Source organism: Erwinia sp. INIA01, assembly GCF_025947915.1.
Classification (GTDB): Bacteria; Pseudomonadota; Gammaproteobacteria; order Enterobacterales; family Enterobacteriaceae; genus Erwinia; species Erwinia coffeiphila.
Genome location: NZ_JAPDNC010000002.1, coordinates 728,990 through 786,660, shown reverse-complemented (window position 1 = coordinate 786,660; position 57,671 = coordinate 728,990). Strand labels below are relative to the sequence as shown.

Annotated in this window: 52 protein-coding genes (1 of these 52 cut by a window edge); 15 read left to right on the top strand and 37 right to left on the bottom strand. The window is 55.2% G+C overall.

Going from position 1 to position 57,671, the window contains the following annotated elements:
- The 3 genes in view from narH to OMR58_RS05410 are tightly spaced (at most 37 nt apart) and all read right to left on the bottom strand, a layout consistent with a single transcriptional unit that may run on beyond the window.
- Window positions 1-961, bottom strand: partial view of a nitrate reductase subunit beta gene (gene narH / locus OMR58_RS05420; protein WP_200563406.1) — the 5' portion only. The gene continues 584 nt to the left of window position 1, outside the view; the window shows 961 of its 1,545 coding nt (coding positions 1-961); it begins with the start codon at window positions 959-961; the stop codon falls past the left edge of the window.
- Window positions 958-4,719: a nitrate reductase subunit alpha gene (locus OMR58_RS05415; protein ID WP_105593959.1), complete on the bottom strand. Its 3,762-nt coding sequence runs from the start codon at window positions 4,717-4,719 to the stop codon at window positions 958-960. The genes narH and OMR58_RS05415 overlap by 4 nt, the downstream gene beginning before the upstream one ends.
- A 37-nt stretch (window positions 4,720-4,756) precedes the next feature.
- A complete protein-coding gene (locus tag OMR58_RS05410; protein WP_264545405.1) occupies window positions 4,757-6,145 on the bottom strand; it encodes a NarK family nitrate/nitrite MFS transporter in 1,389 nt (462 codons plus the stop codon).
- Window positions 6,146-6,468: 323 nt separating this feature from the next.
- Between OMR58_RS05410 and narL the strand changes: the two genes are divergently transcribed.
- Window positions 6,469-7,122, top strand: a complete 654-nt coding sequence (gene narL / locus OMR58_RS05405) for a two-component system response regulator NarL (protein ID WP_105593957.1) — start codon at window positions 6,469-6,471, stop codon at window positions 7,120-7,122.
- A 71-nt stretch (window positions 7,123-7,193) separates the two neighbouring features.
- Here the strand turns inward: narL and rpoS are convergent, their stop codons facing one another.
- From rpoS to cysG, 13 genes are all read right to left on the bottom strand, one after another.
- A complete protein-coding gene (rpoS, locus tag OMR58_RS05400; RefSeq protein WP_105593956.1) occupies window positions 7,194-8,186 on the bottom strand; it encodes an RNA polymerase sigma factor RpoS in 993 nt (330 codons plus the stop codon).
- A 49-nt stretch (window positions 8,187-8,235) separates the two neighbouring features.
- Entirely contained in the window at window positions 8,236-9,327 is a 1,092-nt protein-coding gene (gene nlpD, locus OMR58_RS05395) for a murein hydrolase activator NlpD (RefSeq protein WP_200563400.1), read from the bottom strand.
- 156 nt (window positions 9,328-9,483) lie between these two features.
- Window positions 9,484-10,113 (bottom strand): protein-L-isoaspartate(D-aspartate) O-methyltransferase, encoded by a 630-nt coding sequence (locus OMR58_RS05390; protein ID WP_200563398.1) that lies wholly within the window; start codon window positions 10,111-10,113, stop codon window positions 9,484-9,486.
- The gene (gene surE / locus OMR58_RS05385; protein WP_264545404.1) at window positions 10,107-10,868 is read right to left on the bottom strand and encodes a 5'/3'-nucleotidase SurE; all 762 of its coding nucleotides are present in this window, start codon (window positions 10,866-10,868) and stop codon (window positions 10,107-10,109) included. Before surE ends, OMR58_RS05390 begins: the two co-directional genes overlap by 7 nt.
- A 206-nt stretch (window positions 10,869-11,074) precedes the next feature.
- Complete coding sequence (truD, locus tag OMR58_RS05380) at window positions 11,075-12,124, bottom strand: tRNA pseudouridine(13) synthase TruD (RefSeq protein WP_264545403.1); 1,050 nt, start codon at window positions 12,122-12,124, stop codon at window positions 11,075-11,077.
- A gap of 2 nt (window positions 12,125-12,126) precedes the next feature.
- A complete protein-coding gene (gene ispF, locus OMR58_RS05375) occupies window positions 12,127-12,600 on the bottom strand; it encodes a 2-C-methyl-D-erythritol 2,4-cyclodiphosphate synthase (protein ID WP_105593951.1) in 474 nt (157 codons plus the stop codon).
- Entirely contained in the window at window positions 12,600-13,316 is a 717-nt protein-coding gene (gene ispD, locus OMR58_RS05370) for a 2-C-methyl-D-erythritol 4-phosphate cytidylyltransferase (protein WP_105593950.1), read from the bottom strand. Before ispD ends, ispF begins: the two co-directional genes overlap by 1 nt.
- Window positions 13,317-13,324: 8 nt before the next feature.
- Window positions 13,325-13,639 (bottom strand): cell division protein FtsB, encoded by a 315-nt coding sequence (gene ftsB / locus OMR58_RS05365; protein WP_105593949.1) that lies wholly within the window; start codon window positions 13,637-13,639, stop codon window positions 13,325-13,327.
- A gap of 193 nt (window positions 13,640-13,832) precedes the next feature.
- On the bottom strand, window positions 13,833-14,153 hold the full coding sequence (locus OMR58_RS05360; protein ID WP_200563394.1) for a DUF3561 family protein: 321 nt from the start codon (window positions 14,151-14,153) through the stop codon (window positions 13,833-13,835).
- Window positions 14,154-14,235: 82 nt separating this feature from the next.
- Window positions 14,236-14,841, bottom strand: coding sequence for an adenylyl-sulfate kinase (cysC, locus tag OMR58_RS05355; RefSeq protein WP_105593947.1), 606 nt, complete (start codon window positions 14,839-14,841; stop codon window positions 14,236-14,238).
- A 1-nt stretch (window position 14,842) separates the two neighbouring features.
- Entirely contained in the window at window positions 14,843-16,270 is a 1,428-nt protein-coding gene (gene cysN / locus OMR58_RS05350; RefSeq protein ID WP_105593946.1) for a sulfate adenylyltransferase subunit CysN, read from the bottom strand.
- Window positions 16,271-16,279: 9 nt separating this feature from the next.
- Window positions 16,280-17,188: a sulfate adenylyltransferase subunit CysD gene (gene cysD, locus OMR58_RS05345; RefSeq protein WP_105593945.1), complete on the bottom strand. Its 909-nt coding sequence runs from the start codon at window positions 17,186-17,188 to the stop codon at window positions 16,280-16,282.
- Between the two features lie 9 nt (window positions 17,189-17,197).
- The gene (cysG, locus tag OMR58_RS05340) at window positions 17,198-18,613 is read right to left on the bottom strand and encodes a siroheme synthase CysG (RefSeq protein WP_264545402.1); all 1,416 of its coding nucleotides are present in this window, start codon (window positions 18,611-18,613) and stop codon (window positions 17,198-17,200) included.
- 256 nt (window positions 18,614-18,869) lie between these two features.
- Between cysG and OMR58_RS05335 the strand changes: the two genes are divergently transcribed.
- Both OMR58_RS05335 and OMR58_RS05330 read left to right on the top strand, forming a co-directional pair.
- Entirely contained in the window at window positions 18,870-19,859 is a 990-nt protein-coding gene (locus OMR58_RS05335) for an aminopeptidase (RefSeq protein WP_264545401.1), read from the top strand.
- Window positions 19,860-19,875: 16 nt separating this feature from the next.
- A complete protein-coding gene (locus tag OMR58_RS05330; RefSeq protein WP_105593942.1) occupies window positions 19,876-20,160 on the top strand; it encodes a YciI family protein in 285 nt (94 codons plus the stop codon).
- 173 nt (window positions 20,161-20,333) lie between these two features.
- On the opposite strand, the gene OMR58_RS05325 is transcribed toward OMR58_RS05330, so the two are convergent.
- The 3 genes from OMR58_RS05325 to cysJ are packed head-to-tail and all read right to left on the bottom strand — an operon-like array spanning window position 20,334 to window position 24,595.
- Window positions 20,334-21,065: a phosphoadenylyl-sulfate reductase gene (locus OMR58_RS05325; RefSeq protein WP_200563385.1), complete on the bottom strand. Its 732-nt coding sequence runs from the start codon at window positions 21,063-21,065 to the stop codon at window positions 20,334-20,336.
- A gap of 12 nt (window positions 21,066-21,077) precedes the next feature.
- Window positions 21,078-22,793, bottom strand: coding sequence for an assimilatory sulfite reductase (NADPH) hemoprotein subunit (gene cysI, locus OMR58_RS05320; RefSeq protein ID WP_105593940.1), 1,716 nt, complete (start codon window positions 22,791-22,793; stop codon window positions 21,078-21,080).
- Complete coding sequence (gene cysJ / locus OMR58_RS05315; RefSeq protein WP_200563383.1) at window positions 22,793-24,595, bottom strand: NADPH-dependent assimilatory sulfite reductase flavoprotein subunit; 1,803 nt, start codon at window positions 24,593-24,595, stop codon at window positions 22,793-22,795. Before cysJ ends, cysI begins: the two co-directional genes overlap by 1 nt.
- A gap of 288 nt (window positions 24,596-24,883) precedes the next feature.
- Here cysJ and queD point away from each other — a divergent pair, with 288 nt between their 5' ends.
- The 5 genes from queD (at window position 24,884) to OMR58_RS05290 (ending at window position 28,677) form a co-directional block, all read left to right on the top strand.
- Window positions 24,884-25,243, top strand: a complete 360-nt coding sequence (gene queD, locus OMR58_RS05310) for a 6-carboxytetrahydropterin synthase QueD (protein ID WP_105593938.1) — start codon at window positions 24,884-24,886, stop codon at window positions 25,241-25,243.
- Between the two features lie 415 nt (window positions 25,244-25,658).
- The gene (locus tag OMR58_RS05305) at window positions 25,659-26,357 is read left to right on the top strand and encodes an amino acid ABC transporter permease (protein WP_200563381.1); all 699 of its coding nucleotides are present in this window, start codon (window positions 25,659-25,661) and stop codon (window positions 26,355-26,357) included.
- Window positions 26,335-27,102 carry an amino acid ABC transporter ATP-binding protein gene (locus OMR58_RS05300; protein WP_200563379.1) on the top strand — a complete coding sequence of 256 codons (768 nt, stop codon included), beginning with the start codon at window positions 26,335-26,337 and terminating at the stop codon, window positions 27,100-27,102. The genes OMR58_RS05305 and OMR58_RS05300 overlap by 23 nt, the downstream gene beginning before the upstream one ends.
- A 41-nt stretch (window positions 27,103-27,143) precedes the next feature.
- On the top strand, window positions 27,144-27,917 hold the full coding sequence (locus OMR58_RS05295; protein ID WP_105593935.1) for an amino acid ABC transporter substrate-binding protein: 774 nt from the start codon (window positions 27,144-27,146) through the stop codon (window positions 27,915-27,917).
- A 154-nt stretch (window positions 27,918-28,071) separates the two neighbouring features.
- Window positions 28,072-28,677 (top strand): inorganic diphosphatase, encoded by a 606-nt coding sequence (locus OMR58_RS05290; RefSeq protein ID WP_200563377.1) that lies wholly within the window; start codon window positions 28,072-28,074, stop codon window positions 28,675-28,677.
- A 43-nt stretch (window positions 28,678-28,720) separates the two neighbouring features.
- On the opposite strand, the gene queE is transcribed toward OMR58_RS05290, so the two are convergent.
- Both queE and OMR58_RS05280 read right to left on the bottom strand, forming a co-directional pair.
- Window positions 28,721-29,392 carry a 7-carboxy-7-deazaguanine synthase QueE gene (queE, locus tag OMR58_RS05285; RefSeq protein ID WP_200547037.1) on the bottom strand — a complete coding sequence of 224 codons (672 nt, stop codon included), beginning with the start codon at window positions 29,390-29,392 and terminating at the stop codon, window positions 28,721-28,723.
- Window positions 29,393-29,498: 106 nt separating this feature from the next.
- Window positions 29,499-30,413 (bottom strand): LysR family transcriptional regulator, encoded by a 915-nt coding sequence (locus OMR58_RS05280; RefSeq protein ID WP_105594000.1) that lies wholly within the window; start codon window positions 30,411-30,413, stop codon window positions 29,499-29,501.
- Window positions 30,414-30,512: 99 nt separating this feature from the next.
- Here OMR58_RS05280 and OMR58_RS05275 point away from each other — a divergent pair, with 99 nt between their 5' ends.
- The gene (locus OMR58_RS05275) at window positions 30,513-31,385 is read left to right on the top strand and encodes an MBL fold metallo-hydrolase (protein ID WP_200563375.1); all 873 of its coding nucleotides are present in this window, start codon (window positions 30,513-30,515) and stop codon (window positions 31,383-31,385) included.
- 121 nt (window positions 31,386-31,506) lie between these two features.
- On the opposite strand, the gene eno is transcribed toward OMR58_RS05275, so the two are convergent.
- The 5 genes from eno to rlmD form a co-directional block, all read right to left on the bottom strand.
- Window positions 31,507-32,802, bottom strand: a complete 1,296-nt coding sequence (gene eno / locus OMR58_RS05270; protein ID WP_105593931.1) for a phosphopyruvate hydratase — start codon at window positions 32,800-32,802, stop codon at window positions 31,507-31,509.
- An 80-nt stretch (window positions 32,803-32,882) separates the two neighbouring features.
- A complete protein-coding gene (gene pyrG, locus OMR58_RS05265; protein WP_105593930.1) occupies window positions 32,883-34,520 on the bottom strand; it encodes a glutamine hydrolyzing CTP synthase in 1,638 nt (545 codons plus the stop codon).
- 200 nt (window positions 34,521-34,720) lie between these two features.
- Window positions 34,721-35,503, bottom strand: coding sequence for a nucleoside triphosphate pyrophosphohydrolase (gene mazG / locus OMR58_RS05260; RefSeq protein ID WP_200547039.1), 783 nt, complete (start codon window positions 35,501-35,503; stop codon window positions 34,721-34,723).
- Between the two features lie 1,038 nt (window positions 35,504-36,541).
- Window positions 36,542-38,776 carry a GTP diphosphokinase gene (relA, locus tag OMR58_RS05255; RefSeq protein ID WP_200547040.1) on the bottom strand — a complete coding sequence of 745 codons (2,235 nt, stop codon included), beginning with the start codon at window positions 38,774-38,776 and terminating at the stop codon, window positions 36,542-36,544.
- A 30-nt stretch (window positions 38,777-38,806) separates the two neighbouring features.
- The gene (gene rlmD / locus OMR58_RS05250; RefSeq protein ID WP_105593927.1) at window positions 38,807-40,123 is read right to left on the bottom strand and encodes a 23S rRNA (uracil(1939)-C(5))-methyltransferase RlmD; all 1,317 of its coding nucleotides are present in this window, start codon (window positions 40,121-40,123) and stop codon (window positions 38,807-38,809) included.
- Between the two features lie 131 nt (window positions 40,124-40,254).
- Between rlmD and barA the strand changes: the two genes are divergently transcribed.
- Entirely contained in the window at window positions 40,255-42,984 is a 2,730-nt protein-coding gene (barA, locus tag OMR58_RS05245; protein ID WP_264545400.1) for a two-component sensor histidine kinase BarA, read from the top strand.
- Window positions 42,985-43,026: 42 nt separating this feature from the next.
- Here barA and OMR58_RS05240 read toward each other — a convergent pair whose 3' ends face one another.
- The 5 genes from OMR58_RS05240 to syd all read right to left on the bottom strand — a co-directional run bounded on the left by OMR58_RS05240 (window position 43,027) and on the right by syd (window position 47,007).
- Complete coding sequence (locus tag OMR58_RS05240; RefSeq protein WP_200563365.1) at window positions 43,027-44,175, bottom strand: glycerate kinase; 1,149 nt, start codon at window positions 44,173-44,175, stop codon at window positions 43,027-43,029.
- 61 nt (window positions 44,176-44,236) lie between these two features.
- Window positions 44,237-44,686 carry a flavodoxin gene (locus OMR58_RS05235; RefSeq protein ID WP_105593924.1) on the bottom strand — a complete coding sequence of 150 codons (450 nt, stop codon included), beginning with the start codon at window positions 44,684-44,686 and terminating at the stop codon, window positions 44,237-44,239.
- A 50-nt stretch (window positions 44,687-44,736) separates the two neighbouring features.
- Window positions 44,737-45,480, bottom strand: coding sequence for a tRNA pseudouridine(65) synthase TruC (gene truC, locus OMR58_RS05230; protein ID WP_264545399.1), 744 nt, complete (start codon window positions 45,478-45,480; stop codon window positions 44,737-44,739).
- Complete coding sequence (locus OMR58_RS05225; RefSeq protein ID WP_105593922.1) at window positions 45,480-45,806, bottom strand: YqcC family protein; 327 nt, start codon at window positions 45,804-45,806, stop codon at window positions 45,480-45,482. The genes truC and OMR58_RS05225 overlap by 1 nt, the downstream gene beginning before the upstream one ends.
- Before the next feature lie 646 nt (window positions 45,807-46,452).
- The gene (syd, locus tag OMR58_RS05220; RefSeq protein WP_200563360.1) at window positions 46,453-47,007 is read right to left on the bottom strand and encodes a SecY-interacting protein; all 555 of its coding nucleotides are present in this window, start codon (window positions 47,005-47,007) and stop codon (window positions 46,453-46,455) included.
- 120 nt (window positions 47,008-47,127) lie between these two features.
- On the opposite strand from syd, the gene queF reads away from it, so the two are divergent.
- The 3 genes from queF (at window position 47,128) to xni (ending at window position 50,305) form a co-directional block, all read left to right on the top strand.
- Window positions 47,128-47,973 carry an NADPH-dependent 7-cyano-7-deazaguanine reductase QueF gene (gene queF / locus OMR58_RS05215; RefSeq protein WP_200563358.1) on the top strand — a complete coding sequence of 282 codons (846 nt, stop codon included), beginning with the start codon at window positions 47,128-47,130 and terminating at the stop codon, window positions 47,971-47,973.
- Between the two features lie 166 nt (window positions 47,974-48,139).
- Window positions 48,140-49,504, top strand: coding sequence for a nucleotide 5'-monophosphate nucleosidase PpnN (ppnN, locus tag OMR58_RS05210; protein WP_105593919.1), 1,365 nt, complete (start codon window positions 48,140-48,142; stop codon window positions 49,502-49,504).
- A gap of 39 nt (window positions 49,505-49,543) precedes the next feature.
- On the top strand, window positions 49,544-50,305 hold the full coding sequence (xni, locus tag OMR58_RS05205) for a flap endonuclease Xni (protein WP_200563353.1): 762 nt from the start codon (window positions 49,544-49,546) through the stop codon (window positions 50,303-50,305).
- A gap of 159 nt (window positions 50,306-50,464) precedes the next feature.
- Here the strand turns inward: xni and rlmM are convergent, their stop codons facing one another.
- The 4 genes from rlmM to OMR58_RS05185 form a co-directional block, all read right to left on the bottom strand.
- Window positions 50,465-51,565, bottom strand: coding sequence for a 23S rRNA (cytidine(2498)-2'-O)-methyltransferase RlmM (rlmM, locus tag OMR58_RS05200; protein ID WP_264545398.1), 1,101 nt, complete (start codon window positions 51,563-51,565; stop codon window positions 50,465-50,467).
- Entirely contained in the window at window positions 51,558-51,953 is a 396-nt protein-coding gene (locus tag OMR58_RS05195) for a DUF423 domain-containing protein (RefSeq protein WP_105593916.1), read from the bottom strand. The genes rlmM and OMR58_RS05195 overlap by 8 nt, the downstream gene beginning before the upstream one ends.
- A gap of 48 nt (window positions 51,954-52,001) precedes the next feature.
- A complete protein-coding gene (locus OMR58_RS05190; protein ID WP_105593915.1) occupies window positions 52,002-52,919 on the bottom strand; it encodes a transcriptional regulator GcvA in 918 nt (305 codons plus the stop codon).
- Window positions 52,920-53,269: 350 nt separating this feature from the next.
- On the bottom strand, window positions 53,270-53,494 hold the full coding sequence (locus OMR58_RS05185) for a YgdI/YgdR family lipoprotein (RefSeq protein ID WP_200547051.1): 225 nt from the start codon (window positions 53,492-53,494) through the stop codon (window positions 53,270-53,272).
- A 225-nt stretch (window positions 53,495-53,719) separates the two neighbouring features.
- Here OMR58_RS05185 and csdA point away from each other — a divergent pair, with 225 nt between their 5' ends.
- Complete coding sequence (gene csdA, locus OMR58_RS05180; RefSeq protein ID WP_264545397.1) at window positions 53,720-54,925, top strand: cysteine desulfurase CsdA; 1,206 nt, start codon at window positions 53,720-53,722, stop codon at window positions 54,923-54,925.
- Window positions 54,926-54,928: 3 nt separating this feature from the next.
- Window positions 54,929-55,369 carry a cysteine desulfurase sulfur acceptor subunit CsdE gene (gene csdE / locus OMR58_RS05175; RefSeq protein WP_200563347.1) on the top strand — a complete coding sequence of 147 codons (441 nt, stop codon included), beginning with the start codon at window positions 54,929-54,931 and terminating at the stop codon, window positions 55,367-55,369.
- An 85-nt stretch (window positions 55,370-55,454) separates the two neighbouring features.
- On the opposite strand, the gene tcdA is transcribed toward csdE, so the two are convergent.
- Together tcdA and mltA are read right to left on the bottom strand one after the other, a co-directional pair.
- Window positions 55,455-56,258 carry a tRNA cyclic N6-threonylcarbamoyladenosine(37) synthase TcdA gene (gene tcdA / locus OMR58_RS05170; RefSeq protein WP_200547054.1) on the bottom strand — a complete coding sequence of 268 codons (804 nt, stop codon included), beginning with the start codon at window positions 56,256-56,258 and terminating at the stop codon, window positions 55,455-55,457.
- 51 nt (window positions 56,259-56,309) lie between these two features.
- Entirely contained in the window at window positions 56,310-57,458 is a 1,149-nt protein-coding gene (gene mltA / locus OMR58_RS05165; RefSeq protein ID WP_105593910.1) for a murein transglycosylase A, read from the bottom strand.
- Window positions 57,459-57,671: the final 213 nt, after the last annotated feature.

Here is a 57,671-nt window from a genome sequence, read left to right as displayed (position 1 = left end):
TCACACTCTGCGGCACGCCGTCTTTCAGTGCCTGCTCAATAACCGCCGGATCGTTCGGGTCGAGGAAAACATCCAGCTGACTCTGGTAGAGATCTTTTTCATTCTCCACCGAAGCGGCCTGCTCAATACGATCGGCGTCATACAGCAGTACACCGAGGTAGCGGATACGGCCCACACAGGTTTCTGAACATACGGTCGGCGCGCCCGATTCGATGCGCGGATAGCAGAAAATACATTTTTCCGACTTACCGCTTTTCCAGTTGAAGTAGATCTTCTTATAAGGGCAGCCGGTCAGGCACATGCGCCAGCCGCGGCATTTGTCCTGATCGATCAGCACAATGCCATCTTCGCCGCGCTTGTAGATCGCACCGCTAGGACAGGTCGCCACGCACGCCGGGTTCAGGCAGTGTTCGCACAGGCGCGGCAGATACATCATGAAGGTGTTTTCGAACTGGCCGTACATCTCCTTCTGGATATGCGCAAAGTTGGCATCTTTCGAACGCTTGCTGAACTCGCCGCCGAGAATTTCCTCCCAGTTTGGGCCGTTCTCAATCTTCTTCATCCGCTCGCCGGTGATCAGCGAGCGCGGACGGGCAATCGGCTGGTGCTTACCGGCCGGTGCGTTATGCAGATGCTGATAGTCGAAATCAAACGGCTCGTAGTAATCGTCCAGTTCCGGCACGTGCGGGTTGGCAAAGATTTTCGACAGCACGCCAACACGGCTCCCCATGCGGGGTTCCAGCTTGCCGTTAATTTTTCGAATCCAGCCGCCCTTCCACTTCTCCTGATCTTCCCACGCATGAGGGAATCCCACGCCCGGTTTACTTTCTACGTTGTTGAACCAGGCGTACTCCATCCCTTCCCGGCTGGTCCAGACGTTTTTACAGGTTACTGAGCAGGTGTGGCAGCCGATACATTTGTCGAGATTCAATACCATCCCGACCTGTGAACGAATTTTCATTTAGCGACCTCCTGCTGGCTGCCCTGGCAATCGTCGTTGCCTTCGCCATCTAACCAGTTAATATTATTCATCTTTCTGACTATAACGAACTCATCGCGGTTAGAACCGACGGTGCCGTAATAGTTAAAGCCGTAGGACTGCTGCGCATAGCCGCCAATCATATGCGTCGGTTTCGGGCAGACGCGCGTCACCGAGTTATGAATACCGCCACGCTGCTTCGTCGTTTCCGCACCGGGAATATTCACGATACGTTCCTGGGCGTGGTACATCATGGTCATGCCCGCAGGCACGCGCTGGCTGACCACCGCTCTGGCGGTCAGTGCACCGTTGGCGTTGAAGGCCTCGATCCAGTCGTTATCCTCAATACCTAACTGCTTAGCATCGTCCTCGCTCAGCCAGACAATCGGACCACCGCGCGACAGCGTCAGCATCAACAGGTTTTCACTGTAGGTTGAGTGAATACCCCACTTCTGGTGCGGCGTGATAAAGTTCAGCGCCATTTCAGGATTACCGTTAGGCTTGCGGTTTATCAGCGGCTGCACGGTGCGCGTATCAATCGGCGGACGGTAGACCAGCAGGCTTTCGCCAAAGTCACGCATCCACTGATGATCCTGATACAGCTGCTGACGGCCGGTCAGCGTACGCCATGGGATCAGCTCGTGAACGTTGGTATAACCGGCGTTGTAAGACACATGCTCATCTTCCAGACCTGACCAGGTCGGGCTGGAGATAATTTTGCGCGGCTGTGCCTGGATATCGCGGAAGCGGATTTTTTCATCCTCTTTATTCAGCGCCAGATGGGTATGATCGCGCCCGGTAAATTCACCCAGCGCCTGCCAGGCCTTAACCGCAACCTGACCGTTGGTTTCCGGTGCCAGCGACAGAATGACTTCAGCCGCATCAATGGCACTGTCGATATTGGGTCGGCCCGCTGCCGGACCATCGGCCTTGACGTAGTTAAGTTTTTTGAGGAAATCGACCTCGGTCTGAGTATTCCAGCTGATGCCCTTACCGCCGTTGCCCAGCTTATCGAGCAGCGGTCCGAGGGAGGTAAAACGCTCATAGGTTGATGGGTAATCACGCTCCACAACCATCAGATGCGGTGCGGTTTTACCCGGGATCAGGTCACATTCGCCTTTGTGCCAGTCCTGCACGCCCAGCGGCTGTGCCAGCTCGGCGGCAGAGTCGTGCTGCATCGGCAGGGTCACCACGTCGGTTTCCACGCCAAGGTGGCCGACGCACAGCTCAGAGAAACGCTTCGCGATGCCCTTGTAAATTTCCCAGTCGCTGCGGGATTCCCAGGCCGGATCGACGGCGGCAGACAGCGGATGAATAAACGGATGCATATCCGAGGTATTCATGTCGTCTTTTTCATACCAGGTTGCGGTTGGCAGTACGATATCGGAGTAGAGGCAGGTGCTCGACATACGGAAATCGAGCGTAACCACCAGGTCAAGCTTGCCCTTGCCAGGATTATCACGCCATTCCACTTCTTCCGGCTTCGCCGCACCCATTTCACCCAGATCGTCACCCAGCACGCCGCTATCGGTCCCCAGCAGGTACTTCAGCAGATACTCATGCCCCTTACCGGAAGAACCCAGCAGGTTAGAACGCCAGACAAAGAGGTTGCGTGGGAAGTTCTGCGGGTTGTCAGGCTGCTCGGCGGCAAAACGCACGGAACCATCCTTCAAACCGGCAACGGTGTAATCAACCGGGGAAACACCTGCTGCTTTTGCTTTTGCCGCAAGATGCAGTGGGTTAACGTTCAGCTGCGGAGCCGACGGCAGCCAGCCCATGCGCTCAGATCGCACGTTGAAGTCGATCAGGCTGCCGGTGTAGCGTGATTTATCCGCCAGCGGTGACAGCAGTTCCTCGGTTTGCAAGCTCTCATAGCGCCACTGGCTGGAGTGATTGTAGAAGAACGAGGTGCCGTTCATATGGCGCGGCGGGCGCTGCCAGTCAAGGCCAAAGGCCAGCGGCAGCCAGCCGGTCTGCGGACGCAGTTTTTCCTGACCAACATAGTGTGCCCAGCCGCCGCCGCTCTGCCCGACGCAGCCGCAGAAGATCAGCATATTGATCAGGCCACGGTAGTTCATGTCCATGTGATACCAGTGGTTCAGACCGGCACCGACGATAATCATGGAGCGTCCACGCGTTTTTTCAGCGGTCTCGGCAAACTCACGCGCAATACGAATGGTATTCTGACGCGGTACGCCGGTGATCTGCTCAGCCCATGCCGGACTGTAGGCCTTCACCTCATCATAGGTTGCCGCACAGTTAGCATCATTCATGCCACGCTCAACGCCGTAGTTCGCCAGCGTCAAATCGTAGACGCTGGTCACCAGTGCGGTACTACCGTCAGCCAGCTGCAGGCGCTTAACCGGCAGTTTGTGCAGCAGGATTTCATCCAGTGCGACGGTGTTAAAGTCCTGAACTTCGGTACCGCCAAAGTAAGGGAAACCGACGTCAACGATGTCATCGTGCTTGTCCAGCAGGCTCAGCTGCAGCTCGACTTCCTGCTGATCTTTACCTTCGCGCTGTTCGAGGTTCCACTTGCCCTTCTCGCCCCAGCGGTAGCCAATCGATCCCTGCGGTGCAACCAGCTCACCGTTGGCTTCATTGATGGCAATGGTTTTCCACTGCGGGTTATTTTCCTGGCCCAGGCCATCAACCAGATCGCTGGCACGCAGCATACGTCCGGCAGCGTAATAGCCACCGTCGCGCGGCTCCAGCATCACCAGCATCGGCATATCGGTGTAGGTGCGAACATAGTTACGGAAGTATTCCACCTGGCGCTGCTGGTGGAACTCGGTCAGCATAACGTGGCCCATCGCCATCGCCAGCGCGCTGTCGGTGCCCTGCTTAGGCGCAAGCCACTGATCGCAAAGCTTGGCGATTTCGGCATAGTCCGGCGTAATGGCGACGGTTTTGGTACCTTTGTAGCGGACTTCAGTGAAGAAGTGCGCATCCGGCGTACGGGTCTGCGGAACGTTGCTGCCCCACGCCATGATGTAGGAAGAGTTATACCAGTCGGCGGACTCGGGAACGTCTGTCTGTTCACCCCAGGTCATTGGCGATGCCGGAGGCAGGTCGCAGTACCAGTCATAGAAGCTCAGACAGGTGCCGCCAATCAGTGACAGGTAACGCGAACCCGAGGCGTAGGAAACCATCGACATCGCCGGAATAGGCGAAAAACCAATAATACGGTCAGGCCCGAAGGTTTTCGCGGTATAGACGTTAGCCGCAGCAATCAGTTCATTGACCTCCTGCCAGCTTGAACGCACGAAACCACCGCGCCCGCGTGCCGCTTTATAGCTGGTAGCCTGCTCGGCATCTTCCACGATCGACTGCCATGCCAGTACCGGATCGCTATGGCGGGCTTTCGCTTTGCGCCAGAGCGTAATCAGGCTCTTACGCATCAGGGGGTACTTCAAGCGGTTAGCGCTGTATAAATACCAGGAATAGCTGGCTCCGCGGGGACAGCCGCGAGGCTCGTGGTTAGGCAAATCCGGGCGGGTGCGCGGATAGTCGGTCTGCTGGGTTTCCCAGGTGACCAGGCCATTTTTTACATAGATTTTCCAGCTGCATGAACCGGTACAGTTAACCCCGTGCGTGGAGCGAACGATTTTGTCATGCTGCCAGCGGCTGCGATAACCATCCTCCCAGTCACGGTTGGTGTTCAGGGTTTGCCCGTGATCGCCGGAGAAGGGTTCCGCCAGCTGTTTGAAATAGCGTAAACGATCCAGAAATTTGCTCATACGACATGCTCCAAAAAGGAATTATTTTTTATCGCGCTTAGTTATTTTTTTTACGGCCGTAAACCAGCCAGGTAATCGCAATACAAATCAGGTAAAACACGAGAAACACTTTCATTGCTCCGGCAGGTGAGCCGCTCATGCTCAGCGAAATGCCGAAGGTCTGCGGAATAAAGAAGCCGCCCAGCGCACCAATTGCAGAGATAAAACCTAACGCGGCGCTGGTTTCAGTCACCGCTTCACGCTGCGCGGTTTCATCGCTGCCACCGGCGGCTTTGACGCGATCGATGGTCAGCTTGCGGAAGATGACGGCGATCATCTGGAAGGTGGAGCCGCTGCCCAGACCGGCAGCGAAGAACAGCACCATAAACACACCGTAGAAGGCGATAAACGAGCCAGAGCTTGTTTCAGTCGGCAGAGTCAGGAAGACCAGAGCGGTGAATATCGCCATCAGGATGAAGGTAAACAGCGAAACGCGAACGCCGCCCAGACGGTCAGAAATAATACCGCCGGCAGAACGCGCCAGCGCGCCGATAAACGGGCCGAAGAAGGCATACTTCATAATGGCGACATCGGGGAACTGGGTTTTTGACAACATGGCAAAACCAGCGGAAAAACCGATGAAAGAACCGAACGCGGCCAGATAGAGCAGTGAGAGCATCCACAAATGGCCGCGTTTAAGCACCGGCAGCTGCTCGCTCAGTGATGATTTTGCGGCTGCCAGATCGTTCATGCCGAACCAGGCAGCAATCGTGGCGATAAACAGCAGCGGCACCCAAATCCAGGCCGCATTTTCCAGCCAGATCCCGCTGTTACCAGTTGAACCACCGTCGTTGAAAAAACCAAAGATAGCCATCGAAATTGCCAGCGGAGCCAGCAGCTGCATGACGCTAACACCCAGGTTGCCCAATCCGCCGTTGACGCCGAGCGCGCCGCCCTGCATTGATTTCGGGAAGAAGAAGCTGATATTCCCCATACTTGACGCAAAGTTAGCGCCGGCAAAGCCGCACAGCAGAGAAATAATCACAAAAATAGTAAACGGCGTTTCAGGGTTCTGCACCGCAAAGCCCAGCCAGATGCAGGGAAGCAGTAAAAAGCAGGTGCTGAAAGTAGTCCAGCGACGGCCGCCAAAAAGAGGGATCACAAAGGAGTAAGGCACGCGCAGGATGGCACCGGAAACGGAAGGCAGTGCAGTCAGCAGAAAAAGCTGGTCGGTGGTAAAGTTAAAGCCAACCTTATTCAGGTTCACGGCGACGGCGCTGAACAGCATCCAGACGCAGAAAGAGAGCATCAGGCAGAAAACTGAGATCCACAGGTTACGGCTGGCAATTCGCTTTCCCGTAGCCGCCCAGAACTGAGCATTTTCGGGCTGCCAGTTCTCAATGACTGCACTACCTTTCTTTCCTGGTGAAGGGGATGATTGGGACATATTCTTCTCTGTGGTGTTGTTTATGATGGCACCATCCTGAGTAGTAATGCCCCAGATCGAATTGACGTATATCAACGAGCCTGCAGGTGGCGACACGCCGAGGCACAGGATTACCTCTAAAGAGGGGTAGAGAAAACAAAAAATAAAAACAATAAAATCAATTAGTTACTTAATCATCAAAGTGATTACCTGGCGTTATCATATAATCAAGATATTAAGTATTACCCCAAAAGAGGTATGGGTATTCTCTCTTCAATGAAAGACAATAGTATCAACCACTGTATATTCAGCCGTTTTACACAATTAACCCCCCGGAATAATGGATGACTAAAAACCCTGCTCCCGCGACCGTTCTGCTGATTGACGATCACCCGATGATTCGTACCGGACTGAAACAACTGATCGGCATGGACGATCGTCTGAAGGTGATTGGCGAGGCAGGCAATGGTGCGGAAGGTGTACTGCTGGCGGAAAAAAATGACTACGATCTGATCCTGCTGGATCTGCATATGCCAGGAATGAATGGTCTGGAAACGCTGGAACAACTGCGCGCGATAGACGCCCGCGGCCGCATCGTGGTATTTAGCGTTTCAGATTATGAAGATGATGTCGTACGCGCACTCAAGCGGGGTGCCGATGGTTATCTGCTCAAGGATATGGAGCCCGAAGCGTTGCTGAACTCGCTGCATCGCGCTGCCGCCGGGGAAATGGTGCTGAGCGAGACATTACCACCGCTGTTGGCTGCCAGCCTCCGCCAGCAGCGACCAAAAGAAGTGCCGGATATTGAACAGCTTACCGCCCGCGAACGCGATATCCTTAAACTGATTGCAATGGGAATGAGTAATAAACTGATAGCGCGCCGCCTGTGCATCAGTGAAAGCACAGTGAAGGTACACGTTAAGCATTTGCTGAAGAAACTACAGATGAAATCGCGGGTTGAGGCGGCAGTCTGGTCGTTGCAAAACGGCTATAGCTAAAAAGAAGGCAATAAAAAAGCGACGATCGGAGATCGTCGCTTTTCGCATTAACTCAGTCAGCAGTTTCGCGATTATTCGCGGAACAGCGCTTCAATATTCAGTCCCTGTGCCTGCAGAATTTCGCGCAGACGACGAAGACCTTCAACCTGAATCTGGCGAACACGCTCGCGGGTCAGACCAATTTCGCGACCCACATCTTCCAGCGTGGCCGCTTCATAGCCTAACAGGCCGAAACGACGTGCCAGCACTTCACGCTGCTTGGCGTTCAGTTCGAACAGCCATTTGACGATGCTTTGCTTCATATCATCGTCCTGGGTGGTATCTTCCGGACCGTTATCTTTCTCGTCGGCCAGAATATCCAGCAGCGCTTTCTCAGAATCTCCGCCCAGCGGCGTATCAACTGAGGTAATGCGTTCGTTGAGGCGCAGCATCCGGCTTACGTCATCAACAGGTTTGTCTAACTGCTCGGCAATCTCTTCCGCACTGGGCTCATGATCGAGCTTATGGGAAAGTTCACGCGCGGTGCGCAGATAAACGTTCAGCTCTTTCACGATGTGAATCGGCAGGCGGATGGTACGGGTTTGATTCATGATCGCCCGTTCAATCGTCTGACGAATCCACCAGGTGGCGTACGTGGAGAAACGGAACCCTCTTTCCGGGTCAAACTTCTCAACGGCGCGGATCAAACCGAGGTTACCTTCTTCAATCAGATCCAGCAGCGCCAGACCACGATTGCTGTAACGACGGGCGATTTTCACCACCAGACGCAGATTGCTTTCAATCATTCGGCGACGTGAAGGAATGTCGCCACGAAGCGCCCGGCGGGCAAAGAAAACTTCTTCTTCCGCCGTTAACAGTGGGGAATAACCAATCTCCCCAAGATAGAGCTGTGTTGCATCGAGCACACGCTGTGTGGCCCCCTGCGACAGCAGTTCTTCTTCTGCTAAATCGTTATCACCAGGTTCATTTCCGACAAGAGCCTTCTCATCAAAAACCTCAGCTCCGTTTTCGTCGAATTCCGCATCTTCATTTAACTCATTAACTTTCAGCGTATTCTGGCTCATAAGCGGCTCCTACCCGTGATTCCAGGGCAGAACACCAAGGTTCTGCCGGTTATCGCTGCGGTAAATAACGCAACGGGTTTACGGATTTCCCCTTGTAACGAATTTCAAAGTGCAATCTAACCGAACTCGTGCCGGTACTGCCCATGGTGGCTATTTTCTGACCCGCTTTAACCTCTTGTTGTTCACGGACCAGCATAGTGTCGTTATGGGCATAAGCACTCAGGTAGTCATCATTATGTTTGATGATTATCAGATTACCGTAACCGCGCAGCGCATTCCCGGCATATACCACCCTGCCTGAAGCGGTGGATACAACGGACTGACCACGTGAACCCGCGATATCGATACCTTTATTGCCTCCTTCGGAAGCAGAGAAGTTATCAATGATCTTACCATCTGTCGGCCAACGCCAGCTTCCCACTGGGGTTGCGCTGTCCGTTGTACTGCTGACGGTCGGGGCGGTAACCGGCGCTGTTGTCGTTGCAACAGTTGTGCCGGATGAAGGCAGCATTTTGCCTCCACTTCCTCCACTTGGAGTACCTGAATCCTCAGAATACGTAATAACCGGTTGCCGTGCAACAGGTGTTGGCTTCATTTGTGTACTGGAAGGAGGAGTCGTTACGCCACCCGCAGTCGCATCGGCAACCGTGATTGCATTACCACCGGTAATCGGCGTACCGCCGCCGTTGCCAACCTGAATTTGCTGGCCAACGTTGAGCCCGTAAGGGGCAGGGATATTATTGCGCTGCGCCAAATCGCGGAAATCATTGCCGGTAATCCACGCAATATAGAACAGAGTATCGCCACGCTTAACGGTATAAGTATCACCGCTATAGCTCCCTTTCGGAATGTTCCCATAACTGCGGTTGTAAACAATGCGCCCGTTTTCCGTCACCACGTTCGGTGAAGAAGAAGAGGAGGAGGAGGAAAGCATTCCACCATTTGAAGACGACGGCGGGCGCGCGGGAATAAAACCACCGCCGCCCCCGCCACCTGAATTACTCAGCATGCCTGAATCATTACCGCCAACTGAACTGATGGGAGCCTGCGTATTATCGCTGGAACAACCTGCCAGCCAAAAACCTATCAATGAAACGGCCGCAATACGGCGCAACTTAAAAACCGGGCTTCCAGTGCTCATTCTTCCCCCATTACGGCAATGCTTATTAAAGACAGAACTGCGGCCGGGCTGTTGGTTTACAGCATCTTGTGTCAGCCCGCGCGAATTATTCAGATACTAGCAATATCAACCACAACGTGCCATGCCAGTTGTATTAATCTTTATTAGCGACTCACTTCAGGCCAGATCGCCCTGCACCAGGGGAACAAAGCGAACCGGTTCGATGGTTTCAACCACAAACTCACCTCCCCGGCGGCGAATGCGCTGTAAAACCTGCTGCTCTTCCCCCACGGGTAGAACCATAATGCCCCCCTCGTCCAGCTGCGCCAGTAAAGCATCCGGTATTTCCGGCGGAGCAGCCGTCACAATAATCGCGTCGAAGGGCCCGCGAGAACGCCAGCCAAGCCAGCCGTCGCCATGGCGGGTCGAAACATTATGCAAATCAAGCTGCTTCAGTCGGCGCTTGGCCTGCCACTGCAAACCTTTTATGCGCTCGACAGAACACACATGCTCCACCAGATGCGCCAGAATCGCCGTCTGATAGCCGGAACCGGTACCGATTTCCAGCACGCGCGACTGCGGGGTGAGCTCCAGCAGCTCGGTCATTCTGGCCACCATGTAGGGCTGAGAAATAGTCTGTCCGGAACCAATAGGCAGCGCCATATTGTCCCAGGCTTTATGCTCAAAGGCCTCATCAATGAAACGTTCGCGCGGCACATCTTCTATCGCCTGCAGCAATCGTTCATCGTTAATACCCTGCTTTCTCAGCAGTGTAAGCAGCGTATCGATCCGGCCGCCGCTTACCATTTTTGGTCAACCTCAACGCGTGACAGCCAGGAAGATACAACCTCCTGCGCCGCATGGGCGGTCAAGTCGACATGAAGAGCGGTCACCGAAACATAGCCCTCATCAACCGCAGCAAAATCGGTACCCGGGCCTGCATCCAGCTTGTCGCCCGGAGGCCCAATCCAGTACATGGTATTGCCTCTTGGGTCCTGTTGCTGAATCGCCCTGTCGCTGGGATGGCGGCTGCCGCAGCGCGTCACCCGGATACCTTTAATCTGCTCCAGCGGCAAATCGGGAACATTAATATTAAGAATGCGGCCCGTGCGCAGCGGTTCACGCTCCAGCGCACGTAGAATTGAGCAGGTCACCGCCGCTGCGGTTTCATAATGCTGGTGCCCGTCCAGCGACACCGCCAAAGCAGGAAGTCCCAGATGACGCCCTTCCATCGCCGCCGCAACGGTTCCTGAGTAAATAACATCATCACCGAGGTTCGGCCCGGCGTTGATTCCGGAGACCACAATATCCGGCTTGGGGCGCATCAGGGTATTGACCCCGAGGTAAACACAGTCAGTCGGCGTTCCCATCTGCACGGCAATATCACCGTTGGGATAATCAAATGTGCGCAGTGGTGTTTCCAGCGTCAGCGAGTTTGACGCCCCGCTGCGGTTACGATCGGGAGCAACAACCTGGACCTCAGCAAACTGGCGCAGCGCCTTTGCCAGCGCCTGAATACCTGGCGCATGGATACCATCGTCGTTACTCAGCAAAATTCGCATTTAACACCTAACCTGTTGATAATTTTTGTTCGCCCGATTCCGACAGCAGGGATAACTGACCGCTGTGCGTATGAAAAATACGCGGAATAAAGGGCGTGGCTGGAAGCCATTTTAGCTGGATGATTCGGGTTGTGGTAGGTGTAAGTTTCTGGTTTCAATCGACTAGAAGCTGCCGCCGAAGCGGCAGTGAAAAACAGGTCCGCGCGCTATTCATCAACCTCGTCGGCACTGCCCTGCGGCAGAAGCAATTCACGCACCACGCTGGTGGCGAAGCTTCCCGCCGGCAGCCAGAAGTTCATCGCCAGCGTGGCATCATCCAGCCAGACCCAGCGCAGATCGCGGGGGATCACCAGCATCGCGCGGCGTGCGGCTTCCACCTTTTCACGCGTCATCAGCTCGATTAAGGCCGTTTCCGATGCCAAAGAAGCCTGCTCCAGCGCCAGAGCCTCATCGCGGGTGCCCCACTCACCGCTGCCCGGAAGCGGTGCGGTAACACGCAGTTCGTTTTCGTCAACGCGCTGTTGCAGGGTGTCCAGCTCTTCTGCTGTGGCAACAAACCAACTGCCGCGACCGGTCAGCTGCAGCGCATCGCCGTTCAATACCTTCGTCAGCGTGCCCTGCTGTGCCAGACGATCGCTGACGACCTGATTAAACATCGCGCTTCGCGCCGCCGAGAGCAGGAAACTGCGTTTATTACGCTCACGCACGCGGATTTCATCTGCCGCCCAGCGCTGCGCCATCAGCAGGTTGTTACCGTTATGGCCAAAACGCTGGCTGCCAAAGTAGTTGGGGACGCCACCCAGAGCAATCTGCTGCAGGCGCTGCTCTACGGCATCACGATCGGTCACCTGCCGCAGCACCAGCCGGAAATCATTGCCCTGCAGCGCCCCGGTACGCAGCTTGCGGCGGTGCCGGGCACTTTCCAGCACCTCAACCCCTTCCAGCGCAAATTTGCGCATATCCGGCGTCTCTTTACCCGGCAGTCGCAGGCAGAACCACTGTTCGGTAACGGCGTGACGATCCTTCATACCGGCAAAGCTGGCGTCGCGCGGATGAATACCAACGAATTTTGCCAGCGCTTCAGCCACGAAACGGGTGTTACAGCCGGTTTTACGAATACGCACCAGCAGCTGTTCACCGTCGCCGTCCGGTGCGTAGCCCAGATCTTCAATCACAACGAAATCTTCCGCCGTGGCCTTCAGCACGCCTTCGGCGGTCGGCTTACCGTACAGCCAGTTCTGCTTTGCTAAATCCATCTTCAGGCCTTAATCAGCAGCGCAACGGCTTCACAGGCAATGCCTTCACCGCGGCCGGTAAAGCCCAGCTTTTCGGTGGTGGTGGCTTTCACGTTGACTTCATCCATGTGGATACCCAGATCTTCGGCAATATTGATGCGCATTTGCGGCGTGTGCGGCAGCATTTTCGGCGCCTGTGCGATGATCGTGACGTCAACGTTGCCCACGCGGTAGCCTTTTTTCTCAATCTGGCGCCACGCTTCGCGCAGCAGCTCGCGGCTGTCCGCACCTTTATAGGCGGCGTCGGTGTCCGGGAAGAGTTTACCGATATCGCCCAGCGCAGCCGCACCCAGCAGTGCATCGGTCAGCGCATGCAGCGCCACGTCACCGTCGGAATGGGCCAGTAATCCTTTCTCATAAGGGATACGCACGCCGCCAATAATCAGCGGGCCTTCGCCGCCAAAAGCGTGTACATCAAAACCATGACCAATACGCATTATGCGTTCTCCTTATTATAAATTTGGGTCAGATAGAACTCGGCCAGCGCCAGATCTTCCGGCCGGGTTACTTTAAGATTATCACTGCGTCCGCTGACTAATTCCGGGTGATAGCCGCAGTACTCGAGGGCAGAAGCCTCATCGGTAATGCTGGCACCTTCACGCAGGGCGCGCTCCAGACAGTTTCGCAGCAGCGCCAGCGGGAACAACTGCGGCGTCAGCGCGTGCCACAGGGCTTCACGCTCCACCGTATGGGCAATCGTTTCGGCACCGCCGGTTGCCCGCTTCATGGTATCGCGTACCGGTGCGGCAAGAATACCGCCGACCTCACTGCGCTGGGTCAGCTCCAGCAGGCGGGTAAGATCGTTGAGATGCAGACAGGGGCGAGCGGCGTCATGTACCAGCACCCACTGCGCATTTTCAGCCGCTTTTAATCCGGCCAGCACCGAGTCGGCACGCTGGTTACCGCCCACCACCTGAATAATACGCGGGTCGTTCGCCACCGGCAGTCGTGAAAAATAGACATCATCCGGGCTGAGAGCCACAATCGCCTTAGTCACCGCCGGGTGCGCCAGCAGCGCATCCAGGCTGTGTTCAAGAATCGTTTTGTTGCCGATGGAAAGATACTGTTTGGGGCACTCGGACAGCATACGGCTGCCAATCCCCGCTGCGGGCACAACGGCGATCACGTGCGGACAGGAGTCTGCGATGTTCATGGTTATCGTTACTGATTGGCTGGTTGGCTTTGCTGCGCGTTTCGTTTGCTTTGATCCGGCACAAGGCGATAGAAGATCTCACCGGGTTTGATCATTCCCAGCTCGTTACGTGCGCGTTCCTCGATCGCTTCCGAACCGCCGTTAAGATCGTCGATTTCGGCAAAAAGCTGATCGTTGCGCGCTTTAAGCTTGGCGTTATTGGTCTGCTGCACCGCAACATCCTCATTAACGCGCGTATAGTCATGTATGCCATTCTTGCCCAGCCAGAGCGAATATTGCAGCCAGCCCAGCAGAACAAGTAACAGCAGCGTAAGTTTTCCCATCCCCGCCCCCTGAAAAACGGCTCAATCATCCCATAACTTTTACTACGACTCCACTCTGCCAGTGAAATAGAGCTGTTTTCTCGGACTAAGCCGCGCAAACGCGGCAAAAAACACCAAATGAGAGATAATTTCTGGCGCAGGTTAACGAAAAATTTTGTAACGCAGCGATGCGTTTACACATCAGGCGTGAAGGTCACCAACCGGTTAACTGGCTAAACAGCAGCCAGAACAGGCAAATAACCACCATCACCGTTGCAATCGTAGTCCAGATCAGATGCCCGCGCAGCAGCACGCTGATTGCAATACCGACCAGCACGGAAACCGGCAGCAGTGCAAGGAAGAACGGCCAGGTGTAAAGGAAGAAAAACAGGGTGTTAGAACCGTATAGTACAAACGTTGTAGCGAGGGCTACCCACCATGAAGCGAAGCCCACCACGCCGCCAGGAAATGGCCAGGAAGCCTCATCTTGATCGCTTTTGTCTTTTCTTGCCAGCAGTGGGGTGACGTTTTGCATAGATATCCCATTAACGCTTGAGCGGCGCACCGAAACGATGCCCGCCTGAATAACGCCCGCAAGGGCGTTAACAGTCGCTGTATCAGGGTTTGATAATATCGCGCTGGCGCAGCAGGTCTAATATCTGGGCGGTTAAATGTGTTACCAATTGTTCACCGTCCAGGTGGAGGTCAGCCCGTTCCGGGGCCTCGTAAACCGAGTCAATACCGGTGAAATTACGCAGCTCTCCTGCCCTGGCTTTTTTGTACAATCCTTTCGGATCGCGCGCTTCACAAATGGCCAGCGGCGTATCGACAAACACCTCAATAAAACGCCCTTCTCCCAGCATCTCGCGCACCATATCGCGCTCGGCACGGTGCGGCGAAATAAATGCAGTGAGTACCAGCAGACCCGCATCCACCATCAGCTTCGCCACTTCTCCCACCCGGCGGATATTCTCCCGGCGGTCGTCATCGCTGAAGCCGAGATCGCGGCACAGGCCGTGGCGCACATTATCGCCATCCAGCAGATAGGTACTGGCACCCAGACGATGCAGTACCTGCTCCAGCGCACCGGCTACGGTGGATTTACCGGAGCCGGAAAGCCCGGTAAACCACAGTACCGCGCCCTGATGACCGTGCTGCCCTTCACGATCTTCCCGGCTGACCGGGTGATCGTGCCAGACGACATTCTCGTCATGCAGGGCCATGTTAATTACCGCCCAGCAGGTCGCGCGCATTCCAGTGCGGGAAGTGACGACGCACCAGCGCGTTCAGCTCCAGCTCAAAGGCGCTGTAGTTACCTGCCGCTTGCTGCGTTTCCGCCAGCGCTTCAAGGATCATACCGGCCCCAACGGTGACGTTGCTCAGACGATCGATAAAGATCATCCCGCCGGTTACCGGGTTTTGCTGATACGGATCAAGCACCATTGGCTCATCAAAAGTCAGATCAACCAGGCCAATCCCGTTCAGCGGCAGCTCCTGCGCTTCATGACGGGTCAGGTTATTGATCTCAACCTGATACTGAATTTTCTCTACGCGCGCGCGGGTCTTCTTACCGGCAATTTTCACGTCAAAGCTCTGGCCCGGCACCAGCGGCTGCTCGGCCATCCACACCACATTGACCGACGCGCCCTGTACCGGTTTGAGATCGGCATCAGCGGCCACCAGCAGATCGCCACGGCTGATGTCGATTTCATCTTTCAGCACCAGGGTAATCGCTTCGCCCGCGCTGGCCTGCTGCAAATCACCATCAAAGGTGACGATGCGGGCAATGGCCGACTCAACGCCGGACGGCAGCACTTTTACCCGCTGACCGACCTGTACCACGCCGGACGCCAGCGTACCGGCGTAGCCACGAAAGTCGAGGTTCGGGCGGTTAACGTACTGCACCGGGAAACGCATCGGCTGCTGCTCTACCACGCGCTGCACCTCAACGGTTTCCAGCACGTCGAGCAGCGTCGGGCCGCTGTACCAGTTCATTGCGGCGCTCGGTGCCGCCACGTTCTCGCCTTCCAGCGCGGAGAGCGGCACAAAGCGGATATCCAGATCGCCCGGCAGCTGTTCGGCAAAGTCGAGGTAGCTCTGTTTGATCTCTTCAAAGGTCTGCTGGCTGTAGTCCACCAGATCCATTTTATTGACCGCCACCACCAGGTGTTTAATGCCCAGCAGCGTAGAGATAAAGCTGTGGCGACGGGTTTGATCGAGCACGCCTTTGCGGGCATCGATCAGCAAAATCGCCAGATCGCAAGTTGAAGCACCGGTCGCCATGTTGCGGGTGTACTGCTCGTGTCCCGGGGTATCGGCGATAATGAATTTACGCTTCTCGGTAGAGAAATAGCGGTAGGCAACATCGATGGTGATGCCCTGTTCGCGCTCGGCCTGCAGGCCATCCACCAGCAGCGCCAGGTCCAGCTTCTCACCCTGTGTACCATGACGCTTGCTGTCATTGTGAAGCGTGGAGAGCTGGTCTTCATAAATCTGTCGGGTGTCGTGCAGCAGGCGGCCAATCAGCGTACTTTTGCCATCGTCAACGCTGCCGCAGGTCAGAAAACGCAGCAGGCTTTTATGCTGCTGAGCGTGCAGCCAGGCTTCCACCCCGCCCTGATCGGCGATCTGTTGTGCAATAATGGTATTCATGGCGGCTCCTTAGAAATAACCCTGGCGTTTCTTCAGCTCCATCGAGCCAGACTGATCGCGGTCAATCACCCGCCCCTGACGCTCGCTGGTGGTGGAAACCAGCATCTCTTCGATAATCTCCGGCAGCGTTTGCGCTTCAGACTCTACCGCGCCGGTCAGCGGCCAGCAGCCGAGGGTACGGAAACGTACCATGCGCTGTTCGATTTTCTCGCCGGGCTGCAGGTTAATGCGCTCGTCGTCGATCATCATCAGCATGCCGTCACGCTCCAGAACCGGGCGCTCAGCGGCCAGATAAAGCGGAACGATTTCGATATTTTCCAGGAAGATATACTGCCAGATATCCAGCTCGGTCCAGTTAGAGAGCGGGAACACGCGAATACTTTCGCCTTTGTTAATCTGGCCGTTGTAGTTATGCCACAGCTCCGGGCGCTGATTTTTCGGGTCCCAGCGGTGGAAGCGGTCGCGGAAAGAGTAGATACGCTCTTTCGCGCGGGATTTCTCCTCGTCACGACGTGCGCCGCCAAAGGCCGCATCAAAACCGTATTTGTTCAGCGCCTGCTTCAACCCTTCGGTTTTCATGATATCGGTATGCTTGGCGCTGCCGTGGACAAACGGGCTGATGCCCATTGCCACGCCTTCCGGGTTGCGGTGAACCAGCAGCTCGGCACCGATGTTTTTTACCGTACGGTCGCGGAATTCGTACATTTCACGGAATTTCCAGCCGGTATCAACATGCAGCAGCGGGAACGGCAGCGTTCCCGGATAGAAGGCCTTACGCGCCAGGTGCAGCATCACCGATGAGTCTTTACCGATGGAGTACATCATCACCGGATTGGCGAACTCTGCCGCCACTTCGCGGATAATATGGATACTCTCCGCCTCCAGTTGACGCAGATGAGTCAGACGTTTTTGATCCATAACTTTTCCTCAAGCCAAATTCACAACGGCGGACTCGCGTCCGTCCTGCTGCGCAGAATGTTGATACCACGCCAGCTGCTGATGCAGATTGACCACTTCGCCAATCACCAACAGCGCCGGGGTTGGGGCGTTGCGTGCCAGCTCGTCCAGCTGATCCAGCGTGCCGGTCAGCACCTTTTGATCCTGCCGGGTGCCACGGCCAATCACCGCCGCCGGAGTTTTAGGGTCGCGCCCGTGGGCGATAAGCTGGCTGGCGATGTCGCCTGCGTTTGCCGATCCCATATAAATTGCCAGCGTCTGCCGCGCACGCGCCAGCGACGGCCAGTCTGTACCGCTGCTGTCGGCCCGGCACTGGCCGGTGACAAACAGCACGCTCTGGGCGTGATCGCGGTGGGTCAGCGGTATCCCGGCATAGGCAGTTGCGCCTGCTGCTGCGGTCACACCCGGCACCACCTGGAAGGGAATACCCGCCTCCACTGCCGCCTGAAGTTCTTCACCTCCGCGACCGAAGATAAACGGATCGCCACCCTTCAGACGCACCACGCGCTTACCCTGTTTGGCCAGCTCAACCAGCAGGCGATTGGTTTCTTCCTGTGGCACGCTGTGGGCGTTGGCACGCTTGCCAACACAGATACGGTCGGCGTCGCGGCGGACTAAATCCAGAATTTCATCGCTGACCAGATAGTCATACAGCACCACATCGGCCAGCTGCATGACCTGCAACCCGCGCAGCGTCAGCAGACCGCTGTCGCCCGGCCCCGCTCCCACAAGGATAATCTCTCCCTGTGCGGCTTCCGGTTCATCCAGCTGCTTATCCAGCGTGAGGCGAGCGCCATCAACGTTGCCCGACCCCACCTGGCTGGCAAACAGCCCGTTAAAGGCTTTCTCCCAGAAGCGGCGGCGATCGGACATTTTACTAAAGCGGGCTTTGACCTTGCCGCGCCACTGACCGGCAATCTCTGCCATCTGGCCCAGCGTGGCGGGCAGCAGGGTTTCAATTTTTTCACGCAGCAGGCGTGCCAGCACCGGCGCAGTACCGCCGGAAGAGATAGCCACCACCAGCGGCGAGCGATCGACGATGGAAGGGAAAATAAAGGAGCATTTCGGCTGGTCATCCACCACGTTCGCCAGCAGGAAACGATCGGTGGCGTCCTGAAACACCTGGCCGTTGAGGTCGCCATCATCGGTGGCGGCGATTACAAAAAATACGCGGTCAAGCTGGCTGGCATCATAGGCCTTCGCCAGCCATTCGATTTCGCCCTGGGTTTCCAGTTCGGCCAGTTCGTCACAGAGTTCGAGTGATACCACCAGTACCCGCGCACCGGCGCGTCGAAGCAGTTCGATTTTGCGCGCGGCCACATCGCCGCCGCCCACTACCAGCACCGGTTTGTGTCTGATATCAGCAAATAGAGGAAGGTAATCCACGTAAACCCTGTCGCTTATCACATAAAGTTAACAGGACTATACGTCCCCGCATTAAGGCTTATGAAATTACTAATTGGAATGAGTAGTTACCTAATGGAATAACGTGCTGGTAAAGCAGCGAACAAAATGTGCTTAACGGATGATATTTCGGGTATTTCAGAGCGAATGAAATTGTGCAACCCGCGTCACAATTTCATACTAGCGGGGCAAAATTTTTCGCCCGATTTAACACGGGATAACGATTAAGGAATTTCGAATGTTCACCTTACTGCGTCTGGGGGCGCTGGCAGCGTTAATCGGCTGCGGAATAAGTCTGCCGGCAGGCGCAACAACGGAAAAAGTGGGCAGTATTGCCGAACAACAGCTGCGCCATATTGCCACCTATTTTCCCGGACGCATGGCGGGCAGCCCGGCAGAGATGCTTACAGCCGACTATCTGCAGCAGCAGTTCAGCCAGCTGGGCTACAAAAGCGATACGCGCCGTTTTAATACCCGCTATCCCTGGCACCATCAGGACGGCGAGGACACGTGGCGTAATATTAATGCCACCTCGGTGATTGCTGCCCGCGAAGGCGAAGTCCCACAGCAGATCCTGATTATTGCCCACACCGACAGCACCTCGCCGCAGAGCGATGCCGACGTACAGAAAAACCTCGGCGGGCTGAGCGCTCAGGCGGCGGACAATAACGCCTCCGGCCTGGGGGTAATGCTGGAACTGGCGGAGCGTTTGAGCAAGGAGCACCTGCACTACAGCCTGCGATTTGTCGCGCTCAGCGGAGAAGAGATCGGCCAGCGCGGTAGTGAAGATTACCTGGCGCGGATGAAGCCGGAAGAGAAACAAAATACGCTGCTGGTGATCAACCTCAACAGCCTGATCGTCGGCAATCATCTCACCTTCAGCAGCGGGAATAACACGCCGCTGGCCGTGATGCGCCAGACGCGTGACCGGGCGCTGACGCTGGCCAGGCGCAGCGGAATTTATGCCGTCGGTAAAAAAGAAAAAAATGCCAGCGGCAGCCCCTTCGACCGCGCCGGTTTTCCGTTAATGACGGTCAGCACCAGCGACGGCCCGTCCGGCAAAATGCCCGCAGTGCTGAAACAGCATTTCCCCGTCGGGCTACGCAATCAGGCACAACGTGATAATCTGGCCTATATCGACCACTGGCTTCCGGGCCGCATCACCAGCCGAACCCACAGTACCGTGGCCGTGCTGCTGCCGCTGATCCGCGAGCTGGCCAATCCCTGATCCTGTTGGAGCCATCATGTATATTGTCTTTCTCAGCTATACCCGCCCGATGCAAGAAGTTGAAGCCGTACTGGAGCCGCACGTAGCGTGGATTAACCGTTACTTTGCCGAAGGCGTGTTTATCAGCGCCGGGCGCAAAGATCCGCGTACGGGGGGGATGATCATGGTGAAGGATATCGATCGGGCGCGGCTGGATGCGATTTTGGCGGAAGACCCGTTCCAGGCCGTCGCCAGCTATGACGTGACGAAAGTGAATATTACCCGTTCGGCGGAGGAATTTGCCGGCCTGACCGGGATCTGAACCGGGCTTACGGTTCAGCATGGGCACGTTTACGCGACTGCTCGTCATAAACAAATGCGCGACAACAGAAGCTTAACGCCAACGATAAGCTTCTGCTCTTGAGCCCGCGTATTTGCCCTGCTAAGCCAGCGGCAGCCCGGCACCTTGCACAGGGCTGCTACCCACTCAGCTTATCACTCGTGCAGGCCGCACTCGCGCTTCAGGCCAAAGAAGCGCGTCTCTTCCTCAGCCATACCCGGTTCCCATTTGCGGGTCGTGTGGGTGTCGCCAACGGAGAGGTAGCCCTGCTCCCACAGCGGGTGATAATCCAGACCGTTCTGCTGCAGGTACTGATACACCTGACGGTTATCCCAGTCGATAATTGGCAGCAGCTTGAATACGCCTTTCTTGATCGCCAGCACCGGCAGATGCGCCCGACTGCCGGACTGATCGCGGCGCAGACCGGCGAACCACGTTTGCGCATTCAGGCTTTCCAGCGCGCGGTTCATCGGCTCAACCTTATTGATTTGGTTATAGCGTTCAATGCCTTCAACGCCCTGCTCCCACAGCTTGCCGTAGCGTGCTTCCTGCCAGGCCGCGCTGTGTTCGGCGCGGAACACCTTCAGGTTCAGATCCAGCTGCTCGGTCAGCTTATCAATAAACTGATAGGTTTCCGGGAACAGATAGCCGGTATCGGTGAGGATCACCGGGATATCCGGCTTCTGGCGGGTGACCAGATGCAGGCTCACCGCCGCCTGAATGCCGAAGCTGGAGGTCAACACCGCTTCGCCCGGCAGATTCTCCAATCCCCAGATCACCCGATCTTCGGCTGAAAGCTTATCCAGCCGGTTATTGATCTCGGCGAGCGCCATCACGCGCTCCACCTTGGGTAGTGCATTCAGTTCAGAGAGATCGAGTACCGCCATCTTACACCTCCATCATTCCCAGAAATCACGGGCCGGATCGAGCACCGGTCTGACAATGCCGGTGCGGATCGTAAAGTCACCGAAGCCTTCATCCGCTTCGCGCTCTTTCGACCAACGGCCGATCAACTCATCAAGCGTAGCCAGGATTTCCGTTTCATTAATGTTTTCGCGATACATGCGCGGAATACGGGTTCCCATGCGGTTACCGCCCAGGTGCAGGTTATAGCGCCCCGGTGCCTTGCCCACCAGGCCGATCTCGGCCAGCAGCGCACGACCGCAGCCGTTCGGGCAGCCGGTGACACGCAGCACGATATGCTCATCGCCCACCCCGTGCGCGGTCATGATCCCCTCCACGCGGGTAACAAATTCCGGCAGGAAGCGTTCGGCTTCCGCCATTGCCAGTGGACAGGTCGGGAACGCCACGCAGGCCATTGAGTTTTCGCGCTGGTGGCTGACGTTTTCCATCAGGCCGTGCTGCTTGGCAATCTGCTCAATTTTCTCTTTTTCCGATTCCGGCACACCGGCCACAATCAGATTCTGATTAGCGGTTAAGCGGAAGTCGCCCTGGTGAATCTTAGCGATCTCCACCAGACCGGTCTTCAGCGGGCGGCCCGGGTAGTCGAGCAGGCGGCCGTTTTCCACAAACAGCGTCAGGTGCCATTTGTTATCGATGCCTTTTACCCAGCCAAAACGATCGCCACGGGTGGTAAATTCATACGGACGGATCGGCTCGAAGGTGACGCCAGCGCGGCGCTCAACTTCAGCTTTGAAGACGTCCGGCCCCACGCGCTCCAGCGTATATTTGGTTTTAGCGTTCTTACGATCGGTGCGGTTACCCCAGTCGCGCTGGGTAGTCACCACAGCAGCCGCTACATCCAGGATTTTTTCCACCGGGAAATAGCCAAACTCGCTGGCGGTACGCGCATAGGTGGCTTTGTTACCGTGGTCGATGGACAGACCGCCGCCCACCAGCAGGTTAAAGCCGATCAGCTTGCCGTTTTCGGCAATCGCAATAAAGTTCAGGTCGTTGGCGTGCAGATCCACGTCGTTATGCGGCGGCACCACCACGGTAGTTTTAAACTTACGTGGCAGATAGGTTTCACCCAGAATCGGCTCAACGTCGGTGGTAGCAACCTTCTCCTGATCCAGCCAGATTTCCGCATAGGCGCGGGTCTGCGGCAGCAGGTGTTCGGACAGCTTCTTCGCCCATTCGTACGCTTCCTGATGCAGTTCAGACTCGATCGGGTTCGAGCTGCACAGCACGTTACGGTTTACGTCATTGGCGGTGGCCAGCGCGTCCAGCCCGACTTCATGCAGCATCTGGTGGGCAGGTTTAACGTTGCCCTTCAGAATACCGTGGAACTGGAAGGTCTGGCGGTTAGTCAGACGGATGCTGCCATAAATGGTATTATTCGTGGCGAATTTATCAATCGCCAGCCACTGCTGCGGCGTCATGATGCCGCCCGGCAGGCGGCAGCGCAGCATCATCGCATGGCGCGCGTCCAGCTTCTGCTCGGCACGCTCGGCACGAATATCGCGGTCATCCTGCTGATACATACCGTGGAAACGGATCATCAGGAAGTTGTCGCCGTTAAAACCGCCGGTCAGGCCGTCGTGCAGGTCTGCAGCAATACTTCCACGCAGGAAGTTGCTCTGTTTTTTCATCCGCTCGGCGTCGACCAGCTTACCTTCGACAACCAGAGGACCAGGGTATCTTTCATTGCTCATTAGTACACATCTCGCTGATAACGGCGCTCAATGCGCAGATCGCTTAAGAATTCATCTGCCGTTTCGATGTCCATGCCACCGTATTCGGCTACCACTTCCAGTAATGCTTGCTCAACGTCTTTAGCCATGCGATTGGCATCGCCGCAGACATAAATGTGTGCGCCTTCCTGAATCCAGCTCCACACTTCCGCCCCTTTCGCGCGGATTTTATCTTGTACGTATATTTTATGTTTCTGGTCGCGTGACCAGGCTAAATCAATATTGGTCAGCAGGCCGTCTTTGACGTAGCGCTGCCATTCAACCTGATAGAGGAAGTCTTCGGTAAAATGCGGATTGCCGAAGAACAGCCAGTTTTTGCCGCCGGCACCTTCGCTATCGCGCTGCTGCATAAAGGCGCGGAACGGCGCAATACCGGTGCCCGGGCCAATCATAATCACCGGGGTTTCCGGGTTGGCAGGCAGGCGGAAGTTATCGTTGTGCTCAATGAACACGCGGATTTCATCGTCCTCCACCAGACGGTCGCCCAGATAGCTGGAGGCACCGCCCGCACGGGCGCGGCCTTCAATTTCATAGCGCACCACGCCAACAGTGATATGCACTTCCGTTTCGTTCTCAGCCTGGGAAGAGGCGATCGAATAGAGGCGCGGCGTCAGAGGGCGCAACAGCCCGGTCAGCTGTTCGGCGTTCAGTTCGGTCGGTGCAAAGCGTGCCATATCAACGATCGGCGTGTTCTGCGCATACTGCTGCAGGCTGGCCTTATCGGTGATCTGCGCCAGCAGCGCTTCATTATGGGAAAGTTTGGCATACTGCTCAACGATCTGCGGGGTATTAACCGTCAGCTCGTAGTGTTTTTGCAGCGCTTCCGCCAGCGGCAGCGTTTCACCGTGCACGCTGACCGGCTCGTCACCCTTCAGCCACAGCAGCTCCAGCAGCTCTTTCACCAGTGCGGGATCGTTCTCAAACCACACGCCCAGCGCATCGCCCGGCTTGTAGCGCAGTCCTGATTCACCCAGATCGATTTCGATATGGCGCACGTCTTTATCGGAATCGCGGCCGGTGATTTTCTGATTTACCGCAAAGCTGGCGGTCAGCGGCGCTTCTTTGGTGTAAGGGCTGCTGTGGATCTCATTGACGCTACCTGCAGCCGTGGCTGCCGCCGCCGCAGGAGCTTCTTTCGGCACGCGCGCCTGTAAAATTTCTACCAGCTGTTTACGCCAGGCTTCGGCCGCCGCAGCGTACTCAACGTCGGCATCCACGCGGTCCAGCAGGCGTGTTGCGCCCAGCTCGGCCAGCCGGTTGTCGAAATCTTTACCCGCCTGACTGAAGAATTCATAAGAGGTATCGCCCAGGCCGAACACCGCAAAGGCGCTGGCGTCCATTTTTGGCGCTTTCTTCGACATCAGGAACTTATGCAGCGCCACGCCCTCTTCTGGCGGTTCACCCTCGCCCTGGGTGGAGGTGACCACCACCAGCAGTTTTTCCTGGGCAATCTGCTTGAACTTATAGTCACCGGCATTCACCAGGTTGACGTTTAGTTTCGCCGCAAGCAGGTCATCACGCAGCTGCTCTGACAGGCGGCGGGCATTGCCGGTCTGCGAGGCAGAAAGGATGGTGATGGTTGGCACCTCGACCGGAGCAGGTGCTGCTGCAACCACCGCCCCCGGAGCCTGATTGACCATGCCCCAGAAGTAACCGGACAGCCACGCCAGCTGGGTTGGGGTGTAATCCCCGGTCGCTGCCTGTAAGCGGGCAAGCTGATCGGGATTCAGCGGAAGCATATTTAGAGGTGCCTGAGTCGTCATTGCGTCGATAATTCCAGTGTCGGAGATCTGATTACTGACAGGGTAAGGGCAAGCAGAATAACCCTTAAATAAGGGTTGACAATAATTAATAACCAAAATGACTAAATGGTTTTTCAGGTAAGGCTTATTGGCAAAACAGGTTGATAATGTTTTTATTTATCAGCCAGTTAAAACAGAAGGCATTTGGTTTACACTTTGACAGGGCGCCGTTACCGGGAAACGGGTGCGAAAAAAGCTGTTTTCCGGTATCCTGCGGCGGTTTTCACCATCAAGACTGAGACTGTAACCATGGCGACCACGCTGTTTAAAGATTTTCAATTCGAAGCCGCACACCATCTGCCGAATGTGCCTGCCGGGCATAAATGCGGCCGACTGCACGGGCACTCTTTTATGGTGCGTCTGGAGATTACCGGCGAGGTGGATGCGCATACCGGTTGGGTAATCGACTTTTCCGAGATTAAAGCGGCATTTAAGCCGGTTTACGATCGTCTCGACCACTATTATCTGAACGATATTCCTGGCCTCGAAAATCCGACCAGTGAAGTACTGGCGGCCTGGATCTGGCAGCAGATGAAGCCGGTACTGCCGCTGCTGAGCGCGGTGATGGTGAAAGAGACCTGCACCGCTGGCTGCGTTTATCGCGGCTAATCGGCCCCGTTGCCGGTCACCGCTGGCAACGTAGAGCGATCCTCATTCCGTTGCCTGATAGTCGGTGTCCGGGATGAGGTCAGTCCGAGCACACCGGAACGGCAAAAGACGCTCCCTGCGAGCCTCGGCACACGGCATCCCTGCCGTGTGACGTCCGGTTTACCTCAGACTAACCTCATCCCCATCAGTATCATTCTCTCTGCCCTCACACTGATATATCTCGGTAAAATGAAAATAAACCTGAAAAATCAACCTCAATTTCTTATGCGAAATTCGGCATAGCTTTGTTCATATTTATATATTCTTATCGAATATATAATAGCAAATCACGATATATGGTCGTTTTTTTAGTTCGTGATAGTCTCTCGCCATAAGTTCAGATCAATAATAATAACTTATTAAGAGAAGGTGTCACGTGCCCGCATGGCTTAATTTAGCAATCGATTCATTCTGGCCCATGCTTTATGCCGGACTGACATTTACCATCCCATTAACCTTAATTTCATTTATTCTTGGCTTATCCCTTGGCTTTATTGCTGCACTGGTCCGTTTATATGGACCAGAGCCGTTAAAAAAAATTGTTCGCTTTTACGTCTGGCTTATTCGCGGTACGCCTCTGCTGGTGCAGCTGTTCCTGATTTTCTATGCTCTGCCCAGCGCCGGTATTACGCTGGACGCGTTTCCCGCAGCGATAATCGGCTTTACGCTGAATATCGGTGCCTATACGTCAGAGGTCATTCGCGCCACCCTGCTTTCCGTGCCGAAAGGCCAGTGGGAGGCGGCGCACTCTATCGGTATGAACTGGGCACAGGCACTGCGCCGGGTGATTATTCCTCAAGCTGCACGCATTGCCGTGCCGCCGCTGTCGAATACCTTTATTTCACTGGTCAAGGATACGTCGCTGGCCTCGGTCATTACTGTGCCTGAGTTGTTCCTTGCCGCGCAGCGAATTGCGGCAGTAACCTATCAGCCATTAATATTATATACCGAAGCAGCGATCGTTTATTTAATTATCAGTTCAGTGCTCTCTTCTCTACAGACCCGTCTGGAGAAAAAGCTGGAAAATACAGGCGCAGTGAAGGAGAAAGAGAATGATAACGCTGTCCGGAATTGAAAAAAGATTCGACGACAACCCCGTATTAAAAAATATTAACCTGACGATTAAAGAAGGCAGCGTGACGACGTTAATTGGTCCGTCGGGCAGCGGGAAAAGCACCCTGCTGCGCTGCGTTAATCTGCTGGAGGTTCCACAGGCCGGGGAATTAACCCTCGGAAAAGAAAAACTTGTGTTTAACGGCAGCGGGCGGGCCAGCAGAAAAGATGTTTATCGCATCTGCCAGCAGACCGGCATGGTATTTCAAAGCTTCCAGCTGTTCCCCCATCTGCGGGTGATTGAAAACATTACCGAAGGGTTGGTTACCGTGCATAAACAGCCGCTCAAACAGGCGCGCGAGCGGGCCGAAGAACTGCTGGCCAAAGTGGGGCTGCTGCACAAGCGCGATGCCTGGCCAGCCAATCTTTCCGGTGGTCAGCAGCAGCGCGTGGCCATTGCCCGCGCGCTGGCCCCCTCACCAAAGGTGCTGCTGTGCGACGAGCCGACTTCCGCGCTGGACCCGGAACTCTCGCTTGAAGTGGTGGCGGTATTACGACAGCTGGCCAAAGAAGGGATGACCATGCTGATGGCCACTCATGACCTGCGGCTGGCGGCCAATATTGCCCAGCAGGTGGTATTCCTGGAAGCCGGTGAAATTGTTGAAACCGGCACCTCACAGGACATTTTTACCCGGGCGCAAAAAGCCCGGACCAAAGCCTTTATCTCGACCCTTACCGAAACCCTGCCCGATTCATGGGAAATTTGAAGTTAAGACGGCATCACCCAACCCATTCAGGAGTTATGACTATGAAAACTATCGCAACGCTGCTGCTGGCAGGCATGGTACAAATCGGTTTTTCTGGCGCAGCGCTGGCGGAAACCGATCTGGCAAAAATCCAGTCGGCTGGCGTCTTTAAAATCGGTACCGAAGGGACCTATCCTCCGTTTACCTTCCACGATGCTTCCGGCGCATTAACCGGTTTTGACGTTGATATTGGCCGCGAAGTGGCGAAACGCCTGAAGGTGAAAGCTGAATTCGTTGAGGGGAAATGGGATGGCCTGATCGCGGGTCTGGACGCCAAACGCTATGAGGCGGTGATCAATCAGGTATCGATCACCCCGGAGCGCCAGGCGAAATATGATTTCTCTACCCCGTACCTTTCTTCGAAAGCGGCGCTGATTGTGCGCGATGATAATAAGACAATCAAAACGTTCGAGGACCTGAAAGGTAAAAAATCTGCGCACACCCTGACCAGTAACTATGCCCAGCTGGCGCGCGGCTACGGTGCGGAAATCGTCGCTACCGACGGTTTTAACCAGTCGGTTGATCTGGTGGCCCAGGGCCGTGCTGATGCCACCATTAACGACAACCTGTCGTTCCTCGACTTCAAAAAGCATAAACCGGATGCGCCGGTGAAAATCGTCGCCAGCCGTTCCGATGCCGAACAGGTCGGTATTCTGATTGAAAAAGGCAATCCGCAGCTGAAAGAAGCGATTGATAAAGCGCTGGCCGATATCAAGAGCGACGGCACCTGGCAGCGTATTTCAGTGAAATACTTCGGCACCGACGTGTCCAAATAAATCCGCAGCGGGCTTCTCGTAAGCCCGTTTTGCGTCCGCGATTGCTATCCCTCCCCCACGCCCGTTCGCGGGCGTGTTTTGAAACATTTTGTCATACTCCTGTCACGCCCGCTCTCTAGTCTGTCGCTCTCCAACAAAGATCGAGAGAATCTCAATGAAGCTTTTCAGCAAACTTTCCGTTATCGCTCTGGTTTTTTCCGCCTGCGCCCAGGCCAGCACCATTAACATCCTCGACTTCCCTCAGCCGGATAACAACCCGGAAGAGTTCTACGCACTGACCGAGATCCCGGCGGGCGGCATCATCAAGTATGAAACCGACGCCAAAACCGGCTTTATCGTTGCCGACCGCTTCCAGTCTATGCCGGTAGCCTATCCGGCCAACTACGGCTCACTGACCCAGTCGCTGGGCGGTGACGGCGATCCGCTGGATGTGATCTTCTACACCCGCGCACCGATGGCACCGGGTACGCTGATCAAACTGCGCCCGATCGGCGTACTGAAGATGATCGACGGCGGCGAATCCGACGATAAGATCGTGGCGGTTCCGGCCAGCAAGATCGATCCAACCTACGATGACATTAAATCGATGAGTGACCTGCCTAAGATCGAGCAGGAACGCCTGGAAGCGTTTTTCCGCGTCTACAAGCAGCTGCCGGACGGACGTAAAAAAGTTGAGCTGAACGGTTTCGGTGATACCGCGGCGGCGAAGACGGAAATTAAGTCGGCGTACGACGCCTGGAAAGCGAAATCAGGTAAGTAAGCGATAAGGGGGACACTGACCGTTTCGGCCGTCCCCCCTTTCGTCAGGCGATGTTCAGGTATTTATGCGTCTGCATCGACAGCCGCCAGTTGCGGGCAATACAGGTATCAATGCACAGCTGGGTGGCATCCGCTTTCTGGCTAATCGGCTGTAGAGCAATAATCCGCGCTTTATCGTCATCCAGTGTGGCCAGCAGCGCATCGAGGGCATCAACATCACGCTGACGCGCCACCGGATGCTTCACCTCATCCGCACGCACCAGCGCCTGATTCAGCACGTCGTAGCCTCCGCGCATATTGACCTTCGGCGATACCGTCACCCAGGTCTGCGGCGTACAGCGCACCGTATGCGTGCCGCTGGTTTCAATCTGGCAGCTGAAGCCCTGCTGTTGCAGGCTTGCGGTCAGCGGAGTCAAATCGTGAATGCACGGCTCGCCGCCGGTGATCACAATATGGTTTGCCGTCCAGCCGTTGCCGCGGATCACGCCAATCAGCGCCTCGGCATCCGCCGCGCCCCAGGCATCGGTTTCCACCGTCTTCAGCAGAATATCCCCCAGCGAGGTTTCCCGATCGGCCAGCTTATCCCAGGTGTGTTTGGTATCACACCAGCTGCAGCCCACCGGGCAGCCCTGTAAGCGGATAAAAATTGCCGGTACGCCGGTATAAATACCTTCGCCCTGCAACGTCTGGAACATTTCATTTATCGGGTACTGCATCGACTTCTCGGCTGATGGTTAAATTACGGGCGGAGATTATGGCAGATTGTCGCCCCGGGACCAACCAAAGCCTGCGCTGCAATTGGTAAGAAAATTCTGCGGGTACTTATAGCAGCCCCTGCAAACGCCTGGCGGCCTCTTCTCCGGCAAACCATTCCACCAGGAAATCGAGCAGTGCGCGCAGCTGGCGGGACTGATGCTGGCGCGAAGTATAGATGGCAAAAATCCCCAGGCTGTCGAGCTGAAACTCCGGCAGCAGCGCAACCAGCCTGCCGCTCTCCAGCAGTGCCCCCACGCTGTGCAGCGGCTGCATAGAAATGCCCGCCCCGGCCAGCGTGGCGCTCAGCAGTATCAGCGAGTCATTGGCGCTGATACTGCCGCTGACCGCGACCGTGTCGTGCTCCTCCCCCCGACTGAAGTTCCACAGGCTTTTGCCAAAGTGAGAATAGGTCAGGCAGTTGTGGTGCACCAGCTGCTCAGGGTGCTGCGGTGTGCCCTCCCGGGCCAGATAAGCTGGGGTGGCGCAAATCACCGACTCGCAGGCGCTAAGCGGGCGGGCAATCAGGTTAGGCTCCAGCTGGCCGGTAATACGCAGCGCCAGATCGATACGCTCCTCCACCAGATTCACCAGCTGGTTGCTGGAGTGAAGATCGATGCGAATGCGCGGATAACGCTGCTGAAAGGCGGTTATCGCCGCGGCCAGCACGCTGTTGCCCAGCGATAGCGAACAGGAAATCCGCAGCAGCCCGGCGAGCGCTTCCCCTTCAGGCTGGTTGCTCTGTTCTATTTCACCTGCCAGCTGTAGCAGCTGCCGACATCGCACCAGCGCGTGCTCGCCGGCCGGAGTCAGGCTCAGCCGACGGGTGCTGCGGTGCAACAGTCGCGCGCCGGACCACGTTTCCATTTCGCTCAGATAACGGGTGATCATCGCCCGCGACATGCCGAGTACATCCGCCGCTGCCGTCAGGCTGCCGCGCTGAACAATGGTGATAAATACATTTGCCGCCGTGAGTCTGTCCATCATATGCCCGTTTTATGCAACAATCTGTTGCCTGATAGTCGGTTTATTCCGCGGGATATGCAATCTACACTGGTTATTTTCCGGTTAAGGTCATTCCAAATGAAAACTCGTTTCGCCCTGCTGCTGGCTTTTGCCGCCAGCCCGTCACTGTATGCTGCCCAATCGCTCAATCTTGACATCTACAATCCGGGAGAAAACAGCATTTTTGCCGTTTCATCGGAGATCATCACCGGCCCGACCGAAGCCGTATTGATCGATGCTCAGTTCCAGCGCAACGATGCCGAAGAGCTGGTGAAGCGCATCAAAGCCAGCGGTAAGCGCCTGACCACCATCTTTATCAGCCAGTCGGACCCGGACTATTATTTCGGTCTGGACACCCTGCACCGCGCCTTCCCCGACGCGAAAATCGTCGCCACCGCACCGACCGTTGAGCTGATCAAGCAGACTAAAGACGGCAAGCTGGCCTTCTGGGGTCCGAAGATGGCCGACAACGCGCCGCAGTCGCTGATTGTGCCCGAGGTGATTCAGGGCGACAGCTTTAAGGTTGATGGCGAGACGGTAGAGATTAAAGGCCTCAAGGGGCCGCAGCCGCACGACAGCTATCTGTGGGTTCCGGCGCTAAAAACCGTGCTGGGTGGCGTAGTGGTGTCCGGCAATAATATTCACGTCTGGCTGGCGGATGCGCAGAGCAAAGCAGAACGCTCGGCTTGGCAGCAGAAGCTGGAAGATATCAAGGCGCTGAAGCCGACCCACGTGATACCGGGGCACTTCCTGCCTGGGGCTGAACAGAATCTAACCTCAGTGAATTTCACCCTGCGCTATCTGCAAACGGCTGAAGCGGAGCTGGCAAAAACCAAAGACTCGCAGGCATTTATCAAAGCGATGAAGCAGCACTATCCGCAGCTGAAAGATGAGTCTTCACTGGAACTGAGTGCGAAGGTGCTGAAAGGCGAAATGAAGTGGCCGCAGTAGTCGGCTAAGTGCACAAATTATCGCCTGGCCATCGCGCCAGCCGGACGTAAAAAAGCCCCGTCATGACGGGGCTTTTTTCAATCTGTCCGCAGCCGCGCAGGCCGCTGCGAACCGTCAGTCATTACTGACCTTTAACTTCTTTCAGACCGTTGAATGGTGCACGGTTGCCCAGCGCTTCTTCAATACGCAGCAGCTGGTTGTACTTAGCAACACGGTCAGAACGGCTCATAGAACCGGTTTTGATCTGGCCCGCTGCAGTACCTACCGCCAGGTCAGCGATGGTTGCATCTTCGGTTTCGCCTGAACGGTGAGAGATAACCGCAGTGTAGCCAGCATCTTTCGCCATTTTGATCGCAGCCAGAGTTTCGGTCAGAGAACCGATCTGGTTGAATTTGATCAGGATGGAGTTAGCGATGCCTTTCTCGATGCCTTCTTTCAGGATCTTGGTGTTGGTTACGAACAGATCGTCACCAACCAGCTGGATTTTGTCGCCCAGCACTTTGGTCTGGTATGCGAAACCAGCCCAGTCAGATTCGTCCAGACCGTCTTCGATAGAAACGATTGGGTACTGTTTGGTCAGATCTTCCAGGAAGTGAGTGAACTCTTCAGAAGTGAAGGCTTTGTTGCCTTCGCCAGCCAGTACGTATTTACCGTCTTTGTAGAACTCAGACGCTGCACAGTCCATCGCCAGGGTAACATCTTTACCCAGCTCGTAACCTGCTGCTTTAACCGCTTCAGCGATAACAGCCAGTGCTTCTGCGTTAGAACCCAGGTTAGGCGCGTAGCCACCTTCATCACCCACAGCGGTGTTCAGGCCTTTCGCTTTCAGTACTTTAGCCAGGTTGTGGAAAACTTCAGAACCGATACGGATCGCTTCTTTGATAGTTTTCGCGCCAACAGGCTGAATCATGAATTCCTGGATGTCGACGTTGTTGTCGGCGTGCTCACCACCATTGATGATGTTCATCATTGGCAGTGGCATAGAGAATTTGCCCGGGGTGCCGTTCAGTTCAGCAATGTGCTCGTACAGTGGCTGACCTTTAGAGGCAGCTGCGGCTTTAGCAGCAGCCAGAGAAACAGCCAGGATGGCGTTAGCACCAAACTTGGATTTGTTCTCGGTACCGTCCAGATCGATCATAATCTTGTCGATGTTTGCCTGGTCTTTTGCATCTTTACCGGTTACCGCTTCAGCGATAGGACCGTTAACGGCTGCAACAGCTTTAGTTACGCCTTTACCCAGGAAACGAGATTTGTCACCGTCACGCAGTTCCAGGGCTTCACGGGAACCGGTAGAAGCGCCTGATGGAGCTGCTGCCAGACCAACGAAACCGCCTTCCAGATGCACTTCGGCTTCAACGGTCGGGTTTCCACGGGAGTCGATGATTTCGCGACCGATGACTTTAACGATTTTGGACATTAGTTTTTCCTCAGTACAAGTTAGCTTAAACTTAGACACACCACCTGAAACCCTGCGGCATCAGGTGGTTATGAAAATACTTATTTTGCCAAACGCTTTTGGTACTCGCTGGCGGCTTTTACAAAGCCACTGAACAGCGGGTGTCCGTCACGAGGTGTTGAGGTGAATTCCGGATGGAACTGACACGCAACAAACCATGGGTGGTTAGGGATTTCAATAATCTCAACCAGCTGGTCATCCCCGGAGCGGCCTGCAACACGTAATCCCGCTGCTTCAATCTGCTTCAATAGCATATTGTTGACTTCATAACGATGACGGTGACGCTCAACGATGGTGTCGCTGCCGTACAGCTTGCGCACCAGGCTGTCGTCGGTCAGCTGACACTGCTGGCTGCCCAGGCGCATGGTGCCGCCCAGATCGCTCTGCTCGGTACGCTGCTCAACGTTGCCTTCTTCATCACGCCATTCGGTGATCAGCGCAACAACCGGATACTTACAGTCAGGTACGAACTCGGTAGAGTTAGCGCCTTCCATATGGGCTACGTTACGAGCGAACTCCATCAGCGCAACCTGCATACCCAGGCAGATACCCAGGTAAGGGATGTTGTTTTCGCGAGCGTACTGCGCGGTCATCAGTTTGCCTTCCACACCGCGATAGCCGAAGCCACCAGGGATAAGAATAGCATCCAGACCTTTCAGCACTTCCACACCGCGTGTTTCAACATCTTGCGAATCGATCAGTTTGATGTTGACGGTGACTCGGTTTTTCAGGCCGCCGTGCTTCAGCGCTTCGATTACGGATTTGTAAGCGTCAGGCAGTTCGACATATTTGCCGACCATACCGATGTTCACTTCGCCACCCGGATTGGCTTCTTCGTAAATCACCTGCTCCCACTCGGCCAGGTTGGCTTCCGGTGCGTTCAGGTTGAAGCGTTTACAGATGTAATCATCCAGGCCCTGAGACTTCAGCATGCCTGGGATTTTGTAGATTGAATCAACATCTTTCAGTGAGATAACCGCTTTTTCCGGAACATTACAGAACAGGGCGATTTTCGCACGTTCGTTAGCCGGTACGGCGCGATCTGAACGGCAGATCAGCACATCAGGCTGAATACCGATAGACAGCAGTTCTTTCACTGAATGCTGAGTAGGTTTGGTTTTCACCTCACCCGCTGCCGCCATATACGGCACCAGAGTCAGGTGCATATACATGGTGTGTTCACGGCCGACGTCTACCGCCATCTGGCGGATCGCTTCGAGGAACGGCAGGGATTCGATGTCGCCCACAGTACCGCCAATTTCCACCAGCACGACATCGTGGCCTTCGCCACCTTCAATGATGCGTTCTTTAATGGCATTGGTGATATGCGGGATAACCTGAATGGTCGCACCCAGATAGTCGCCGCGACGCTCTTTGCGCAGGACTTCAGAGTAAATACGGCCAGTCGTGAAATTGTTACGACGGCTCATCTTGGTACGGATGAAGCGCTCGTAGTGACCGAGATCCAGATCGGTTTCCGCGCCGTCATCAGTGACGAACACTTCGCCGTGCTGAGTTGGGCTCATGGTACCTGGGTCCACGTTGATGTACGGGTCCAGCTTCATGATGGTCACGTTAAGACCACGCGCTTCGAGGATGGCGGCCAGGGAGGCTGCGGCAATGCCTTTACCCAGAGAGGAAACGACCCCGCCGGTCACAAAAATATAGTTCGTTGTCATGCTGAACCTGAGAATGTAGGTTTAAAGACGATGGAATGAATAACCAGGACGGGAAAATAGTATACCCGAAACCCCTCTTGCCGACAATTAATCGTTTCCATGTTGTGACTATTCCACCGCTTTTATCACTCTGAGACTACCTGATTTCTTAATTCAGGATGTTGATGTGCGTCACATTTTTGTTGAATCGTGTCAGCCAATTATTCCTTGAATTTGACCTGTTGCCACGCGGCTTCCATCTGTTCCAGCGTCGCCTGCTGCATTTCCAGGCCCTGTTCGGCGATAATTTGCTCAACCTGACGGAATCGACGCTCAAACTTGACATTGGCCTTTTGCAGCGCGGTTTCCGCCTTTTTGCCCAGATGACGCGACAAATTCACCGTTGCAAACAGCAGGTCGCCGATCTCCTCTTCCAGCTTGTCCTGGTCGACAACCGCCTGTTGAGCCTCGTGCATCACTTCATCAATCTCTTCGTACACTTTACCCAGCACCGGTCCCAACGTGTCCCAGTCAAAGCCAACGCTGTTGCAGCGTTTCTGAATTTTATGCGCACGCATCAGCGCGGGCAGCGCATGTGGGATATCGTCCAGCACCGAGTGCTGTGCTTTTTCCGCGCGCTCATCGCTTTTGATTTTTTCCCAGTTCACCAGCACTTCGGCGCTGTCGGCCACTGTCGCACCGGCAAAGATATGCGGATGGCGGCGTTCCAGCTTGTCGCTGATGGCGTTGCAGATATCGTCGAAGTTGAAACGCCCTTCTTCCTGCGCCATCTGGGCGTAAAACACCACCTGGAACAGCAGGTCGCCAAGTTCACCGCGCAGGTCGTCGAAGTCGGCGCGATCGATGGCGTCGATAACTTCATAGGTTTCTTCCAGGGTATAGGGGGCGATGGTGGCATAGGTTTGCTGGCGATCCCACGGGCAGCCGTGTTCCGGATCGCGCAGGGTTTTCATGATGCCCAGCAGGCGATCGAGAGCGTTCATAGTGGTGAGTCCTTGTTGTAGGAATAATCAATGGAATGAGGATAACCGTTATTGAGCTTTCGAGATGCTTCCGGTCTCGTGCTCGGGCGACCGTTATGGGGCAGAACGCCGAGCCGCCGTTAACACGTCCGTGTGGGCTTGGCTGCGGCCTCCCTGCCGCAGACACTCGGCTTTTCTGCCCCATAACGTTCACCTTCATATCATCGTGTTGCGGCGATATAAAAACGAAATTGGTGAACAATTTTGGGATTGTAGCAAAAAGCTGAGCGATATTGATGTCATAACCCGGGGCCAATCTTATCAGCCCCGCAAAATTCAGCTTGCAAGTAACAACGCAGGAAAAATCAACAAAGTGGTGCTAATTGGCAATTACGGGATTCTGGCAAAAAGAGTGGGATAATATTGATTTCATTACTTTTGCGAAGATCTAACTTATTCGGCCTGTACGTTCACCATACGGATGAGCGTGTGGCGATAATCTTCCGATCGCGCTCGCTGTAAAGAACTCATACTGCTTTCAGGAACACAGGTTTCTTCTTCCAGCTTTGGTTCTGGTCGCAATCGCAGAGCAATTCCAGCTCCAGCTCCAGCATCATACGGGGCATCGATATAGCGACAACACTCAACCAGCCAACCAGCCAACCAGCCAACCAGCCAACCAGCCAACCAGCAATAGGTTCACTGCAACAACATACTTTCCAGGAGACACAAGACCAACAGAGAGAATTCGGTTTAACTCACAGCAACACAAAAGTCGTTAAGCAATCGGTGCAGGCGGGCTTCGCGGACCGTCGGGCGCATGGACGCGCCCGTCGAGCCTATAGGGACATATTCACGGCGAGTCCGCGAAGCCCGCCTGCACCGATAGGCCAACCGCAGATCATGCAGCGACGATCAAACACGCAGCCACGCCCCCGCCCCATCCAGGAATACATCACAGGTTATCAGCCAACCACACCTGCACCGATAGGCCAACCACCGATCGCGCCGCGACGATCAACACCCCGCCGCCACGCAACCAGCAGCCATCACCAACTATCAGTGCAAACGCTTCGCATCAATAATATCCGGCACCTGATTCAACCGCGCCAGCACCCGGCTCAGCACCTGCTGATTGTAAATCTCAATATCCATATCAATCGTTGCCAGCTGCTTACGAGTATCGCTGTGGCTGGACACGCCCAGCACGTTAACCTTCTCGTTGGCCAGAATCGTGGTGATATCACGCAGCAAACCGCTGCGATCGTTGGCCGTCACCCGCACCACCAGCGAATAACCGCTGGAATAGGTTTCCCCCCACACCGCATCCACAATACGCTCCGGCGCATGCGACATCAGATCGGCCAACTGATCGCAGTCGGCGCGGTGAATGGAAATACCGCGGCCCTGAGTAATAAATCCGGTAATGTCATCGCCCGGGATCGGCTGGCAGCAGCGGGCAATATGGTGCATCAGATTGCCAACCCCCTCGACAACCACCCTGCCGCTCTCTTTACTGCGCGGCACGCTGTTCGAGGTTTTCTGCGTCAGCTGGCGCAGCGCTTCGCGATCTTCTTCTTCCGCACTCGGCTTATTCAGCTTCGACTGCAGATAGTTGCTCATCTGATTGAGGCGCACATCGCCACCGCCAATAGCCGCCAGCAGTTCATCGAGCGTGTTGAAGTTGTAGCGCGGCAGCAGCAGTTTCTCTGCATCCTTCAGATTGATATCCAGGTGATCCAGTTCGTTATCCAGGATCTGCCGACCGGCAATAATATTCTTGTCACGATCCTGCTTGCGGAACCAGGCATGGATCTTCGAACGCCCGCGGCTGGTCGTCACGTAGCCCAGATTTGGGTTCAACCAGTCGCGGCTCGGATTCGGCTGCTTCTGGGTGATGATATCGATCTGATCGCCCATCTGCAGCTGATAGGTGAACGGCACAATGCGGCCACCGATTTTGGCACCGATGCAGCGGTGGCCGATATCGCTGTGAATATGGTAAGCGAAGTCCAGCGGCGTGGAACCGGCGGGCAGATCCACCACATCGCCTTTCGGGGTAAATACATATACCCGATCGTCGAACACCTGGCTGCGCACTTCGTCGAGCATTTCGCCAGAATCGGCCATCTCTTCCTGCCAGGTAATCAGCTTACGCAGCCAGGCAATACGCTCTTCATGGCCGGACGCACCCCGCACGCTGCCGCCCGTTCCGCCCTCTTTATACTTCCAGTGCGCCGCCACGCCCAGCTCGGCATCTTCATGCATCTGACGGGTACGAATTTGAATTTCAACGGTTTTGCCTTTCGGCCCCAGCACCACGGTATGGATCGACTGATAGCCGTTCGGTTTTGGGTTAGCGACATAGTCATCAAATTCGCTGGGAAGATGGCGATACAAGGTATGTACAATCCCCAGCGCGCCGTAGCAGTCCTGCAGGCGTTCGGCTACGATGCGCACCGCACGTACGTCGAACAGCTCATCGAAGGCCAGCGATTTTTTCTGCATCTTACGCCAGATGCTGTAGATGTGTTTCGGGCGACCATACACCTCGGCCTTAACGCCCTCTTTGACGATTTCATCACGCAGCGACTGTACGAACGTATCAATATAATCTTCGCGATCGATACGGCGTTCATGCAGCAGTTTAGCAATACGTTTGTATTCATCAGGGTGCAGATAGCGAAAACAGAAATCTTCCAGTTCCCACTTCAGCTGGCCAATCCCCAGCCGGTTAGCCAGCGGAGCATAGATATTGGTACACTCTTTCGCCGCCAGTACGCGCTCATCTTCCGGCGCATCCTTGACCTCACGCAGGTGTGCAATACGTTCGGCCAGCTTAATCACTACGCAGCGGAAGTCTTCCACCATCGCCAGCAGCATACGGCGAACGTTATCGACCTGTTCAGAGGCCATGGAATCGTTATGGGTGGCTTTCAGCTGGCGAATCGCATCCATATCGCGCACGCCGTGGACCAGCGAGACGATAGGCTTGCCGAAGTGCTCTTCCAGCACCTCTTCAGTGACGACATTCGCATCGGCCAGCGGGAACAGCAGCGCCGCGCGCAGTGTCTCATTGTCCATGCTGAGCATGGAGAGAATTTCCACCATTTCAACACCACGCCACAGCAGCAGCGCGGCATCGGGGTGTCCTTTGGTCGCGGTTTCACAATAGCGCCAGGTATCGGCCAGTCGTTCACATGACTGCTGGTTGGAGATCCCCAGACTGGTGATCCATTGGTCGAGGGCAAACTCGCCAGCCGTATTCAAATGTGCACTTCTTACCGCAACCATATCCTCTCCTGGCATAGCCCCGTTCAGGGCTTATTTTCGGCTAAACAGCACCATGGATTCCAGATGCCCGGTATGTGGAAACATATCGAGCATTGTCACCCGCTCCAATTGGTAGCCGGACTTCAGGAGTACCTGACTGTCCCTGGCAAGTGTTGTCGGGTTACAGGAAACATAGACCACGAGTTCCGGCGCAAGTTTAACAATATGCTCCATCACTCCGGCCGCTCCGGCACGTGCCGGGTCCAGTAACACCTTATTGAATCCTTCGCCAGCCCAGGGCTGACTTGTCACGTCTTCTTCAAGGTTATGCTGGTAAAACGCGACATTGTTCAGATTATTTAATGCTGCATTATACGCAGCCTTTGCCACTAATGCTGCAACACCCTCCACACCCACGACATTTTCAGCCAAATTTCCCATAGGCAGGGTAAAATTGCCCATTCCGCAGAACAGATCCAGCACCCGATCGTGCGGTTGCAGGTCCAGCCACGCCAGCGCACGGGCCACCATCTGCTGATTAACCTCATCGTTAACCTGGATAAAATCTCGCGGGCTGAAGGTCAAACCTAACGAACCGGAATGGATAACCGGCATTTCCCCGTTAAGCTGCTCCAGAGTGTCACTATCCGGCGCAAGAAACAGCGACAGTTGATGTTTATGCGAAAACTGTTCCAGTTTTTGACGATCCGCAGCGCTTAGTGCATCAAGATGACGCAAAACCAGCAGCGGACCGTTATCTGCCAGCACCAGTTCAACGTGGCCAAGTCGCCTGACGGCCTGTAGCCCGCTTAACAATAGATGAAGCGGCTGAATTAACGCATTAAGTTCGGGCTTCAAAATGGGGCACTGGGTGATACTGACCAAATCACTGGAGGCCTGCTCGCGAAACCCCATCTGTAGAGTTTGCGTTTTTACCTGATAATTCAGGCTCAGACGCGCGCGCCGCCGATAGCCCCATGCCTGGCCGGAAATAATATCATCCACCGCGACCGGTGAACCGCTCTCCTTTGAAAGCATATGTGCCAGCGCGCTGGCTTTACTTTGCTGCTGTAGCTCAACCGGCACATGCTGCTGCTGGCAGCCGCCGCAGCGACTATAATGCGGACAGCGGGGCTGAACACGCTGTGGACTAGCCGCCAGAATTCGCTTGACCGAACCCCGTGAGTACTGGCGCTTATCTTCACTGATTTCAACTTCAACCTGTTCACCAGGCAGTGCTCCCTGCACAAAAAGCGCTTTGCCATTATGGCGTGCCACGCCCTGACCAAATGCATCAAGATCGTTAACGACAACTGTTATTTTTTGGCGGGTCGTCACGCGCCGTTTTGCAGAGTAGAATTGCGCCATTATTTCATTGCTTCTCAAACGTAGTGCCGAAAAAAATCGGCGTAGCCTACCCTGGCGAGTGATGGAATTCGACCTGTACAGGATAAAATGTCGCAGGAAAGTGGAGCAAGCCGTTTCTCACAGGGAATACTATGACCAAATACAGCCTGCGGGCGCGAATGATGATTCTGATCCTGGCACCAACGCTGATGATCGGACTGCTGCTCTCAACTTTTTTTGTGGTCAACCGCTATAACGAATTACAGAGCCAGCTTACCGACGCCGGGATCAACATCATTGAGCCACTGGCGGTTTCCAGTGAGTATGGCATGACCTTCCGAAGCCGCGAGTCGGTTCGCCAGCTGGTCAGCCTGCTCCATCGGCGTCACTCGGATATCGTTCGGGCAATTTCCGTCTTTGACGATCACAACAGGCTGTTTGTGACGTCGAACTATCTGCAAAATCCCGATCTGCTGCGTATGCCAGACAATACGCCTCTCACTGCCCGCTATTTGAAGGAACGTCACGGTAACTCGGTGATCCTGCGAACGCCGATCCTGTCGGAAAGTTACTACCCGGACGAGTCACCAGGCTGGGATGCCAAACCAACCGGTAACCCGCTGGGCTACGTTGCGATTGAACTCGATCTGCAATCCGTCCGGCTACAGCAGTATAAAGAGGTGTTTATCTCCACTCTGCTGGTGCTGCTCTGCCTGTGCATTGCCATGCTGTTTGCCTATCGCCTGATGCGGGATGTGACGGGGCCCATTCGCAATATGGTCAGTACCGTAGACCGTATTCGCCGCGGCCAGCTCGACAGCCGAATGGAAGGCTACATGCTCGGCGAGCTGGACGTACTGAAAAACGGCATTAACTCGATGGCCATGTCGCTGACGGCCTATCACGAAGAGATGCAGCAGAATATCGATCAGGCCACCTCCGACCTGCGTGAAACGCTTGAGCAGATGGAAATTCAAAACGTTGAACTGGATCTGGCAAAAAAACGGGCGCAGGAAGCGGCGCGAATTAAATCTGAATTCCTTGCCAATATGTCCCACGAACTGCGTACGCCGCTTAACGGGGTGATCGGTTTTACCCGCCAGACGCTGAAAACAACGCTTAACTCAACCCAACGCGACTATCTGAATACCATCGAGCGGTCGGCCAATAACTTGCTGAGCATCATTAACGACGTGCTGGACTTCTCTAAGCTGGAGGCCGGCAAACTGGTTCTGGAAACCATTCCGTTCCCGCTGCGCGCCACGCTGGATGAAGTCGTGGTACTGCTGGCGCAGTCGGCGCATGAGAAAGGGCTGGAGCTGACGCTGAATATTCAGAGCGACGTGCCGGATAACGCCATCGGCGATCCGCTGCGTATGCAGCAGATTATTGTGAACCTGCTCGGTAATGCGATTAAATTTACCGAGCGCGGTAATATCGATATCCGCGTGGAGAAGCGCGCACTAAGCAACAATCGCATGGAACTGGAAGTGCAAATCCATGATACCGGCATCGGTATTTCTGAAAAGCAGCAGTCGCAGCTGTTCCAGGCCTTCCGCCAGGCGGATGCCAGCATTTCCCGCCGCCACGGGGGCACAGGTCTGGGGCTGGTCATTACGCAAAAGCTGGTGAATGAAATGGGCGGAGAGATTTCCTTCCACAGCCGCCTGAATCACGGCTCCACCTTCTGGTTCCACGTTAATCTGGCGCTGAACCCGAATGCCGCCAGCGATCCCCACATGCTCGACTGCCTTACAGGCCAGCACCTGGCCTATGTTGAATCCAATACCGCCGCGGCTCAGGCGATGCTGGATATGCTGAGCGCCACGCCGATGAAAGTCAGTTACAGCCCGTCGCTCGCCGGTTTGCAGGAAACGCACTACGATGTACTGCTGCTCGGGTTGCCGATTGATGTACATAACACCCAGGAAATTACCGGAGAACAGCTGTCGCCGATGCTACAGCGTGCCAATAGCCTGATCCTTGCGCTGCCTTTCCAGATGCAAATCTATGCTGAACAGCTAAAAGCACGTGGCGTAACCGCCTGTCTGATTAAGCCCCTTTCCATGGCCCGCCTGTTGCCGATCCTGGTGGATCACCACACGCGCGATATTCCCCCTCAGTCCGGCAGCTCACGCCTGTCGATCCGCGTCATGGCCGTAGATGATAATCCGGCTAATCTGAAGCTAATCGGCGCGCTGCTGGAGGAGCTGGTTGAACATATTGTCCTGTGCGACAGTGGAGAATCGGCTATTCAACAGGCAAGGCAGCAGAATCTGGACATTATTCTGATGGATATTCAGATGCCGGATATCGACGGTATCCGTGCGAGTGAAGTCATACGCGAACTCCCCCAGCATCACAACACGCCGATTGTCGCCGTTACGGCACACGCACTGGAAGGCGAACGCGAAAAGCTGGCTAAAGCCGGCATGAATGACTACCTGGCCAAACCGATTGATGAGCAAAAACTGAGTCATCTGCTGGCGCGTTATCTGCCTGCCAGGAAAGAAACCCTGCTTCTGCCGCAGAGTGGCCCTATATCACTGGACTGGGCTCTGGCGTTACGCCAGGCTGCGAATAAGCCCGATCTGGCACGCGATCTGCTGCAAATGCTGGTCGATTTCCTGCCGGAGGTCCGTACGCTGGTGGAACAGTTTATGGAAACCAATAACCCGGCGGGTCTGCGTGACATCATTCATAAACTGCACGGCAGCGCCAGCTACAGCGGCGTGCCGCATATGAAAAAGCTTTGCCAGGAACTGGAGCAGAGTTTAATGAAACATGAGGATATCGCCGCCATTGAGCCTGAATTGCTCGAGCTGCTGGATGAGATGGATAACGTGGCGCAGCTGGCCAGAGAACAGTTAAAAACATCCTGAACCTGAGCCCGCTAAGCGCAGCGGGCTCAGAAGACACACCGATCAGTTGTCGGTAATTATCCGTCCGGCCAGCAGCGTTGCCGCGACATTGCGTGCGGTCAAACGCACGTTTTCTGCCGCTTCCTGTAACGCTTCTTCAAGGCTGCAAATTCTATAGATCACACTGAATACGGCATCAAGGCCGTGCTGGTGTACGACGCCAACATCACTCGTCAGACTGCCGGCAATAGCAATCACCGGCTTATTGTAACGTTTGGCAATGCGCGCCACGCCGACCGGCACCTTGCCATGAATAGTTTGACTATCAATGCGCCCTTCACCGGTGATCACCAGCGTGGCATCCCGCACCAGCTCATCCAGCCCGAGGGCATCGGTAACAATTTCAATGCCCGGGCGCAGCGTGGCCTGGCAAAAAGCATACAGCCCCGCCCCCATGCCGCCCGCAGCACCGCCGCCGGGAACGTTAAGTACATCCACCGCCAGATCGCGCTGGATTATCGCGGCGAAATGCGCCAGCGCTGCATCCAACTGGCGGACCTGCTGCGGAGTTGCGCCCTTTTGCGGACCAAATACCGCCGAAGCCCCCTGCTCACCCGTCAACGGGTTAGTCACATCACAGGCAACTTCTATACGGCAGCGGGCAATACGCGGGTCTAACCCGCTGACATCAATATTAGCCAGCTGGGCCAGTGCCGCACCGCCGGGGCCAATTTCCTCGCCCTGATGATTCAGCAATTTTACGCCAAGTGCCTGTACCATGCCGGCACCACCGTCGTTGGTCGCGCTGCCGCCAATACCGATAATCACATGCTCAATACCGCTGTCCAGAGCATGGCGGATCAGCTCACCGGTTCCCCAGCTGGTAGCATGCAGGACATCACGACTGGCGGGTGGAACCTGTTCCAGCCCACTTGCCGCCGCCATTTCAATAATTGCGCAGCACCCGTCACCGGAAAGGCCGTAGAAAGCATCAACGGGATTGCCCAGCGGACCGGTAACGCGGAGCGGGATGATTTTCCCTCCCGTTGCGGCAACCATCGCTTCCACCGTCCCTTCACCGCCATCGGCAACCGGCAGTTTGACATAGTGAGCATGGGGAAATATTTCGCGAAAACCTTTTTCAATCTGCGAGGCAACATCCAATGCAGAGAGGCTTTCTTTGTAAGAATCTGGGGCGATAACAATTTTCACAGGCTATCCCATCAGCGGATGAAAGCAGGGCGACCCGGCAGGGCCGCCCGATGAGCATTGACTAGCTAATCAGCTTAGCCCACTGCTCCACCCACGGCGAGGTTACTTCTTCCGGCTCCGGGTTTTCACCGGCATCCACCAGCAGAACATCACCCACGCGGACGGCACTTTGTTCCTGCAGCAGTGCGTCAAATTTCTTGCCCGCGCCGCAGAAATCGTCATAGCTGCTGTCACCCAGCGCAATAACGCCGTAGCGCAGGGTTGGCTGGTAGCCGAGGCTGTCTTTAATACCATGGAATAAGGATGCGATACTGTCCGGCAAATCACCCTGCCCGGTTGTGGAGGTAATCACCAGCGCGACCTGTCCTTCATAGCGCTTCCAGTCATCCAGCTTAGGATCTTCAAAAATCTTCACCTGGTGACCGGCTTCCGCCAGCAGCGGCTCTGCTTCTTCAGCCACCAACAGCGCGTTTCCGTATACCGTACCAACAAAAATGCCTACCTCAGCCATCATTCTCTCCGGATGCTAAATTTGCCCACTATCCTGCGGGGTTTCCTCGTTTAACTCAACCCTGGAACCTCAGGGAGACAATTCTGCCAGCCAAACTGCTGCATTGCCCGCTGCCAGACTCCGTCCAACCCGGCACGCAGTTCAAGCGGCTCACCGGTGACTGGATGAGCTAACTCTAGTTTGCTGGCATGCAGCATCAACCGGTTCATACCAAAATGCTGCGCCGCGCTGCGGTTTTGCTTTAAGTCACCGTGCGCACTGTCGCCAATAATCGGGTGTCGCAGATGAGTCATATGGCGACGAAGCTGGTGTTTACGGCCGGTCTGCGGCAGCATTTCCACCAGTGAATAGCGCGAGCTGGGATAGCGGCTGACCGGTACCGGCTGTTCGGTGGTTGCTACGCCGCGCCAGTGCGTTGTGGCAGGCTGCGGCGCTTTATCCGGCTGGCTAAATTTATCGGCAATTTTATCCAGCTCTTCGGTCAGGGGATAATCCAGCAGTTCATCCCCTTCCAGCCAGCCGCGCACCACGGCATGATAGGTTTTCTGGATTTGATGCTGTTCAAACTGCTGCGACAGCAGGCGGGCCGTTTCGCTCGACAGTGCCATCAACAGAACACCGGAGGTCGGGCGATCGAGCCGATGAACGGTGTAAACGTGCTGACCAATTTGATCGCGCACCGTCTGCATCACAAATACCGTTTCGTGGCGATCCAGCCAGCTACGGTGCACCAGCCAGCCTGAAGGCTTATTGACGGCCACCAGCCAGCTGTCCTGATAGATAATTTCCAGCATTAGTTCGGTGACTCAAACAGCTGGTCAATGGCATTCAGACAGTGCAGCAGCTTAGCGCGCTGTGGAATGTCGCCTTCCAGTGCCACTTCATAATAAGGTGCGATCGCCAGCGTTACCGGCAGAGGCGCTCCTGCATCCAGCAGTGCCTGCATGCGCGGCAGGAAAATCCATTGCAGCCACTGCGGTGGGGTCATGGTATCCACACAGAAGGGTTCTACGCTGGCAAAAGCCTCGCTATTAGGGGCAAATGACTGCCAAAGGCCACAGGACTTAAGCTGCTGCTCAATAGCCTGCAAACGTTCCTGAACTTCGAGTTCACGGCTCATGATTCACCTCTTAAAAATGTGCCAGGAAAAGGGCGCAAAGCATATACCTATCGCGGTCAGAGCCGCAACTCCCGCCATCACGTTAAGATTAGACGCTTCCCCCTGAAAAACAGGCATAAAAAAAGGGAGCACTGTAAAAACAGTGCTCCCGGTTCGTTTGCAGCTATCCTGCTACCTTAATGCTCCCTGCTCATCCTTGAAAACTTTTCCCTGCGCTATCCTGAGCGAATGCCTTCCTGGCAATAATCCTTTCATATCCTTAACCACCGCCATCCTGTGCGGCTCACATTCTCCGTCCTGGAGGTGTCCCTTACCTCATCCTGAGGTGTCCTCGCTTCATCTGTGAAGCCTTTCCCTGCATCATCATCCCGATGGGTCCCACTCGTTCCATGAGCACATCATCCTGACGTTAATCTCGATGTTCTGAGTGTCCTTCGTGATGGCGATAAGTTTGCCAGACTGAGATAAGCAAACAAGATACCTGTGAGCCCTTTTTCATCGCTTGAATGGAGAAACCTCAAGGGAAATTCATAACCTAATGATACGTATGAATTTTGATTTTATGTTGCATGAAATATCTGGGCGATCCATAGCGATCTCTTACATCTTATGTAAGACATCTCTCACAAAACAGATCGCTACAGTCTTAATCGGCTGAAGTAAGGGGTTGTAAATAAGTAAGAAAACTCTCAATGGAAGACGCTATTACCTGCTTTTTCTGTGTGCCTAACTGCTCAATGATGACCTCACCGCTAAGGTTACATACCGAGACCACTTCCAGCTCAGATTCGGTGGTAGCGATAAATAAAGTCGGCGAATGCTTCAGACGACGCTTCATCACCAGATGACCAATCAGGTTTTCCTGAACGCGGGTAAAGTCATCTTCGCTCCATACCTGAATTAAAGACAGTGCCTTTCCGTCATAAGTTCCGGCCATATCACCGGCAAATTGTGCGGTATAGAACGCCGCCACATCGGGCTGAAGTTGAATATCCAGCGCGCGCTCAACCGCATCCAGATTTTTTGCCAGCGTGAAGGGCTGGGGCAACCACCACACGTCATCTTCATGGGTCGCCACAATGCACGGCGAAGGGATACCGTAGAGTTCGCCGCTGGCTGGCGCATGGCCAGTCTGCTGCTGCCACTGCTCACAGTAGCGTCGGGTAAAATCGTTTAATGCCTTGGTGGTTTGTTCAATCATTCTTTTTTCACTCTTTCCTGGCTAAGGTACACTAGCGCCCACTATTGCCCGGAGTACCTCCGGACGGATGACCGACGAATTCGCAACAGCGCCTGCCAGTACGGGCGATAAGGTAACACGATGTCTAGCTACAACAATCATCAGGCACTTGAGGGCCTGACGCTGGGTAAACCAACAGAATACCACGACAGCTACCAGCCTGCGCTGCTGCAGGCGGTTCCGCGCAGCCTGAATCGTGAACCTCTGGGGTTATATCCTGATAACCTGCCTTTTAGCGGCGCAGATATCTGGACGCTGTATGAATTGTCCTGGCTAAACAGCAAGGGCCTGCCGCAGGTTGCCGTCGGGGAAGTTTCACTGTCTGCAGACAGTGTAAATCTGATCGAATCCAAGAGCTTCAAACTGTACCTTAACAGCTTTAACCAGACTCAGTTCAGCGACTGGGGAGAAGTCCGCCGTACGCTGGAGCGCGATCTCAGCGCCTGCGCCGAGGGCGAAGTCAGCGTGGCGCTATTCCGACTGCAGGAAATTGAAGGCCAGCCAATCGGCCACTTTGACGGCCACTGTATTGATGAGCAGGACATCGTCATCGACAGCTATGAATTTAACGCCGACTACCTGCGTGATGCCACCGATGGTGAGATTGTTGAAGAACAGCTGGTCAGCCATCTGCTGAAATCAAACTGCCTGATCACCAACCAGCCGGACTGGGGATCGGTACAAATCAGCTATCGTGGTCCACGCATTCAGCGGGAAGCACTGCTGCGCTACCTGGTCTCCTTCCGCCACCACAATGAGTTTCACGAACAGTGCGTTGAGCGCATTTTCAGCGATATTCTGCGCTTCTGCCAGCCGGAAGCGCTGAGCGTTTATGCTCGCTATACCCGGCGCGGTGGATTGGATATCAACCCATGGCGAACCAATGCCGATTTTAAGCCTGGTCGGTCACGGCTGGTGCGGCAGTAATTGTGAAGTTGAGCACGTATCCTGTTGTTAAACATCATCAGACAGGGCTAATCTGAAGGGAGGCAGCAGCTTAGCTGCCCAGGATTATGACCATGGTGGCCGTGATGTATCCTGTCGCGGCTGCCGTGGAGTTACCGCTCACCCTGGCGGGTGTAAAGGAGTTCAATTGATTACACAAATCAGCCCACTCGGCTCAATGGATCTGCTTTCCCAACTGGAAGTCGATATGCTGAAGCGCACGGCCAGCAGCGATCTCTACCAGCTGTTCCGTAACTGCTCTCTTGCCGTACTTAACTCCGGAAGCCAGACCGATAGCAGCCAGGAGTTACTCGCCCGTTTTGAAAGTTTCGATATCAACGTGCTGCGCCGCGAGCGCGGTGTAAAGCTGGAACTGATTAATCCCCCTGAAGATGCCTTCGTTGACGGGCGACTAATCCGCTCACTGCAGGCCAACCTGTTTGCCGTGCTGCGCGATATTCTTTTTGTTAACGGACAAATTGATAATGCCGGGCGTTCGCAGCAGCTGAACACGGAAAACTCCGTGCATATCACCAATCTGGTGTTCTCAATTCTGCGCAACGCGCGTGCGTTGCACGTCGGGGAAGAGCCTAATACCGTGGTGTGCTGGGGCGGCCATTCGATCAACGCCGTGGAATATCAGTACTGCCGCAGCGTCGGTGCCCAGCTTGGTCTGCGCGAGTTAAATATCTGTACCGGCTGCGGGCCTGGCGTGATGGAAGCCCCCATGAAGGGCGCCGCGGTCGGCCATGCGCAGCAGCGCTATAAAGAAGGCCGCTTTATCGGTATGACCGAGCCGTCGATTATTGCCGCCGAGCCGCCAAACCCGCTGGTTAACGAGTTGATTATTATGCCGGATATCGAAAAACGCCTGGAAGCGTTTGTCCGTATCGCGCACGGTATCCTGATCTTCCCGGGCGGGGTAGGAACAGCGGAAGAGCTGCTTTACCTGCTGGGTATTCTGATGAATCCGCACAACCACGATCAGGTGCTGCCGCTGATCCTGACCGGGCCTAAAGAGAGCGCAGATTACTTCCGCGTGCTGGATGAATTTATCGTCACCACGCTGGGCGAGCAGGCGCGCAAGCACTACAGCATCATCATTGATGATGCGGCTGAAGTCGCACGGCAGATGAAAAAAGCAATGCCAAAGGTGAAAGAGTATCGTCGTGAAACCGGTGATGCCTACAGCTTTAACTGGGCACTGCGCATTGCACCGGACCTTCAGATCCCGTTCGTACCCAGCCACGAAAACATGGCTAACCTGAACCTCTATCCCGATCAGCCCGCAGAGCAGCTTGCGGCCGCACTGCGCCGGGCTTTTTCCGGTATCGTTGCGGGCAACGTCAAGGATGTGGGGATTCGCGCAATTAAAGAGAACGGCCCGTATAAACTACACGGCGACCCGCAGCTTATGCACCGTATGGATGAACTACTGCAGGGCTTCGTTGCCCAGCAGCGCATGAAGCTACCGGGCAGCGCCTATGTCCCCTGCTACGAAATCATTAAGTAACCCTGCGAGCGGCCCGCGGGCCGCTCAGGACTCTTGTTTATGTCTGTTCACCTGTTAATTATTGATGCGCTGAATCTGATTCGGCGTATTCACGCGGTTCAGGGTTCGCCCTGCCAGGAAGCCTGCCTGAATGCGGTTCGCCAACTGCTGCTGCACAGTCAGCCCACCCACGCCGTAGCGGTGTTTGACGATGAAGATCGTCAGGAAAGCTGGCGGCATCAACTGCTGCCGGATTACAAAGCCGGGCGTTCACCGATGCCTGATTCACTGCGTGACGAGATGCCGCTACTGCGGGCCGCGTTTGCCAGCGTGGGCATTGCCAGCTGGCACTCTGCCGGAGATGAAGCCGACGATCTTGCCGCCACGCTGGCCAGCAAAATCGCCTCCGCCGGTCACCAGGCAACGATTGTTTCTACCGATAAAGGCTACTGCCAGCTGCTGGCACCGCAGATCATGATCCGTGACTACTTCCAGAAACGCTGGCTGGACGTGCCGTTTATTGCCGCCGAGTTTGGCGTGGCTCCCGCGCAGCTTACCGACTACTGGGGGCTGGCAGGGATCGGCAGCAGTAAAATTCCGGGCGTTGCCGGGATCGGCGGGAAAAGTGCGACACAGCTGCTACAGCAGTTCGGCAGCCTGGCAGAGATCTATCGGCAGATTGATGCCGTGCCCGATAAGTGGCGTAATAAATTGATTGAACATCAGGAAATGGCCGGGATTTGCAAGCAGGTAGCCACGCTGAGAACCGATTTGCAGCTGGAAGGTAACCTGAAAGAGCTAAGGCTACCCGTCAGAAATTAAGCGCTGGCTTACAGCTGGTTGGCTGCAAGCGCACCGGAAAGCATTTGTCCTGAAACAGCTGCGCTCCTGAGTTATGCACGTTTGAGACGGGTAAACTCAATGCCTGCCGGAGCGTTACGGCAGGCAAATTCGATACGATGGCTCAGGCTATAAAATCAATCAACGCTCGTCGCGGCGGCCCGGAATGGCGCTCCAGATACGACGAATATGTACCGTTACCTCTTCACGATCGTGATACAGCTGGCGTGCCTGAATCTGGGCATTGATCCCTTCAGCCTTCAGCTTTTCTTCAATCATTGCCAGATTCTGCGAGACTTCTTCATAGCGCTTTTTCATCGGCAGCTTGAGATTGAAAATGGCTTCCCGGCACCAGCCGTTCAACAGCCAGTCAACCATCAGATTGGCTACGCGCACCGGTTTTTCTACCATGTCGCAGACCAGCCAGTAGTTATTGTTACGAGTTGGACGGTACTTGAAACCGTCCTCACGCTGGTGGAAAACCTGCCCGGTCTCCATCAGGCTCGGCGCCATCGGGCCGTTATCCACCGCATTCACCATCATGCTGCGCTTCACCAGCTGATAGGTCCAGCCGCCCGGGCAAGCGCCCAAATCGACCGCCCACATTCCGCTGGCCAGGCGCTCATCCCATTCGTCAGCAGGAATAAAGACGTGGAAGGCTTCTTCCAGCTTCAGGGTAGAACGGCTTGGCGCATCCGACGGGAACTTAAGGCGCGGAATGCCCATAAAGAACGGTGAGTTGTTGTGCGACAGCGAGTAACCAACGTAGCAATAGCCCGGCGCGATAAAGAACACGTGGACTACCGGGCGCTTAGCGCTCTCGTAGTTCAGCAGCACGCCGGCCTTACGCAGGCTGGCGCGCAGCGGTACGGTGAACTTACGGCAGAACTTCAGCAGTTCTTTACTGGCGTTGGTATCCGGCACCTCGACCCGCAGATCCCCGCCTTTTTGCACCGCGCCGGTCAGCATACCGACCACCGGAGTGATGCGATCTTCCTGCGGTAAATCACGCAGCAGCTCACCCACCACAATCATTTGGCGAGCAAAAATCAGCTGGCTGAACTGCAGCTCATTAATCAGCTTTTCCGCTTCGCCCTGCTGATAGCACTCAAACAGCACATAAGCGGAATCTTCTTTCACCCGGGCGAAGCCATACACTTCACGCTCGGCGGCCTTTGCCGTGATTTCCGCGGCACACTCTTTCTCAAAACCCTGACGGCAATAGAGTAAAACTTTATTCATGGCGTTCTGCCTTTTTGTTCAGACGCAGTGCGCCAATCAACATCAAAATCCAACCGACCAGGAAGCAGGTGCCGCCAATCGGTGTAACGTATACCCAGACCTTCAGGTGTGACAGCGCCAGGCAATACAGGCTGCCACTGAACAGCACCGTTCCCAGCGCCAAAAATGCACTGCTCCAGTAGAACCAGATATTGGCACGGCGCAGCATCGCAGCACCCATGCCGAGTATTGCCAGGGTATGAAACGCCTGGTATTCCAGGCCCGTTTTCATCCATGACATCTCTATCGCCCCCAGGGACTTACTTAATACGTGGGAACCAAACGCCCCAAGCGCGACGAAAAAGAGGCCACTAATCGCTGAAAAGATCAGCATTGCACGACTGGACATTCGGTAGTTCCTCACTCAAACCTGCGGTGATTGCCGCGTTCTGGCTGCTTATTGCTCATAGCGAAAACGAAATTTTTCCTGTTCGCTCGCCGCTTTCGCCAGTATCCATTGCCGGAAGGCGGCTATTTTACCCAGTTCTGCCTGACTGTCATGACAAACCAGATAAAAAGCATTTTTACTGACTAACACATCGTTAAACGGGCAAACCAGGCGGCCCGCTTCAATTTCACTCTGCGCCATCACGTTATTCGCCAGCGCTACGCCCTGTCCATGAATAGCGGCCTGAAGCACCATGGCGCTGTGACTAAAAATGGGACCCTGCTGCACGTTAATGGCATTCAACCCCAGCTGCCGCGTGTAGGCCTGCCAGTCCCGACGCGAGGCATCGTGCAGCAGTGTGTGATTGCTCAGTACGGCGGGTGACGTCAGTGGATGTTCACCGGTTAACAGCTGCGGTGAACACACCGGCAGCAGATACTCCGCATACAGTTTTTCCACCCGCAGCCCTGGCCAATTGCCGCGACCGTAGAAAATCGCCACATCAACATCGTCGGCCAGTTTCTCTTCATCGCGATCCACCGCCTGGATACGCACATCAATCCCCGGATAAGCTGAGTTAAAGCTGGTCAGCCGGGGAACCAGCCATTGAATGGCGAAACTCGGTAACAGGCTGACGGTTAATGCACCTTTGGCACTGCGCGCCTGAAGCTTGCGGGTGGCATCATTCAGTGCGGTAAAAATCTCTTTAATATCGAGGTAATAGCTCTGCCCTTCTTCGGTCAGCAGCAGCGAACGGTTACGGCGGCGGAACAGCTTCAGCCCAAGAAAATCCTCTAAAGACTTAATTTGATGGCTAACGGCGGCCTGGGTAACAAACAGTTCTTCTGCGGCTTTGGTGAAGCTGAGATGACGCGCAGCAGCGTCAAAAACACGCAACGCATTAAGCGGTGGTAAACGTTTAGACATGGTAGATGGGCACTTTTGATTCACAGCCTGAAGTTACTTTGCAACACAGAGTAACGTATTAGTTTTTTTTATCCGAGACATTATAATTTGTCCGTTGAGGAACTACCAGCAAATACCTATAGTTGCCGCACTTCCTGAGCCGGAACGAAAAGTGTTTTGGAATTTCGCGTTAACACGCTGAATTTTGAGGGCTTTTGGCTTGTGGTCGTGATGTTGTGTTTGCAATTGACCTGACTATTTTAAGGTCTGGTAGCTCCGCTACCGTTTATTCCTGTAGATTTACCCTGTCTGTCCATAGTGATTTTTACAGCACCGCAAATTGCGGTGCTTTTTTTATTGCAGGGCAAAAATTACTGCCCCATCTCGGCCATCTCTTTCACATCGGAGCGGTTGATCTGCTGCTTGTTGCCATTAGCATCTTTGTAGCTGATCATACCGGTATCGTCATCAACAGAGGGTTTACCCTCGGCGACAATCGTGCGTCCGTCATTGGTGTGCATCACATAGTTACTTGAACAAGCAGCCAGAGTGAATACCATTGCACCTGCGGCCAGAACTGCGGCTAATTTTTTCATCTTTATCTCCTTGCAGATTGTAATCCGAGAAACTACCCGCAGAACGACTTGTAAACCGACAAATGACGATAAAAAAAACTGACAAGACGGTTCTCTTATGCGGGTAATAGCTTAAAGCATGCAATATTCAGCATAACCCGCTTTCTCAGCTTTGCCAGGAAACCGCGATTTTTTTAAGCCTTATCCTAATTGAATCCACTAACCCGCAGGGTTAATGAGGAGTGTATGAAGTCATTTACCCCGCAGCAGTTCCGCCAGCAGTTTCCTGCGCTCAATGAAACCGGCTGCTACCTTGACAGCGCCGCCACTGCCCTGAAACCCCAGGCGGTTATTGCGGCAACGGAAGAGTTTTATCGCCTGAGCGCTGGTACCGTCCACCGCAGCCAGTTTGCCGCAGCACGGCGTTTGACCGAACGTTACGAAAATGCGCGGGGCCAGGTGGCTGGCCTGCTTAATGCAGCCGACGCTAACAGCATCATCTGGACAAAAGGCACCACTGAAGCCATCAACCTCGTTGCTCAGAGCTATCTGCGCTCCCGACTACAACCGGGAGACGAGATCCTCGTCAGCGAGTCAGAGCATCATGCCAACCTGGTCCCCTGGCTGATAGTGGCAGAGCAGACCGGCGCAAAGGTGGTGAAGTGGCCAATTGGCCCGGACCGCCTGCCGGATATGGCGCAGCTTCCCGCACTGCTTAGCCCGCGCACTCGCCTGCTGGCCATCGGGCAGATGTCGAACGTGACCGGCGGCTGCCCGGACCTGGCGACAATCATTCACCTCGCCCATGCGGCTGGAGCCAAAGTGATGGTCGACGGTGCACAGGGTGTCGTTCACTGTCCGCCGGATGTTCAGGCTCTTGATATTGATTTCTATGCGTTTTCCGGCCATAAGCTGTATGGCCCGATGGGCATCGGTGCGCTGTACGGAAAACCCGATCTGCTGGCGGAGATGTCCCCGTGGCAGGGCGGCGGCAAAATGCTCACCACCGTCAGCTTTGACGGTTTTACGCCGCAGGCCGTGCCCTGGCGTTTTGAACCGGGCACGCCAAACGTCGCCGGAGTCGTCGGGCTGAGTGCGGCGCTGGAGTGGCTGGACGGCATTGATGTTGCTGCGGCTGAGCGCTGGTCCTGCGATCTGGCTGATTTAGCGGAAGCACGGCTCGCTTCACTGCCGGGTTTTCGCAGCTTCCGCAGCAGCGGTTCCAGCCTGCTGGCTTTTGATATTGCCGGCGTGCATCACAGCGATGTGGTGACTCTGCTGGCGGAAAGCGGTATTGCCCTGCGGTCCGGCCAGCACTGTGCTCAGCCTTTACTGGCGGCGCTGGGCGTCAGTGGTACACTGCGCGCTTCATTTGCCCCCTATAATACGCTTTCCGATGTGGACGCGCTGACTGCGGCCATGACCACCGCCCTGACACTACTGGCAGACTGATTAATGAGTACAGAAACGCTTGCGCCACATCCTTTTGGCACCCAGATTACCGCCGCCTCCCTGCTTGAGCAGTTCTCCACCTTCAAACAGTGGGAAGATCGCTACCGTCAGCTGATTCTGTTAGGCAAGCAGCTCCCTGCTCTGCCGGAAGCCCTGAAAACCAGCAGCATTGAACTCAGCGGCTGTGAAAATCGCGTCTGGCTGGGGCATCAGCGCGCGGCCGACGGCAGGCTGCATTTTTACGGCGACAGTGAAGGCAGGATCGTGCGCGGTTTGCTGGCGGTGCTGCTTACCGCCGTGGAAGGAAAAACTCAGGAAGAACTGTTGCAGAACGATCCGCTTGAGCTGTTCAGCCAGTTGGGACTGAAGGATCAACTCAGTTCCTCACGCAGTGCCGGGCTTCAGGCACTGGCCGATGCAGTGATCGGCGCGGCGAAAGAATAAAGATAAAATGGGCTTTCCGGCGTCATCGGGTCGGACAGTATCGACTTTGGAACATCCCGCCCTCTGATCGATAGAGCCGGGCATGCTATTCAGCGCGTTCGGCCTTCGCCATCATTTTTTTCAGCGCGTGCGAGACCGCAACGAAGCCGAAAGTGGCCGTCACCATCGTCGCCGCACCAAACCCGGCAGAGCAGTCCATACGCTTTGGCCCCTCGGCGGTGGTGCGCGATGCACAGACCGAACCATCCGGCTGTGGATACTTCAGCGCTTCGGTGGAAAAAACACAGTCGATGCCAAGCTTGCCTTTACTGCCTTTGACGATGTTAAAGTCGCTTTTCAGCCGCTCACGCAGCTTGGCCGCCAGCGGGTCCTGAATGGTTTTCGCCAGATCGGCAACCTGGATCTGCGTTGGATCGATCTGCCCACCCGCGCCGCCGGTGGTCACCAGCGGCACTTTATTACGGCGGCACCAGGCCAGCAGCGCCGCTTTGGGCCTGACGCTGTCAATGGCATCAATCACATAGCTGAACCCCTGCCCCATCAACGCTGCGGTATTGTCCGGGGTAATAAAGTCATCAACACAGGTCACTCGACATTCCGGATTGATTTCCAGAATTCGTTCCGCCATCACCTCGGTTTTTGCCTTACCGACATTATCCTTTAGCGCGTGGATCTGACGATTGGTATTGGTCACGCACACATCATCCATATCAATCAGGGTAATCGCGCCGATACCGGTACGCGCCAGGGCTTCTGCCGCCCAGGAGCCAACGCCACCAATGCCGACCACGCACACATGGGCGTCGGCAAACAGCTGCAGCGCGGACTGGCCGTACAGGCGCGCCGTACCGCCAAAACGTTGCAGCCAGGCGTCAGATAAAGCAGTCATTTATTCATCCTCGATAAAAACGTCGGGCCGGCAATCCGGCCCGTGATGGGTTTACTGGCTAACCAGTAACGAACCCTGAGTGCGATTTTGCGTGGAGGCAGAAGAGAACAACGGCATACCGGTTCCCGGCGCGGCTTTCAGCACCCAGACGCGACCATAGTGATTATACCATCCCGCCATATGTCCGGCTTCCGGGCCAATGCCCTGGTACATATCAAAATGCTGCCCTTTAATTGCGCCGCCGACATCCAGCGACACCATCATACGCATCTCATATTTTCCGGTGAACTTACCGTTGTTGTCCAGCAGCGGGATCTCAGCCAGCAGTGCAGTACCCGGCGGGATCAGCGAACGGTCGGCCGCCACAGAGGCCTTCGCAATCAGCGGAACGGCGCTGGCTCCGCGGACTGGTGCAAAATTTTCCGGCTTAAAGAAGACAAACGAAGGGTTCTGCTCCAGCAGCTCACGCACCTGCTCCGGACTGTGGTTTTCACCCCACTGGCGGATAGCCTGCATCGACATATCTTCACGCTTCACCTCACCGCGATCGATCAGCACCTTGCCGATACTGCGATAAGCGTGACCGTTCTTGCCGCCGTAACCAAAGAACATCAGCGGACGGCCGTCACCGAAATCAACATAGCCGCTGCCCTGCACGTCCATAATAAAGTTATCCATCAGCGAGTTACTCCAGGCCGCAATATAGCGATCCCCGAGCGCGCCACTGTAGATCTGTGCCCGGCTGGGCAGCTTACCCTTGCCGCGCGGCGGCATACGGTAAAGAGGATACTGGAATTCCCCCTGACGCGTATAACGAGCCTGGACGACCGGCGTGTAATAGCCGGTAAACTGCACATTGCCGTAGTTATCTGCCCCTTCCATCTGGTAGGCATCAAGGCCGAACTGGCGCAGCTGGCGAGTATCACCACCGGCCATCAGCCAGCTCTGAATCGCGCTGTAGGTGCCGGACTGGCGTGAATACATGCCGGAAGAGGTTGAGCGAATCTGTGAAACCTGGTCGGCAAAGTCTTTGCCGTTAACCGGGCGTCCTTTGGCATTGGGCTGGTTAACCAGAGCCAGCGGCTGATCCAGCTTACCGTCCTTATACTGCTGACCGCGATCGGTCGGTTTTGACGAACATCCAACCAGCAACGCCATCAGCGTACCGGTCACCAGATATTTAGCCCAATGTCCTTTCATCCTTTATCTACCTTTATGCAGAAACCCAGCGCGAAGATAGCAAAGCCACTGACATAATTAAATGCGCCATCGGCTGTAGCGCTCTGATTTGTGCAACATTTCACCATCCGGTTCAAATAATGAGTGGAAGGCACGTTTTTTCCTATTTATCGTAAAAAATGGGTTGCAAGAAAAACCATGCGGCGTATAGTGCGCATCCACGGACGCGGGATG

Bases quoted from the DNA above. Each gene is read 5' to 3' on its own strand.
- OMR58_RS05415 (WP_105593959.1), bottom strand. From the start codon at position 4,719: ATGAGCAAATTTCTGGATCGTTTACGCTATTTCAAACAGCTGGCGGAA.
- OMR58_RS05410 (WP_264545405.1), bottom strand. From the start codon at position 6,145: ATGTCCCAATCATCCCCTTCACCAGGAAAGAAAGGTAGTGCAGTCATT.
- narL (WP_105593957.1), top strand. From the start codon at position 6,469: ATGACTAAAAACCCTGCTCCCGCGACCGTTCTGCTGATTGACGATCAC.
- rpoS (WP_105593956.1), bottom strand. From the start codon at position 8,186: ATGAGCCAGAATACGCTGAAAGTTAATGAGTTAAATGAAGATGCGGAA.
- nlpD (WP_200563400.1), bottom strand. From the start codon at position 9,327: ATGAGCACTGGAAGCCCGGTTTTTAAGTTGCGCCGTATTGCGGCCGTT.
- OMR58_RS05390 (WP_200563398.1), bottom strand. From the start codon at position 10,113: ATGGTAAGCGGCGGCCGGATCGATACGCTGCTTACACTGCTGAGAAAG.
- surE (WP_264545404.1), bottom strand. From the start codon at position 10,868: ATGCGAATTTTGCTGAGTAACGACGATGGTATCCATGCGCCAGGTATT.
- truD (WP_264545403.1), bottom strand. From the start codon at position 12,124: ATGGATTTAGCAAAGCAGAACTGGCTGTACGGTAAGCCGACCGCCGAA.
- ispF (WP_105593951.1), bottom strand. From the start codon at position 12,600: ATGCGTATTGGTCATGGTTTTGATGTACACGCTTTTGGCGGCGAAGGC.
- ispD (WP_105593950.1), bottom strand. From the start codon at position 13,316: ATGAACATCGCAGACTCCTGTCCGCACGTGATCGCCGTTGTGCCCGCA.
- ftsB (WP_105593949.1), bottom strand. From the start codon at position 13,639: ATGGGAAAACTTACGCTGCTGTTACTTGTTCTGCTGGGCTGGCTGCAA.
- OMR58_RS05360 (WP_200563394.1), bottom strand. From the start codon at position 14,153: ATGCAAAACGTCACCCCACTGCTGGCAAGAAAAGACAAAAGCGATCAA.
- cysC (WP_105593947.1), bottom strand. From the start codon at position 14,841: ATGGCCCTGCATGACGAGAATGTCGTCTGGCACGATCACCCGGTCAGC.
- cysN (WP_105593946.1), bottom strand. From the start codon at position 16,270: ATGAATACCATTATTGCACAACAGATCGCCGATCAGGGCGGGGTGGAA.
- cysD (WP_105593945.1), bottom strand. From the start codon at position 17,188: ATGGATCAAAAACGTCTGACTCATCTGCGTCAACTGGAGGCGGAGAGT.
- OMR58_RS05335 (WP_264545401.1), top strand. From the start codon at position 18,870: ATGTTCACCTTACTGCGTCTGGGGGCGCTGGCAGCGTTAATCGGCTGC.
- OMR58_RS05330 (WP_105593942.1), top strand. From the start codon at position 19,876: ATGTATATTGTCTTTCTCAGCTATACCCGCCCGATGCAAGAAGTTGAA.
- OMR58_RS05325 (WP_200563385.1), bottom strand. From the start codon at position 21,065: ATGGCGGTACTCGATCTCTCTGAACTGAATGCACTACCCAAGGTGGAG.
- cysI (WP_105593940.1), bottom strand. From the start codon at position 22,793: ATGAGCAATGAAAGATACCCTGGTCCTCTGGTTGTCGAAGGTAAGCTG.
- cysJ (WP_200563383.1), bottom strand. From the start codon at position 24,595: ATGACGACTCAGGCACCTCTAAATATGCTTCCGCTGAATCCCGATCAG.
- queD (WP_105593938.1), top strand. From the start codon at position 24,884: ATGGCGACCACGCTGTTTAAAGATTTTCAATTCGAAGCCGCACACCAT.
- OMR58_RS05300 (WP_200563379.1), top strand. From the start codon at position 26,335: ATGATAACGCTGTCCGGAATTGAAAAAAGATTCGACGACAACCCCGTA.
- OMR58_RS05295 (WP_105593935.1), top strand. From the start codon at position 27,144: ATGAAAACTATCGCAACGCTGCTGCTGGCAGGCATGGTACAAATCGGT.
- OMR58_RS05290 (WP_200563377.1), top strand. From the start codon at position 28,072: ATGAAGCTTTTCAGCAAACTTTCCGTTATCGCTCTGGTTTTTTCCGCC.
- queE (WP_200547037.1), bottom strand. From the start codon at position 29,392: ATGCAGTACCCGATAAATGAAATGTTCCAGACGTTGCAGGGCGAAGGT.
- OMR58_RS05280 (WP_105594000.1), bottom strand. From the start codon at position 30,413: ATGGACAGACTCACGGCGGCAAATGTATTTATCACCATTGTTCAGCGC.
- OMR58_RS05275 (WP_200563375.1), top strand. From the start codon at position 30,513: ATGAAAACTCGTTTCGCCCTGCTGCTGGCTTTTGCCGCCAGCCCGTCA.
- eno (WP_105593931.1), bottom strand. From the start codon at position 32,802: ATGTCCAAAATCGTTAAAGTCATCGGTCGCGAAATCATCGACTCCCGT.
- pyrG (WP_105593930.1), bottom strand. From the start codon at position 34,520: ATGACAACGAACTATATTTTTGTGACCGGCGGGGTCGTTTCCTCTCTG.
- mazG (WP_200547039.1), bottom strand. From the start codon at position 35,503: ATGAACGCTCTCGATCGCCTGCTGGGCATCATGAAAACCCTGCGCGAT.
- relA (WP_200547040.1), bottom strand. From the start codon at position 38,776: ATGGTTGCGGTAAGAAGTGCACATTTGAATACGGCTGGCGAGTTTGCC.
- rlmD (WP_105593927.1), bottom strand. From the start codon at position 40,123: ATGGCGCAATTCTACTCTGCAAAACGGCGCGTGACGACCCGCCAAAAA.
- barA (WP_264545400.1), top strand. From the start codon at position 40,255: ATGACCAAATACAGCCTGCGGGCGCGAATGATGATTCTGATCCTGGCA.
- OMR58_RS05235 (WP_105593924.1), bottom strand. From the start codon at position 44,686: ATGGCTGAGGTAGGCATTTTTGTTGGTACGGTATACGGAAACGCGCTG.
- truC (WP_264545399.1), bottom strand. From the start codon at position 45,480: ATGCTGGAAATTATCTATCAGGACAGCTGGCTGGTGGCCGTCAATAAG.
- OMR58_RS05225 (WP_105593922.1), bottom strand. From the start codon at position 45,806: ATGAGCCGTGAACTCGAAGTTCAGGAACGTTTGCAGGCTATTGAGCAG.
- syd (WP_200563360.1), bottom strand. From the start codon at position 47,007: ATGATTGAACAAACCACCAAGGCATTAAACGATTTTACCCGACGCTAC.
- queF (WP_200563358.1), top strand. From the start codon at position 47,128: ATGTCTAGCTACAACAATCATCAGGCACTTGAGGGCCTGACGCTGGGT.
- xni (WP_200563353.1), top strand. From the start codon at position 49,544: ATGTCTGTTCACCTGTTAATTATTGATGCGCTGAATCTGATTCGGCGT.
- rlmM (WP_264545398.1), bottom strand. From the start codon at position 51,565: ATGAATAAAGTTTTACTCTATTGCCGTCAGGGTTTTGAGAAAGAGTGT.
- OMR58_RS05195 (WP_105593916.1), bottom strand. From the start codon at position 51,953: ATGTCCAGTCGTGCAATGCTGATCTTTTCAGCGATTAGTGGCCTCTTT.
- OMR58_RS05190 (WP_105593915.1), bottom strand. From the start codon at position 52,919: ATGTCTAAACGTTTACCACCGCTTAATGCGTTGCGTGTTTTTGACGCT.
- OMR58_RS05185 (WP_200547051.1), bottom strand. From the start codon at position 53,494: ATGAAAAAATTAGCCGCAGTTCTGGCCGCAGGTGCAATGGTATTCACT.
- csdA (WP_264545397.1), top strand. From the start codon at position 53,720: ATGAAGTCATTTACCCCGCAGCAGTTCCGCCAGCAGTTTCCTGCGCTC.
- csdE (WP_200563347.1), top strand. From the start codon at position 54,929: ATGAGTACAGAAACGCTTGCGCCACATCCTTTTGGCACCCAGATTACC.
- tcdA (WP_200547054.1), bottom strand. From the start codon at position 56,258: ATGACTGCTTTATCTGACGCCTGGCTGCAACGTTTTGGCGGTACGGCG.
- mltA (WP_105593910.1), bottom strand. From the start codon at position 57,458: ATGAAAGGACATTGGGCTAAATATCTGGTGACCGGTACGCTGATGGCG.